Below are 57,671 nucleotides of genomic sequence, written 5' to 3'. Positions count from 1 at the left end.
TCGCGGACCTCGGCGGTAGTGGGGATGCGGTTTCCGATGCCGGTCATGGTGGGTTTCCCTGCTCCTCGACTGATGGGCTCGACGTGACTTAACCGTGACATGTCGAACATCCGGCGAAAAGGGGACAAAAGCGTCCCCCCATGCCGGGAATAGGCCACCGGGCGGCGCCTGAGGGTCCTCACTCCCCGGGCGGCGAGCGGGCAGCCGGCCCCGGGGCCGACGCGGGCGGCGGGCTCACCCTGACGGGGTTCCCACGAGGCCCTGCGCTCCCGGCCGGACCGGTCAGCGGCCGTCCAAAGGCGCCCCGAGCGGTTGCTGGGCCCACACCGTCTTCCCCTGTGCGCGGTAGCGGACGCCCCACTGGTCCGCGAGGCCCGCGACGATGAACAGCCCGCGTCCGTTCTCGTCGACGGTGCGCGCGTGCTTCATGTGCGGGGCGCCGGCCGCGCTGTCGCTGACCTCGCAGGTCAGCATCTGCTCGAGGACCAGGCGCAGTTGCAGTGGCGGCGCGCCGTAGCGCACCGCGTTGCCGACCAGTTCGCTGACGATGAGCTCGGTGGTGAACGCCGTCTCCTCCGCCACACCCCAGACCGCCAGCTGCCGTCGCGCCGCCGCGCGGGCGATCGGCGCGGCCTCGGCGCCCGCCGGCAGCGCGCGGGTCAGCACCCGGTCCGCGGGCAGCGCGCCCGTGCGGGCGACCAGCATCACCGTCTCGTCGCCCGCGCCCGAGTCGGCGAACGCGGACCCGATGGCGTCGCACGCCTCCTGCAGGGGCCGGGTCGCCGCGCCGTCCAGGAGGGGGCGCAGGGGAGCGGACGGTGCCAGGACCCGCTGCGCGAACGAGGTCGTCGCCATCGCCAGGGTGCTGCCCGCGGGGAGGTCGACGGTGGTCGCCGGGAAGGGGGCGTCGTCCGGCCCGCTGAGCAGGGGACCGGCGGGGACGGCCAGGGTGGCCGACGTGCCGTCCGGGAGGACGGCGACCGGCTCCGGCAGGCCCGCGCGGGCGACGGTGCAGGTGAGTTCCACCGGGTCGTACACCGCGATCACGCAGCCGATGTCGAGCGGCTCGAAGTCCAGCTGCGGCAGCGCGGCGGAGGCGGCGGCGAGCCGGCCGGCGGTCTCGCTCAGCCGGGCCAGCAGCTCGTCCGGAGGCAGATCGAGAGCGGCGAGCGTGTGGAGGGCCGTCCTGACCAGCCCCATCGTGATGGCCGCGACGATCCCCTGCCCGGCGACGTCACCGACGACCAGCGCGGTCCGGGCGCCGGGCAGCGCGATCGCGTCGGACCAGGCCCCGCCGCCCTCCGGGCCGGAACGGTGCAGCCGGGAGACCTCCACGGTGGGCCGTCCCGCAGGCTGCCCGGGGAGCAGCCTGCGCTGCAGGGTCGAGGCGATGATCCACTCACGCATGAACTGCCGGGCGTTCTCGATGCAGAGGGCGGCGTGCGCGCACACGGCGGAGGCCACTCTCAGGTCGTCCTCGTCGAAGGGGTCCCGGTCCCGCTCGCGGTAGAAGCCGACCACGCCCAGCGCCTGGTCGCGCAGCGCCAGCGGGGCCACGATCAGGGAGTCGGCGCCGCTGCCCAGGATGGCCTCCGACCGGGCCGGGTCGGCGGCCAGCCACGGGGCGTGCTCGTCGATCGCCACCAGGCGCGCCCTGAGGTCGGACAGCACCTCCGCGAACGGGGTGCCGGGCGGGAGGGGACGGACCTCGCCCACCGGGTACGCCGACAGACGGCCCCGGAACGCGGCCCGCCGCAGGGGAACGTCGTGGTGGACGGGCACCTTCGGCGGTTCCTCCCCGCGGACGACGTCGTCGACCATCTCGACGACGGCCGTGTCGGCCAGGGCGGGCACGACCGCGTCGACCAGCTCCCGGCAGACGATCCCCACGTTCGGCACCTGCCCCAACCGGGTGCGGACCTGCTCGAGGAGGTCCAGGCGGTCCTGCGCCTTCTCCCGGTCGGTGACGTCCACCGCGGACGCCACCAGGCCGAGCGTGTCTCCCCGGGCGTCCTCCAGGCGGAAGTAGCAGACGGAGCGGCTGCGGCACCCGCGGCGCTCCGGCGACCCGGGGCCGTGGACGAGCCGGTCCAGGACCGGTTCCCCGCTCTCCAGGACCCGCCGCGCCACCTCGGCCTCCTCCTCGGGGCGGTCGAGGTCGTACACCTCGGTGAAGTGCAGCCCCAGCGGGCTGCCGGCGCGCGTCCCGCGCGCCGTACCGAAGGCGGCGCTCATGCGGACCACACGCAACCGGCGGTCGAGGACGAGCAGTTCCACGGGGGTGCGGGCGAAGACGGTCCTCAGGACCGCCACGTCCTGCTGCGACAGCGCCGGGTCCCCCGCCGCGCGCACCCGCCACAGCACCGAGCTGCCGCGCAGCACCGGCTCGATCCGTACCGACACCCCATCGGGGAACCCCGCGTGCGGGCGTCCGGCGTCCATGGCGGTACCGCGCAGGAGCGCGCCCAGGGACCGGCCGACGGCCTCCCCGGCCGGGCGCCCGAACAGCTCCTCGGCCGGACGCCCCCATTCGACCACCCGGCCGTCCTCGTCGACGAGGACCAGCACGTCACCGCTGGGCATGGACCACGCACCTCCGGCCCCATGCCTGCCCGTGCCGAGCCCGCGGCAGGCCCGCCCGGGCACCGGCTCCGCCGATCGGCTCAGCCCTTCCGGGCGCTTCCCGTACGGGAAGCGCCCGGAAGGGCCGGTTGCCCGGGCTCAGCCGCGGCCTACGGTGATCGTCCGCTCGGCGGTCACGCCGTTGACGGTCACGCGCAGCACCGCGGTGCCGGTGCGCAGCGCCTTGAGCGCCCCGGTGGCGGGGTTGTAGGCGACGACGGGCGCGCCGTCGTGGCCTCCGTGGCCGTGCCCGCTGTCCTCGGCGCCCGCCACGTCGACCCGGCTGCCGGACCATGCGGCGCCGACCGGCCAGGCCACCGGGACGGTACGGGTGCCGTCCTGGGTGATCGTTGCCGAGGCGTGGCCCACGCCGCCGACGGTGAGCGTGGCCGGCGCGAGCATGTCGACCGCGTCGGTGCGGGCGTGCACCTCGGCGCGCAGCCAGGTCCCGGAGTCGCCGGAGGGGACGTCGAAGGGGTCGGCGACCCGGCCGTGGCGCGGGTCGATGCCCAGCATCGTCCAGCCGGTGAAGCCGCCGTTGTCGGGCGTGCTCGCCGGGTTCTTGCCGGAGTTGCCGTTGACCAGGTACGGGACGCCGTCGACCTGCGCCGCGGAGAAGGCGCCGACGTGACCGGCGACGAACGCCGCGGACTTGTGGCCCTCGGCGCGGAAGTCGGCGAGCCACTGCTCGACCAGGGCGGCCTCCTTGCGGTCGCCGAGCTGACTGGCCTTGTCCGGCAGCGGGTCCTCGGCCGGGTGGTGCTCGAAGACCACGACACCGCTGACGGAGCGGTCGGCGGCCGCGTTGCGCAGCTGGTCGTGCAGCAGCTGGAGCTGCGCGAAGCCGCCGCCGCGCAGGGTGCCGCTGGAGGAGTCGAGGGTGATGAAGCGGGTGCCCTCGACGTCGAAGACCGACGTCGTGTCACCGAAGGCGGCCTTGAAGTTGGAGGTGTTCCCGGGGCCCATCACCTCGTGGTTGCCCGGTACGTAGTGCCACGGGACGGTGCCCTTGGTACGGGCGTCGAAGTCGTCGAGCAGCGTGCGGGCGAGCGCGAAGTCGGCCGGGGAGCCCTCGTCGACGAGGTCGCCGTTGATGACCAGCAGGTCCGGCTTGGCCTCGGCGATCTCCTCCAGGGTCCGGCGGGCCGCGGCGACCAGCGGGCTGCCCGGGTCACGGGCGACGAACTGGGCGTCGGACATCACGGCCACGCGCAGCGGACGGCCGTCGACGGTGCCGTTGGTCACGACCACCGGGTCCTCGACCTTGGGCCGTACGGGCAGTTCCACGTCGGGCGCGACCTTGACCCGCATGTCGCTGACGGTGACCGCGCCCTTGTAGGAGCGGGCGGCGCTGGTCTCCAGCAGCCGGACCCGCTGGAACGTCAGCGGGTAGGGGGTGCCCACGGGCACGGGGAACTCGACCTTGCGCCAGCCGGTCCAGGTGATGGTGGGGCCGTCCAGGTTGGCGGTGACGCCGGCGGCCGTGCGGTACTGCAGCCGCGGCCACTCGCCGTTGCCGTCGCCGTTGATCCACATGGTGACGGCCTGCGGCTGGCCGGGCAGCTGGATCTGCTGCGGCGGCACGGCGTACTGGCCGCGGGTGGCGGTGGACTGGGTGAAGTCGTACGTCAGCTTCAGGCCGGGGGCTCCGTCGTGGCCCTCGGCCGGGGCGATGGAGCCCCCGGGGGCCCGGTCGTTCGCCGAGGTCCAGGAGGCCGCGTCCGTCAGGTCCGCGAAGGTCTTCTCGGCCAGCCCGACGGTGACCGCGACGTCGGTGGTCATCTTCCCGACCGTCAGGTGCAGGGTGGTGGACGCGCCGTCGGTCAGACCGCGCACGGTGAACGTCGCGTCGTCCGCGGGCGACACCGACACGACCCCCTCGCCGCCGGTGACCTTGACGTCGGACGCGTCGATCGGGGCGGAGTCGCCGAGCGCGTCGTAACCGGTGACGGTCAGGCGGGCGGTGTCGTCCAGGCCGTCCAGGGCCACCAGGCTGCTGCCCGGGGCGATGCGGACGGCGGGGGCGAGTACGGTCAGCTCCGCCGAACCGGTGGCCCGGTGACCCGAGGAGGCCTCCACCCGGCCGGTGCCGGAGCGCTTGCCGGTGACGACGGCGGAGCCGTCCCGGCCAGTGCGGACGTCCAGCCGTCCGTCGCCGTGCCACTGCACCCGTCCGGCGGACACCGGTGCGTAGGTCTCGTCGTGGGCGAGCGCCCGCACGGTGCGGTGCAGCCCCGGGAAGACCTTGTCCGAGCCGTCCGCGGTGAGCGCGGGCCCCACGCGGAAGCCGTGGACCTTGCCGGAGCCGGGCGCCGCGAACAGGCCGAGGCCGTTGGCGACCTGGCGTTCCGAACCGTCCGACGGGCTGCTGACCAGGCCCGTGGCGCTCTCGCCGGGCAGCCGGGCGGCCATGGTGGTGGAACCGCCGCCGTCCATGTTGAGGGCGTTCCGCGCGCCGAGGCCCTTCATGAAGGCGCCGAGCTCGTTGAGGTCCATGCCGCGGCTGTCGGTCTGCTTGCCGTCGACGGCGACCAGGTACATGGTGCGGCCGTCGGCGGAGAAGCCGACGCTGGTGCGGGAGGTGGCCGTGACGGTGTCGCCGTCGGTGAAGTGCTTGACCGTGCCGTCCGCAACGAGCACCTGGCCGCCGCCCACGGCGACCGCCACGTCGCCGAAGTCGGCGCGCGGCTTGTAGGCGACGGTGACGGCGTCACCCGGCGCGAGCTCGGCGAGCGCGTCGGCACCCGCCTCCCGGCCCAGCAGCACGCTGGTGCCCGCGGGGATCGGGCCGGCGCTCACTGACGAGTGCACCTCGGTGACCTTGCCGTCGCGCAGCAGTACCTCGGTCACCCGGTCCGCGCCGCTGACCGGCTTGGTGCGCGGGGAGACGCCCCACTGGTCGGTGAAGAGCCCGATCCCGCCGGCCGCCAGGACGGGGGAGTTGACCCCGGCCAGCTTCAGGTGCTGCGTGCCGTCGACCGTGACGTCGCCCTCCAGGAACACCTGGGCGAGCCGGCCCAGGCCGTCCGCGCCGATGGCGACCGCCTGGTTGCGGCCCTCGGTGGGCGAGTTGACCAGGCCGCCCGCGCGTGACACCGCGGCGCCGATCGGGGCCTCGGTGTCGTTCATGTCGAAGTAGTCGCCGTTGACGGCGGCGACGGCCCCGGTGTGCTCGGCCTGCTCGGTCACCCGGGACTTCCCGGTGACCGTGCCGGAGGATATGTAGTCGACGCTGAGCCGGTCCTCGGCGAGGTCCGCGACGAGCACCTGCCCCCGGACCCAGCCGTCGGCCTCGAAACGGTCGAAGCGGGTCAGGTTCAGCCCGGGCGCGATCGGGGTGCGGGTCTCACGGGTGACGATCGACTCGCCGGGCGTGCTCGGGATGAGCCCACGGCCGGAGGTGCCCGGCTTCGTCGCGTCCGCGGGTGCCGAGGCGAGCTGTTCGGGCGTGAACGCCTGGGCGGTCGTCATCATCCCGGCGCCGATGCTGAGCGCGGTGGCCAGGGCGAGCGCGGCGGCACCCCGGCGTGCCGCGGAACGCGGACCAGGGACGGCGGGCTGGAGGGGGAACGGCACTTGCTGACTTCTTTCCCTGTTGGGGTGGTGGTCGCCGTCCAGTTGATGTGCTGTTGGTGTCGCATGGCCGTGAAACGGGTGGTGATCCGGAGTGCGCAGTGTGAACATCCGTCACCACGACCCCCGTGAGCAGCGAAGACGTCCGCGGGGGACCGGCCGGGGGAGCCGGCGGCCTGGCGCGGGTCAGCTCGCGGGAGTGAGGTACGTCCAGTCCTCCACGAGCCGGAAGCCCAGGGACTCGTACAGCGGGCGGGACATGGGGGAGTTCTGCGTGAACGCGTGGCGGGCGCCCGACGCGACGGCGTCCCGGAGCCGGGCCGTGACGAGCGCGCGGTAGTGGCCGTTGCCCCGGTGCAGGGGCGGTACGGAGCCGTTGAACAGGCCCACGTGGTCGCCGACCATGACGTTGAAACCGGTGGCGACGGGTTCGCCGTCCACGTCGAGGGTGAACGCGGTCATGTCCGGCGCGTCGAGCAGCGCGGGCAGGGCGAACGCGTCCGCGATCTCCTCGGGCATGCCGAACCCCGCCGCGAGGGCGGCGGAGTACCGCCCGGCCTCGGCGCCGCCGAGCTTGCGCACCGTGCCGTCTCCGGGGAGCGCGGCGGGCAGTCCGGGGAGCGACGCGGCGTCCCACGCCAGTAGCGGCAGCGTGGTGGTCGCCGTGAGGCCGAACCGGTCCGCCAGCGCCCTCACCTCCGGGTCGGCCTCGCCGCGGACCTGGACGCTCCACGGCAGGCCCGTCGCCGACAGCTCCTCGGCGAGCGCCTCCGTCTCGCGCAGGGCCGGTCCGCGACCGGTGCACACCGTGTTGAGAACGGCGACGGGGAGGCCGGTGCACAGCAGCCGCTCCCCGTTCGTGCCGTGCCGGGCGAAGCCGCCGGGCAGGAGGTCCGTCAGCCGCTCCATCGCCCCGTACAGGGCGTCCACCGCGGCATCGCTGATCGTCTCGCTCACGCCGCGGAGGATACCGGGACGACCCGGCCGGCCACGCCGCCGCCCGCGCCTCGGACCGGGGCCCGCCGCAGGGCTTCGCCGGGGGTTCGCCCCCGCCGGGCGTCACAGCAGGTGTGGTCCTCCCGGTCTTCCTCACGGGGGAGGGCGTGAAAGGAGGCGATTGCTTGACAAGTCAAGGATATTCTGACGGCCCCGACGGGGGTTGGCGCGGAGGCCTGCGTCACCGCCTTGACAGGTTACGTATCGCTGGGCCATGCTCGTCACCAGTCAAAGCGGTGACGATGTGCGGAACTGCTCGCAGAACTGGGAGAACGTGATGGAACTGAAGCTCGAGGTTGTGGTGCTGCCCGTGTCCGACGTGGACCGGGCGAAGGACTTCTACGCGGCGCTGGGCTTCCGGCTGGACGTCGACTACGTCGGCGACGACGGCTTCCGCGTCGTCCACTTCACACCGGACGGATCCGGGGCCTCGATCCTCTTCGGCGACGGCGTCACCACGGCCGCCCCGGGCTCCGTGCAGGGCCTCCACCTGATCGTCGAGGACATCGTGGCTGCCCGCGCCGAGCTGGCGGCCCGCGGCGTCGGCATCAGCGAGGTCTTCCACGACGCGGGCGGCGTCTTCCACCACGCCGGTGAGACCGCCCGGGTCTCCGGTCCGCACCCCACGCGCGCCAGCTACGGCTCCTTCGCGACGTTCACGGACCCCGACGGCAACGGCTGGGCGCTCCAGGAGGTCACCGAGCGCCTGCCGGGACGCTGACCCCGCCCTCCCCGACGACCGACCCTCCCACCCCAGTCCCCCGCGGTGCCGCGGATCCCCCCTCCGCGGCACCGCGGGCCCCTGACCGGGTCCCCTCCGGCCCCTTTTGGAAGCAGGTTATGCAGACCGACGGAATGACGGGTCAAGCGATGAGCGGTACCTCCCGGGAATACGACGTCGTCGTCATCGGCGGCGGACCGGTCGGCGAGAACGTCGCCGACCGGACGAGCGCCGCCGGACTGGCCACGGTGCTGGTGGAGGGCGAACTGCTCGGCGGCGAGTGCTCGTTCTGGGCGTGCGAACCCAGCAAGGCGCTGCTGCGCCCCGTGGTGGCAGGGGCCGACGCCCGCCGGATACCCGGCCTGAAGGGCGCGGTCGGCGGACCGCTGGACGTGGCCGAGGTCCTCGCCCACCGCGACCGGCTCTCCGCGAACTGGAAGGACGACGACCAGGTGGAGTGGCTGGACTCCGTCTCCGTCGACCTGGTGCGCGGCCACGGCCGTCTGGACGGCCCCCGCCAGGTGGTGGTGGACACGCCGGACGGCGGGACGGTCCGCCTGACCGCGCGGCACGCCGTCGTCGTCGCCACCGGGACCACGACACGGCTCCCCGGCCTGCCGGGGCTCGCCGAGGTCCGTCCCTGGACCAATCGCGAGGCGACGAGCGCCCGCGAGGCGCCGGGCCGTCTGGTGGTGGTCGGGGGCGGCGTCGTCGCCGTCGAGATGGCCACCGCATGGCAGGCGCTCGGTTCCGAGGTGACCATGCTGGTGCGGGGGAGCGGCGGACTGCTGCCCCGCATGGAGCCGTTCGCCGGCGAGATGGTCGGCGGCGCCCTGCGCGACGCGGGTGTGGACGTACGGCTCGGCGCCTCGGTGACCGCCGTGGCGCGCGACGACGGCCGGGACGGTCCCGTACGCGTCACGCTGGCGGACGGCGGGACGGTGGTCGCCGACGAGATCCTCTTCGCGACCGGCCGCGCCCCCCGCACCGCGGACCTCGGCCTGGAGACGGTCGGCCTGACCCCCGGCGACTGGCTGACCGTGGACGACACCTTCCTCGTGACGGCCGTCGCCGGCGGCTGGCTGTACGCGGCGGGCGACGTCAACCACCGCGCCCTGATGACGCACCAGGGGAAGTACCAGGCCCGCATCGCGGGAGCGGTGATCGGGGCGCGGGCCAAGGGCGAGCCCGTCGACGACCGCAGGTGGGGCGCCCACGTCGCGACCGCCGACACCGAGGCCGTGCCGCAGGTGGTCTTCACCGACCCCGAGGTCGCCTCCGTCGGCCTGACGACCCGTGAGGCGGAGGCGACGGGGCGGCGCGTGGACGTCGTGGACTACGACTTGGGGCGCCTCGCGGGTGCCGTCCAGTACGTCGAGGACTACCGGGGCAAGGCCCGCGTCCTGATCGACCCGGACCGCGGCACGGTGGTCGGCGTCACCTTCGTCGGCCCGGGAGTGCAGGAACTGCTCTACTCGGCCACCGTCGCCGTCACCGGTGAGATCCCGGTGGACCGGCTGTGGCACGCCGTCCCCGCCTTCCCGACGATCAGCGAGGTCTGGCTGCGCGTGCTGGAGACCTACCGGGACATGCGGAAGGCCTGACACCACGGCGAACGGCGAGGACCCGCCTCCCCTCGGGGGAGGCGGGTCCTCGTGACCAGGGGTCAGCGGTGGTGGCGGGCGACGGTGCGGAGCACCGCGCCGGCCATGGCCTCCTCGCCCCGGGCATTGGGGTGCGCGGGTGCCGCGGGGCTCGCGGGGGCGAGGGACTCGATCCAGCGCGTTCCCTCCGGCGCGCACATGTCGTGACCGACGGTCGGGGTGTAGGTGTCGGCGTAACGCGCGCCGGCCTTGCGGGCCTGGGTGGCCAGCATGGCGTTGAGCGTCTTCTCCGTGTCGCGCAGGTAGGAGAAGTCACCGGCCGCGAACGGCGTCGAGGGGCTGGTGCAGGCCGAGCCGTCGTCCGGGAACAGGTCCGGGTAGCCGACCACCACGACGCGCGCGTGCGGCGAGCGCCGGTGGATGCCGCGGATGACGTCGGCGACCTTGGGCGCGGTCTGCGCGACGCGCTCGGCGAGCTGGTCGTGGCCGCCGGCGGTGAAGTGGGCGCGGCAGGGGGCTCCGGTGGGGTCGGATGCCGTCACACCGGCGCAGGTGGCGATGACGCTGCTGAAGCCGATGTCGTTGCCGCCGATGCTGAGCGTGACCAGGTCCGTGCCGCGCTCCAGCGCGTCGAGCTGCGCCGGGGCGCTGCCCTGGGGCGCGGTCATCTCGGCGGTGGTCGCCCCCGAGCAACTGACGTCGGTGAGGCGGGCGTGCGTGCGCGCCGCGACGAGCGAGGGGTAGTTGCGGCTCGACCGCAGACAGGCCGCGTCGACCTGTTCGGGGATGAGCGGACCCGAGGCGTAGGAGTCGCCGAGGGCGACGTGGTCCCGGCCGCCGTGACCGGCGGGCGACGCGCCGGCGGTGCCCGCTCCGAAGCCCAGGAGCGTCACCATGCCCGTCAGGGCGGCAGCACCGAGTGCGGCTCGGCGACGTGCGCCGGGCCGGGTCAGTGTTCTCTTCATCTGTGTCCGTTCGTCGTGGTTCCGAGCCGTACCGGGCCGCCGGGCGAGGCGGCCCCCGGCTTCGCAGCGGTCCCTGCGGCGTCACACCACGGCCGCAAGTTACTTGCTGCGCCAAGCAAGTAGATCACCGCCCCGCCGGAGGACGCAAACGCCGACGTCGGCGTGCCGCGGGCCGCCCTTGGGGCGGCCCGCTCGACGTGCGGGTGTCCCGGCGCGCGCGCACGCTGGAGCATGGACGCACGGGGACGTCGCCCGGCCGGTTCCCGTGGAGCGGCATCCCGGAGCGACGGACCCGAGGAGCGCTGATGGCACGCACGGTGGACGCCGTCGTCGTCGGTTCCGGTGTGAACGGCCTGGTCGCCGCCACCGAACTGGCCAAGGACGGCTGGTCGGTGGCCCTGCTGGAACAGGGCGACCGGCTGGGCGGTTTCATCGCCACCGAGGAACGCACCCTGCCCGGCTATCTGCACGACACCTACTCCTCGTGGCACCCGCTGTTCGTGTCCGGAGGGGCCTACGCCGCCCTCGGCGAGGACCTGCACCGCCACGGCCTCGAGTACCGCAACGGCGACGGCTTCGTCACCGGCACCGTCACCGACGACGGCCGTGTGCTCCTCGCCCACCGCGACCCGGCCACCACGGCGGAGGTCTTCGCCCACGCCGAGGACAGGGCCGCCTACCTGGCGATGCTGGGCCGCTTCCTCGACAACGCCGAGGCCATCGGCGGCCTGCTGAGCGGCGAGCCCCGCTCGCCGCGGACGCTGCGGCACATCGCCGCGCTGCTGCGCCGCGAGCGGCTCACCGGCACCGAGACCTGGCTGCGGTCCGCACTGACCAGCGGACGCTCCTACTGCCGCGGCGCGTTCCGGGGCGACGAGGCGGACGCGATGTGGGTGCCCTGGCTGCTGCACGCGGGCCTGTCCCCGGACCACGCAGGGGGCGGACTGCTGCTGCCCGTGCTCGCCGCCTCCCTGCACGGCTTCGGCATGCCCGTCGTGGCCGGCGGCGCCCGCAACTTCGTCCGCGCCTTCGAGACCCTCCTCGGCGAACTCCACGTCGACGTCCGCACCGGGCACCCGGTGGAACGGCTGCTCGTCACCGACGGCAGGGTCACCGGCGTGGTCAGCGGCGGTGAGCCCATCCACGCCCGCCACGCCGTCCTCGCCTCGGTCACGCCGACCGCCCTGTACGGGGAACTGCTGCCGCAGGACGCCCCGGTGCCCGCCGCGGTCCGCGACCAGGCCCGGCGCTACCGCTACGGCCGTGCCGCGATGCAGCTGCACGTCGCCCTCTCCGCCCCGCCCGGCTGGCAGGACGAACGGCTGGCCGGCGTCCCGCTGTTCCACCTGACCGACGGTTCGGCGAGCACCGGGATCGCCTGCGCGGAGGCCGAGGCGGGCCTGCTGCCGCGCCGGCCCACGGTGGTCGTCGGCCAGCAGCACGTGATCGACCCGTCCCGCGTCCCGGAGGGTGCCGCGGCCCTGTGGATCCAGCTCCAGGAACTGCCCTTCGCGCCGGCCGGCGACGCGGCGGGCGAACTCGACGCCGACGGCGGCTGGACGAAGGCACTGACCGAGGGCTACGTCGCGCGCGTCCTCGCCCGGGTGGCCCGCCACGCCCCCGACCTGCCCGGCAAGGTGCTCGCCTGGGACGCCGTCACCCCGGCCGACCTGGCGGCCCACAACCCCAACGCGGTGGCCGGCGACCCCTACGGCGGCTCGGCCGAACTCGACCAGAGCCTGCTGTGGCGTCCGCTGCCCGGCGCCTCCCGGCATGCCACCCCCGTTCCCGGGCTGTGGCACATCGGCGCCTCCACCCACCCCGGACCCGGCCTCGGCGGCGGCTCGGGACACCTCGCCGCGCAGCAGCTCATCCGCGGCACACGACGCCGCGGCCGCCGCCGGACCGGGCTCGCACGGCGGTGAGGATTGTGCGCCGGGCGGGGGCGTGATCCCCTGGCTGCCGCAGGCAGGACACCGTACGGCAGGAGGGGGCGACATGCGGGCCGGCGAACTCGTACCGCTCGGACGCACACCGCTGCGGGTCAGCAGGCTCGGGCTGGGACTGGCCTCACTGGGCGGGCTCTTCTCGCCCGTGCCGGCCGCGCGGGCCGCGGCCGTCCTCGACCGGGCCTGGGACCTGGGCATCCGGCTCTACGACACCGCCCCCGTCTACGGCTACGGACGCTCCGAGACCCGCACCGGCGCGGCGCTCGCCGCCCGGCCGCGCGACGCGTTCGTGCTGTGCACCAAGGTGGGCCGGCTCATCGAACCGGGAGGCCCCGACACCCAGCCGATCTGGGCCGATCCGCCACCGGGCGTGGGTCCGCGGCTGGACTACTCGTACGCCGGGGTGCTGCGCAGCGTCGAGGAGAGCCTGGTCCGGCTCGGCCTCGACCGGATCGACGTGCTCCATGTCCACGACCCCGACGAGGACTTCACGGCCGCCGTGGGCGAGGCCTACCGGGCGCTTGCCGGACTGCGGGAGGCGGGCGTCGTCGGGGCGGTGTCCATCGGGGTCAACCACGCCTCCGTCGCCGTCGACTTCCTGCGGCGCGCCGACGACCCGGGGCCGGACTGCGTGCTGCTGGCCGGCCGTTACAACCTCCTGGACCAGTCGGGCCTGGACGAGTTGCTGCCGCTGTGCGCCGAGCGCGGGATCGCCGTCATGGCCGCCGGGGTCTACCAGTCGGGGCTGCTCGCGGACCCGCGGCCCGGCGCGCCCCACGGGTACACCACCGTGCCCGCGGAACTGGCCGGGCGGGTGGCGGCGTGGCGGGAGATGTGCCGGAGGTACGACGTGCCGCTGCTCGCGGCGGCCGTGCGCTTCCCGCTGGGGCACCCGGCGGTCGCGAGCGTGGTCGTCGGTGCCCGTTCCCCGGAGGAGGTCGCGCAGAGCGTCGCGTACTTCGACCACCCGGTGCCGGAGGAGTTCTGGCACGCCGTCAAGGCCGCCGGGCTCCTCCCGGAGCACGTGCCCACGCCGTGACCGGTGCCCCGCGGACGCGGCCCGTCCGGCTCGCCGGCGCCGGACGGGCCGCGAACCGGCCGGGTCAGACGGCCGAGTCGGCGTCCTCGGCCTGCTCCTCGGGGACGAGCAGCACCGCGATGCGGCTGGCGTGGGCGACGGCGTCGCTGACGCGGGGGTTGAAGAAGGCCGCGACCGAGCCGCGGTGGTGGGGGCTGAGGACCAGGAGGTCCGCCTTGAACTGCTCCGCGGCGGCGGAGATCGCGCCGGCGACCTCCTGCGTGGTCACGTCGCGGACGACCTCACCGTCGGCCTCCTCCACACCGAGGCCGCGGAGCGTGGCGACGGCCGCGTCGACGACGGTGCCGGCGTCGGAGTCCTCCTCCAGGTTCATGACGGTGTCGAAGGCGACCGCCGAGGCGAGCACGTGCACGACGTGCACAGCGGCGCCGGTCAGCCGGGCCATGTCCCCGGCCGTGCGCAGGGCGGGCTGGGCGAAGGGGCTCGAGTCGACGGCAACCAGAATGCGCTGGTACATGGAGACCTTTTTCTCTTCTTGTTCTCTTCTTGCGGTCTGAACAGGGTTCGCGGACTCAGTAGAGGCCCGCGCCGGTGGAGCTTTCCTGACCAGCGCTGTTGTACGGCGTGAATATTCCGTTCACAGTGTGCGCCGACCACGGACGCCCTCCGAGGCCCGGGGGGTGCCCCCCCGGGCCCGGTCCCTGGCGTACCCTTCGCCCCGTCAGCCGGGCAGCTTCGCCGCGAGCACCTCGACCGGTGTGATGACGGGCGGTACGGCGAACAGTTCGTCGCCGAGCGCCTCGATGCGCTGCCGCACCTTGCCCCGCAGGTGCGTCTCGCGGTCCTCCTCGGTCTCGAAGGCGTCGAAGATGCGGAAGGAGGACGGCCCCAGGCGGAAGGCGAACCAGGTCAGCGTCCCCGGTTCCGCGTCCACCAGCGCCTTGGCGTCGACGAGGAAGCGGGCGACGTCCTCCTCCCGCCCCGGTCGGGCCTCGAACTCCACGAAGAATCCGTACGCGGGCATGGCGGTGCTCCCGGTCGCAGGTGGGACGGCCCCTCGGGGCCGCGGGTGAGGGCGACGCTACCCGGCCGTCCCGGCGTGTTCCGCGAAGCCGGTACGGCATTTCGCGAGGTCGTTCCCCGTGCCTTGCGGCGTGTTTCGGCCGGTGCGACCATCTGGCCGTTCATCTTCGCGGCGGCGCTGTCGGTGGCCGGGCCTACAGTCGGGGAATGGAACTCTCACGGGAAGAACGCGAAAGCTTTCTGGCCGAGCCGCATGTGGCCGCGCTGGGCGTCGCGGCCGGCGACGACCGCGGGCCGTTGATGATTCCGATCTGGTACGCCTACGAGCCCGGCGGTCTGCCGTGGATCCTCACCGGCGCGGACTCCCGGAAGATGAGCCTGATCAGGGCGGCGGGCCGCTTCAGCCTGCTGGTCCAGCGCACGGAGCCGACGCCCCGGTACGTTTCGGTCGAAGGGCCGGTCGCCGAGGTGAGCGAGGGGAGCGGCACGCTTCACCGCGAGATGGCCGGCCGTTACCTCTCGGGTGGGGCACTCGACAGATTCGCGGCCATGGCGGAGGTGGAACTCGCCGATCACGTCGTGGTCCGTATGCGGCCGGAACGCTGGCTGACCGCCGATCTGGGCACGGTCGCCTGACCTTCCATGAGGAGGGGTCTCCTCCCGAGCGGGCGGAACCCGTTGCCGGGGCGGCGCGTCACATCGGCAGGGTCCGAGGGGGCCCGCTGCCCGGGGAGGCGCCATGAGACCGTTCGTGCTGGTGGGAGTCGTCTGCCTGCTCCTGGGATCCGCCGGATGCGGAACGCTGACGGGGTCCGGCACGGACGACAGCGCCGAGGCCGCCGCGCGCATGCGGAAGGTAGCCGAGGCCTGGGAGGGTTCGGAGGCTGCGCGAGCGTGGCGCGAGGGCTTCTACCCGCTGGAGGACGTCGTCCGCCTCCCGGACAACGCGTTCGGCACCGACGCCGACAAACTGGCCTACCTCACGCGGAACTTCGAGCACCGCGGAACGCTGCCCCGCACCGAGCGGGAGGGCCGCATCCGCTGGGCGGACGGCACGTCGAGCCCCGCCGCACCGATGACGGCGCGGGAGACGTACGACCTGATCGACGAGGGCCCGGAGGGCCGTGAGGACCCGCTGACCGTCACCAAGGCGACCTTCGGCGAGATGACCCTGCTCACCAGCCGCGGCCGGGCCCGCGTCCCCGCCTGGCACTTCACGCTCGAGGGCTACGACTCCCCGCTGGTGCGCGCCGCGGTCGACCCCGCGCGGCAGCCGCGCGCGCCGATCGCCTCCCTGTCCGAGGCCACCGACGAGGGGTGGCGGCTCCACGGGCTGCGGAAGGTCGCCGGGGACGGCCGGAGTGTCACCGTCCTGGCGGGACACGGCGGCTGTGACGGCGGTCCGGCCGTGGAGGTGCTGGAGACCCGCGACAGCGTGGTGCTCCGCGGTACGGTCCTCGCCGCGGACGACGGCCCGTGCACCAAGCAGCTGCTCATCGAGCCGGTGACGGTCTGCCTGGACCGGCCGCTCGGCGGGCGGATCCTGCTCGACGCCTTCACCGGCGCGCCGATGGCGCTCGGCGGGCGGTAGACCTCTCGCGACGCCCCCGCGTGGTCACCCCGTACGACGACGGCCGCCGCGCCCCGAGGGGTGCGGCGGCCGTCGCGTGGCGGCGGTGCGGCGTCAGGCGGCGCTCCTGCGCCGTACGAAGACGATGATCACTGCGCCCAGCCCGAGGGCCAGCAGCGCGGAGCCGCCGAGGAGCAGTGCGCCGCCGGCGCCGGTGAAGGCGAGGCCGCCGCCGGAGTCACCGCCGGAGGACGAGGTCCCGTCGCTGCCGGACGTACCGGTGGAGCCCGAGGCGTCGTCGCCGGAGGCCGTGGGGTGCGGGGTGGCCGACGGGTCGCCGGAGGACCCCTGCGAGCCGTCGCCGCCGCCGTCGCCGGTGCCGTTCAGCACGATCCAGGCGGTGTTGTTGGACTGCTCGGGTTCGACCGGGTTGTCCCACGTCGGCAGGGCGACCTTGCCCCGGGCGTTCTTCACGACCCTGTCGATGCGCAGCTCGAACGGGAAGCTCAGCTTCGTCTTCTCCAGCAGCGGGGTCTCCACCCAGCACACGTAGCCCTTGACGCCCTCGTCGATGTTCGTGAGGTTGCAGCGCTCGGGGCTCTTGGTGACCTTCGCGCCCTCGGGCACGGCGACGGTGAAGCTGACCGGCTCACCACCGTTGCGCAGCGCGCTGATCCAGCCCGGTCCGTCGTTGCGGAAGCCGATCTCCGCCTTTACGGTGTCACCGGCCTCGCCCTGGGCGGAGGCGCCGGTCAGCACGAGGTCGTAGGTGCTGTGGGTGGGCAGGTCGAGTTCGGCGTAGCGCGCGTAGTCACCCGCGGAGGCGCCGGGGACCTCCTCGAGGGTCATCGGAGCGCCGGTGCCCGGGGTGTAGCCGTCGTTGGCCATCAGGGCCTTGGCCTTCTGCGCGCCGACCGCGGAGAACCCGTAGTTGACGATGTCGTTGAGGGCGAAGTCGGCCGTCTTCACCTTCAGCGGCTCGGACAGGGCGTACGCCGTGCCGGCCTTGTAGGTGCCGGTGAAGGTGCAGATCGCGTCGGTGCCCTGGCGCAGCAGCGGCCCGTCGGTGGTCGCCTTGTAGGCGCAGTTGCCGTAGCTGTCGGGGAAGCTCAGCCCGCGCGAGCCGTGGAAGTGCAGCACGGTGCCGTCGGCCGCCATGCCGCCGACGTTGCGGAAGCCGACCGGTGCCTCGTAGGTGTCGCCGGCGGCGAGGCCCTTGGGCTCGGACAGCTTGCGGCCCAGCAGTTCCGGCCCGCCGACCAGCACGTCGATGGTGAGGGGCGCGAAGTCGACGCCCTCGCCCTCGCCGGTCACCTTGATGGTGCCGAAGTCCCCGGCGGCGCTGTCGGCGTCGACGGAGAGGCGGATGTCGCCGATCTCGTTGTAGGTCTCCCCGGCGTTGATCTCGTAGCCGTCGCAGACGGCGGTCAGACCCTTCGCGCCGCAGGGCAGCTTCACGGCGGCGACGCCGTCGAGGCCGCTCGCGTCGATCTTGATCGTGTACGGGCCCTGGTGGACGACCGGGATCACCCCGTCGTCGCCGGGCTCGTCGCTGCCGGGCGCGGCGAGCCGCAGGGTGACCTGGGGCTCGTCCGAGTCCTCGCCGTCGCTCTGGAGCGACAGGTCCACGTGGCTCTTGCCGGTGATCGCGACCGGCAGCGGGGTGCCGTCCTCGGCGAAGGCGGTGGAGGCGGGACCAAAACCGGCGGCCAGAGCGGCGGCCGCCACGAGTCCGATCACTGCCCGGAAGGCGGATCTGCGGACGGGACGTCTCATCAACGTTTCCTTGTCGGCTGTCGGTCGGATGTCGGAGTCTGAGGGGTGCGCCGTCCTGGGCACACGTCCTTCAGACCTGCCGGGCATCCGCAGCGTTGTGCGCAGGAAGATCACAGAGCGGTCACAGATGGGGCTGGTGTGGCCCCTGGGATCCCGGTACGTCGGCACCAAAGCCAAATAAGCCGGTCAAATGCATGTTTTATGGTTTCCGGGCGGCGGAATAGTTGCCTCGGCATACGGGGTTGCACACCACGTACATCACACGCACGACCATCACCACGGTCCTACCTCTGCCCGGAGGCCTCATCCCATGACGCTCACGACGACCGATCTGCCCGCCCGGAGAACCAGTGGGGCGGTCGTCCCGGTACTCGCCTTCGTGGGCATCGTTGTCGCGGTCATGCAGACCCTGCTCGTCCCGGTCATCAAGGACCTGCCGCAGCTGCTGGACACCGCGCCGAGCAACGCGACCTGGGTGCTGACCTCCACCCTGCTCGCAGGCGCCGTGGCCACCCCGATCATGGGCCGCCTCGGCGACCTCTACGGCAAGCGCCGCATGCTCATCGGCAGCCTCTCGGTCATGGTCGTCGGCGCCGTGATCAGCGCCGTCACCAGTGAGCTGCTCACCATGATCGTGGGCCGTACGCTGCAGGGCTTCGCCATGGGCGCCATCCCGCTCGGCATCGGGCTGATGCGCGACATGCTGCCGCGTGAGCGCCTCGGATCGGCGATGGCCCTGATGAGCTCCTCCATCGGCGTCGGCGGTGGCCTCGCGCTGCCCGGCGCGGCGCTGATCGCCCAGCACGCGAACTGGCACGCGCTCTTCTACGCCGCGGCCGGCCTCGGCGTGCTCGCCATCGTCCTCGCCCTGGCCGTCGTGCCGGAGTCCCCGATGCGCGCCAAGGGCTCCTTCGACCTGCCCGGCGCGCTGGGCCTGTCGACCGGTCTGATCCTCTTCCTGCTGCCGATCACCAAGGGCAGCGACTGGGGATGGTCGTCCGGCACCACCCTCGGGCTGTTCGGCGCCTCCGCCGTCGTCCTGCTGCTGTGGGGCGTGATGGAGCTGCGGGTCAAGGCCCCGCTGGTCGACCTGCGCACCACCGCCCGCCGTGAGGTGCTGCTCACCAACCTCGCCTCGATCATGGTCGGGGTCAGCTTCTACGTCGTGTCCCTCGTCCTGCCGCAGCTGCTGCAGCTGCCCACCGCCACCGGCGCCGGCCTCGGCCAGTCCATGGTCGTCGCCGGTCTGGCCGTGGCCCCGCTCGGCCTGACCATGATGTTCACCGCCCCGGTCTACGCCCGGCTGTCCGCCCGCTTCGGCCCGAAGACCACGCTGATCATCGGCCTGCTGGTGATCGGCGCCGGCTACGGCGGCGGCATCGGCCTGATGGACGCCGTCTGGCAGACGATCCTCACCTCGGTGATCCTCGGCGCCGGCATCGGCCTGGCGTACTCCTCGCTGCCCGCGCTCATCATCGGCGCGGTGCCTGCCTCGGAGACGGGCGCGGCCAACGGCCTCAACACCCTGATGCGGTCCGTCGGCACCTCGGTGTCCAGCGCGGTGATCGGCATGGTGCTGGCCAACAGCGCGGTGCAGGTCAACGGTGTCGCCGTCCCGACCATGCACGGCTTCCGCCTCTCGTTCCTCATCGCCACCGGCGCCGTCCTCGTCGGCCTTCTGCTCGCCTTCGGCCTGCCCGGCCGGAGCACCGGGCTGCGGCTGCGGGCCGGCAGCGAGGAGCAGGCCGCCCCGGCGTCCGCGGAGCAGGTCCTGAGCGGCTTCCGCGGCCGGGTCGTGGGAGCCGGGGGCGCTCCGGTCGCCCGGGCCAAGGTCACCCTCATCGACCGCCGCGGCCGGCAGGCCGGCGCGACGCTCTCGGCGGAGGACGGCAGCTACGCGCTCGCCGTCCCGGCCGCGGGCCCGTACGTGCTCGCCGCCCTCGCGACGGGGCACGGCCCCCTCGCCTCGGCGGCCACACACGCCGGGGACGAGCGGCTGGTCGACCTCGACCTCGCCCTGCCCGGGGAGACCGTCCCGGCGTGACCGGTCCGTGCCCCCGGCCCGCCGTGGTGCGGGCCGGGGGCACCGGCATCAGCTCCTGCCCGCCAGACGTGATCCGGCGGGTGTACGCCGGTACAGCACCGTCCGCCCCGACCGGGTACGGGTCACCAGCCCGGCCCGGTGCAGCACGCCCAGGTGGTACGAGACCGTCGCCGCACTGAGGAAGTGGCGCGCCGCGAGCTGCGTGGTGGACGCCGGCAGCGCCAGCGCCCCGAGGAGTCCCGCGCGGGTGGGACCGAGCAGCCCGGCCAGCTCGGCCGACGGGGGCACCGGAGCGACGGGCCGGTCCCGCACCGGATAGGCCACCATCGGCGGCCGCCGCCCGCCGGGCACCGGGTCCACGACCACCGCCGGCCCCGTCGCCACCAGCGACGGCACCACGATCACCAGGGGAACGGGGATCCCCACCGTGAAGCGGCTGTCGACGCGCAGCGTGCCGTCGGCCCACCGGATCCCCGGGTGCAGCGAGTTGAACAGCCCCGCGGCGCCCTGCCGGGCCAGCACCCCCGCGCAGCGGTCGACCTCCGCGTCGAGCGCGGCCTTCGCGTCGGGCCAGTGCGGGGCGAAGGCGAGCTCCCAGTACCGCCGCAGCTCCTCCGCGACCTGCCGGGCGACGTGTCCGCCGCCCCGCGCCATCGCGCGCCGCACTCCGGGCGGCAGCTCCGCTCCGGCCAGCCCGTTGCAGGGGCGGCCGTTGCGTAACGCCTCCAGTTCGTCGAGGACCCGGCCGGGCGGCGTGGCACGGACCCGGTCCAGTTCCTCCTCGACGGTGGGCGAGGGGCCGGACGGATGCGGGCTGAGGAAGTCCGGCAGGTAGCCGCCGCCGTCGAGCGCCAGTTCCGACAGCAGCGGCAGCCGCGCGCGACGCAGCACACGACGGGCGCGGGTCACCCATGGATCGGCCTCCGGGTCCGGGCGCAGACCCCAGGGCAGCAACGTCGCCGCGACCTCGTGCAGCGGCGAGACCACGAAGCGGGAGCGTGCCAGCCCGGCCGCGTCCACGGTGAGTTCGATCATCCTTCTGCCTGCCGCCCCTTGCCCCGGGTTGCTTTCGAACGTGCTCGAATCGTGGCACGGAGTCTCGCCGTGGCGAGCCCTGTTGGCGCAGTCTGATGGCCGACGGACGACAGGGGCACGGAGAACACCGGAAGGCGGGGGTACGTGCGATGCGGGCGATGCGCAGATCCGGAAAGGCACGGGGGACGCGGAGGTCCGGAGCGCGCGCGGCGGTGGCGCTGGCCGCCGCCGGCCTGCTGATGGTGTCGGGCACCTGTACGTCGTCGGCCCAGGACCGGGGCGCCGCGGGGCCGTCCGGGGGGAGCGGGGGGCTCTCCGGCACCGCGGCGTGCCCCGGCCTGGAGGGCTTCAGCTGCGCCACGCTGACAGTTCCGCTCGACCACAGCGGCGCGGTGCGGGGCCGGCTGGGCCTGAAGGTCGCCATGGGGGACAACGCGAACGCTCCCAAGGGGGTCCTGCTGTTCCTGACGGGCGGCCCCGGGCAGCCGGGCGTCCCCTTCGTGGAACGGATCGCCAAGGCCATGGAGCCGGTGCTGAAGGACTACCGCCTCGTCATGATCGACCAGCGAGGCACCGGCGGCAACGCCCTGCAGTGCCCCGAACTGCAGGCCCAGATGGGGTCGTCCGACCTCACACCGCCCACCGCGGGCGCGGTGCGGGACTGCGCCGCGGCCATCGGCACCGACCGCCGCTTCTACAGCACCGGCGACACGGTCGCCGACCTGGAACTGCTCCGCCGCGCACTGGGCGTGCGGAAGCTGACCCTCGACGGGGTCTCGTACGGCACGTACACCGCCGAGCGGTACGCCCTCGCCCACCCCGGGCGCGTGGCCCGGTTGGTGCTGGACTCGGTGGTGCCGCAGACCGGTTACGACCCGATGGACCTCGCCGCCATGCGGGCCGCGCCACGCGTGCTGACGGAGGCGTGCGAGAGCATCGGCTGCACCACGGACCCGGCGGCCGACCTCGCCGAGGTCGTGGACACCTACGACAACGGGGTCGACGTGCTGGACGCCGTGACCACCTGGGGGTTCGTCGACCCGGACTACGCGGAGATGATCGACGCCCTCCACCAGGCCGCCGAGGGGGACCCCGGACTGCTGGGCGGCCTCATCCAGGGCGTACGGCAGGGCAGCGCGGCGAGCGCGGAGGAGCTCAGCCAGGGACTCCACGCCTCGACGCTGTGCCTCGACGGCCGCTACCCCTGGGGCCGGTCGGACGCCCCGGTCGCAGGCCGCCGCGCCGCGCTGGAGAAGGCGGGCGCCGAACTCACCCCGGCCGACCACGGCCCCTTCGACGCCGCCACGGCGACCGGGCTCGGCTCCATGCTCAGCTGCCTCGACTGGCCCCGCACCCCCGCCCCGCCCCTGCCCGCCGCGCACCGCCGCCTCCCCGGCGTCCCGGTGCTGCTGCTCGGCGGCGACCGGGACCTGTCGACACCCGTGGAATGGGTGTACGCCCAGAAGAAGCTGACCCCGTGGGCCCGGGTCGTCGTGGTCGCCGGCGTCGCCCACTCCGTCCAGAGCCGCGCCGCGAGCGACGAGGGCCGCCGGGCGGTCCACGACTTCCTGCTCGGACGCTGACGGCCGCGCGGGCCGCCCCCGGCGCCGTGTCCGGAGATCCGGATGCGGCGCCGCTGCGGTCCGTCGTCCCCGCTGCCCGTGGCCGGGCCGCTCAGCCGTGGGGGTGGTCCGGAGCGCCGTCGACCCGGCGGGAGCCGCGGGCGTCGTCCATCCAGCTCGGGCGCGTCCCGAGGAAGGAGAGGTCCACGGCGGTGGGCTCGGCGGCGTCGCGGAGGCGCTCGCCCTCGTCGGTGGTGAGCCGGGTGTACCAGGTCGTCAGATCGTCGCCGCCGCCCGACCAGTCGGGGAACTCGTGGAAGCGGTGGAACCAGAAGGTGCGGCAGGCCGCGCAGCGCAGCAGGGACTCCTGGTCGTGGTGGGACTCGTACAGCGTCCGCACCCACACGAGGTCCGGCCCGCCGCAGCAGTCGATGAAGCCCGGGGTCGCCACGGCGCGTGATCCTATCCCCGTGGCCCGGGGGCCGGCACCTTCGGCCGGCCCCCGGGCGACGACTGTCAGGCGCGGGCGAGGAGTTCGAGGGTGTCGACGACGCGGTTGGAGAAGCCCCACTCGTTGTCGTACCAGGCCACGACCTTGATGTGGCGGCCCTCGACGCGGGTGAGGGCGGCGTCGAAGATCGACGAGGCCGGGTGGCCGGTGATGTCGCTGGAGACCAGCGGCTCGGTGGCGTAGTCGAGGACGCCCTTCAGCTTGCCGTCGGCGGCGGCGCGGTAGGCGTCCAGCACCTGCTCGAGGGTGACCTCGCGGGAGACCGTGGTGTTGAGCTCGACGATCGAGCCCACCGGTACGGGCACACGGATCGAGTCGCCCGAGAGCTTGCCGTCGAGGTTCGGCAGCACCTTGCCGATGGCCTTGGCGGCCCCGGTGGTGGTGGGGACGATGTTCACGCCGGCGGCACGGGCGCGGCGCATGTCGCGGTGCGGGCCGTCCTGGAGGTTCTGCTCCTGGGTGTAGGCGTGCACCGTAGTCATGAAGCCGTGCTCGATGCCGGCCAGGTCGTCCAGTACGGAAGCGAGCGGGGCCAGGGCGTTCGTGGTGCACGAGGCGTTCGAGACGATGACGTGCCGGGCCGGGTCGTACTCGTCGGTGTTGACGCCGTACGCGAGGGTGACGTCCGCGCCGTCGGAGGGGGCGCTGACCAGGACCCGCTTGGCGCCGGCGGTCAGGTGCGCGCGGGCGGCCTCCGCCGAGGTGAAGCGGCCGGTGGACTCCAGCACGACGTCGACGCCCAGTTCGGCCCACGGCAGCTTGGCAGGCTCGCGCTCGGCGAGCACCTTGATCCGGCGGCCGTCGACGACCAGATCGGAGCCGTCCACCTCGACGGTGCGGCCCAGCCGGCCGAGCGAGCTGTCGAACTTGAGCAGGTGCGCGAGGGACTCGGGCGCGGTGAGGTCGTTGACGGCGACCACTTCGAGGTCGCTGCCCCGCTCGACGAGGGCGCGGAGGGTGTTGCGTCCGATGCGGCCGAATCCGTTGACGGCGATGCGGGTCATGGGGGGTTCCTTTCGTTGCCGCCTCCATGCTCCGCAGCGGGGCGCCGCTTCGGCAGTGGCCTGAACGACAGCATGCGCAAGGATCTCGCCAGACCTTTCGCCATGGTCCGCAAGGATCCCGCCACTCAGGCGGAGAAGGTGTTCCGGTACTCCGTCGGGGAGGTGCCGAGGATGCGGTGGAAGTGCAGGCGCAGGTTGGCGCCGGTGCCGAGGCCGACGCGGTCGGCGATCTGCTCCACGCCCAGCTCGGTGCGTTCCAGCAGTTCGCGGGCGAGGTCGACGCGGGCGCGGAGCACCCACTGCATCGGGGTGTAGCCGGTGTCCTCCACGAAGCGCCGTGAGAAGGTGCGGGCCGACACCCGGGCGTTGCGGGCGAGGGTGTCGAGCGTGAGCGGTTCGGCGAGGTGTGCCAGCGCCCACTCGCGAGTGCCCGCGAACAGGTCGCCGAGCGGCTCGGGCACGCTCCGGGGGACGTACTGGGCCTGGCCGCCGCTGCGGTAGGGCGCCGCCACCAGCCGCCGCGCCACGTGGTTGGACAGCCCGACACCGTGGTCGCGTCGCACCAGGTGCAGGCACAGGTCGATGCCGGACGCCGCTCCGGCCGAGGTGAGCACGTCGCCCTCGTCCACGAACAGCACGTTCTCGTCCACCCGTACCAGCGGATGCCGCTCGGCGAGGGCCTTGGTGTAGTGCCAGTGGGTCGTGGCCCGCTTGCCGTCGAGCAGGCCGGTCGCCGCCAGCGCGAACGCCCCGGTGGAGATGGCCGCGAGGCGGGTCCCGCGTTCGTGGGCCGCCATCAGCGCGCCGACCACGGCCGCCGGGGGTTCGGTGCCGGCGGGCTCCCGGTAGCCGGGGATGAAGACGGTGTCGGCGTCCTCGAACGCCTCCAGCCCCTCCGCCACGTGGTACGACAGCCCGTCGCCGCCGGTCACCAGCCCGGGTGCGGCGCCGCACACCCGCACCTCGTAGGGCATGCTCGGCCGGCTGGAGAACACCTGCGCCGGGATCCCGACGTCGAGCGGCTTGGCGCCCTCCAGGACGAGCACGGCGACGTGATGGTTCTTCCCGCGGCTCAACGGGTCTCCTTCTGCTCTCCCACCCGGTGGCGTGTCCGGGCACTACCGCAAGCATCCTGCCATCGGCCGCCCGGCGCCGCCCCGCCCCTGGGGCGGCGGGGAGCCGAACAGGAGATCTACGCGCGAAGAAATTTTAACATTCCATTGTCATGGACACTTCCCCTCGGACCGGCTCCGGGGTTACCAAGTGGTAGTCAGTTTCCCGTCCAGGGAGGTTCCGTGAGACGCACCACGTCGTTGTCGGCCCTGACCACCCTGATCGTCACCCTGGCCTTCGGCCTGTTGTGGACCACCCCGGCGCACGCCGCCGGGCCCGCCTACGTCGCGCTGGGGGACTCGTACTCCGCCGGCAACGGCGCGGGCAACTACGACAGCGCGAGCGGCAGTTGCCACCGGAGTTTCAGCGCCTACCCGTACCTGTGGAAGAACGCCCACGCCCCCTCCTCCTTCGCCGACACCTCCTGCTCGGGTGCGGTGACCACAGATGTGACGAACGGCCAGCTCGGCCCGCTGAACGCCTCCACCGGTCTGGTCTCGCTCACCATCGGCGGCAACGACGCCGGCTTCTCCGACGTCATGACGACCTGTGTGGTGGGTTCCGACACCGACTGCGTCAACCGGGTCAACCAAGCGGAGACCTACGCCCGCAACACCCTCCCCGCCCGGCTGGACGCCACCTACAACGCGATCCGCGCCAAAGCCCCCAACGCCAAGGTCGTCGTCCTCGGTTATCCCCGCGTGTACACCCTGAACGTCCTGTGCGTCGGACTCTCCGACACCAAGCACCGCAAGATCGACGAGGCCGCGGACGTCCTCGACGGTGTCATCGCCGCCCGGGCCGCGGCCCACGGCTTCGTCTTCGGCGACGTCCGGGGGACCTTCAACGGCCATGAACTCTGCTCGGGCGACGACTGGTTGCACTCCCTGGTCGTCTCGCCGAGCTGGGAGTCCTACCACCCCACCGCCAGGGGCCACTCGAGCGGCTACTACCCCGTCCTGAACGCCAACAGCTGACCGCCGCCTCCCCGCACCCCGGTGGGCCGGCCCCTCCGGCCCCCTCCAGTCCCTTCGGCGACCCCGTACGGCCGCGCCCCAAGGCCCGTACGGGGTCGCGTCGTTGCCGCCGCCGGCCACCACCGGGCAAGTGGCTGAGCGACAAAGTGGATGAGTGGCTGAACCACTCCTTGCGGACCGGACCCTCCCTTTGCCAGGCTTGGCGGGCCCGGTACCGCGCTCCACGACCGGGTGTTTCGCGTGCCTCCCTCGTCCCCCCTCGCCATGCCGTGCTGCCCGCGCACGGCGCCGACGACCGAACAGGATGCGGAATGTCTCTGACGCGCCGAAGAATGCTGATGGCGACCGCCGTGAGCGTGGTGACCGCCGCCGTCGCCCCGGGCGGCCTCGCCGGCCTCGCGGCCGCAGCCCCACGGACCACCGCCGCCGACGGTTCCGCAACGGGCCTGTCGACCCTGGACCGCACGCTGCTGCGCGGCCCGGACCTCGGGTCCGGCTACCGCGGGATCGTCGCGGGACCCGGCGAACCCCACCTCGTCCGCAAGGACCTGGCCAACGTCACCTCGCCCACGGTGACCCGGTCGCTGATCGCCTTCGCCCAGATGTCCGACCTGCACATCGTCGACGACCAGTCACCGCTGCGCGTCGAGTGCCTCGACCGGCTGGCCGACCACGGCCCGCCGCACTACAACTCGTACCCCACCGAGTCCGCCTACCGCGCGCACGAGTTCCTCTCGACCCAGACCACCGACGCGATGTGCCGCGCCGTCCGGCAGATCGGCCGCGGGCCGCGGACCGGCGCGCCGCTGGCCTTCACCGTCGTCACCGGCGACGCCGTCGACAACTGCCAGTACAACGAGACCCGTTGGTACATCGACCTGCTGGACGGCAACACCGTCACCCCCGACTCCGGAAGCCTCGCCCTCGACGAGAGCGTGAGCAGCGGGCGGTTCGGCACCGACGTCCACTACTGGCACCCGCAGGCCCGGCAGAGCCCCGCCGACAACAACGAACTGGCCGGCTTCCCCCTGGTGGCCGGTCTGCTCACCGCCGCCCGCAGGCCCTTCACCGCGGGCGGGCTGCGCATGCCCTGGTACGCCGCCTACGGCAACCACGACGGCCTCGTGCAGGGCAACGTCGCACCGGACGTCCTGCCGTTCGACCCGCTCAAGAGCATCGCCACGGGCTCGACGAAGATCACCCAGATCGAGGGCGTCCCCGACGTCTTCGACAACGGTCCCGCCTACTACATCGAGCTGCTGACGGACATCATCACCGGCGACTTCACCCTCGACACCGAGAAGGTCACCGCCGACCCCGCGCGACGCCTGCTGGAGCGGCGCGAGTTCGTCGCCGAGCACTTCCGCACCACCGGCACCCCCGCGGGGCACGGCTTCACCTCCGGCAGCGACCGGGCCTACTACGCCATACCCTCCGGCCCCTCCGACCTCGTCCAGGTCCTCGTGCTCGACACCACCAACGCGGCCGGAGGCGCGGACGGCTCCCTCGACGAGGCGCAGTGGGATTGGCTGGACGCGCAGTTGAGGGCGAACAGCTCCCGCTACGAGACGGACCGCGCCAACGGCACGGGCCCCGGCACGGTCGTCACCCAGCCCGGGGTCAAGGACAAACTGATCGTCGTCTGCTGCCACCACACGCTCGACTCGATGGACAACACGGACGACGACGCGCCCTACAGCGGTGCCGACCTGCGCGACAAGCTGCTGCGCTTCCCGAACGTCGTACTGATGGTGGACGGCCACACGCACACCAACAACATCACCCCGCACAAGCCCGCCTGGACCTCCGCACTCAGCCGCGGCTTCTGGGAGGTGAACACGGCCTCGCACATCGACTGGCCCGTGCAGTCCCGGATCGTCGAGATCGCCGAGGGCGGCGGTTACCTGTCGATCTTCACCACCATGGTCGACGCCGACGCGCCGCTGTCGTACGGCGGGGACACCGGCACCCCCGCCGCTCTCGCGTCACTGGCACGCGAACTGGCCGCCAACGACATCCAGTCCGTCGGCCGCGGTATCGACCTGCGGCGCGGGGCGCCGACCGCCCGCAACACCCAACTGCTGCTCCCGCTGCCGTTCGCGCTCCCCACCGGCGCCGGGACGCCCGCGCCCGACTGGCCCCTGCTGCAGCAGGGGCAGAGCGGCACCCGGGTCAGGGCCCTGCAGTACCTGCTGAACGCCCGCGGTGTCGGGCTCGCCGTGGACGGCGTCTTCGGCATCACGACCGCCGCCGGGGTCCGCTCCTTCCAGACCGCGCGCGGCCTGCCCTCGAACGGTGTCGTCGGCCCCGCGACCTGGCAGCCGCTGGTCTTCGTGACACTGGGGCAGGGCGACTCGGGGCCCGCGGTCTCCGCCGTGCAGTACCTGCTGAACACCCGCGGCGCGGGACTGACCGTCGACGGCGCCTTCGGCACGGCGACGGACGCCGCGGTGCGCTCCTTCCAGTCCGCCCGCGGCCTGCCCGCGGACGGCACCGTCCGGACCGGGACCTGGCTGAACCTGCTGGCGCCCTGACGGCGCGGGGCGGCACCCCGGTGCTCCGGCGCCGGGGTGCCGCCCGCCCTCCGGCGGTGTGTCACCGAGGGGGCGCGAAGGAGGGGTGCTCCGACCAGGCGCCCACGCCGTCCTCGCGGGTCGTGGTCTCACCGTGCACAGGTGCGACACGCAGTGATCCCGGGACCGGCCGCCGGCCCGCGGTGAACGACGAGGGCGGGCGCGGAGTCCACTCCGCGCCCGCCCCTTCGCCATCGGTGGATCAGGCCAGCAACTCCACCTCCGCCAGGGTCGACTCGGCATCCAGGACCAGGCGGTACTGGGTGTAACCGCCCGGTGCGGCGACCGAGAAGGCCCGGGTCTGGCGGTCCCAGGTAAAGGACTCACCGGAGCGCTTGTCGAGGGTCTTCCAGTGCGTGCCGTCCGAGGAGCCCTGCAGCGTCCAGCCGGTGGGCGCCTTGGCGCGGTCCGCCGACGAGGTCAGCGTGTACTGGACGGCCTTGGTGCGTCCGTCGACCGGGAGGTCCACGGTCGTGACCGCCGCGTCCGTCGCCGAGGTGTTGTCGAACAGCGCGCCGTCGCCCTTGACGGCGTCCGCGCGGGGCGCGGGCGCCTTGTCGTCCTGGGTGATCGACACCGGCGCCGCGTTCTTGCCGGTGCCCCAGGACGAGGGCTTCGGGCCCATGTCGAACTCCAGCACACCGCCCTTGGCGAGCAGCGAGTGCGGCAGCGAGGTGGACGTCCAGGAGCGGCCGTTGACCTTCAGCCCCTGCACGTACACGTTGCGCGTGCTGTTCTTCGGCGCCTTGACGACCAGGTCCCGCCCGTTCTCCAGGTGGACCGTCGCCTTGGTGAACAGCGGGGAGCCGACGGCGTACTCGCCGCTGCCCATCACCAGCGGGTAGAAGCCGAGCGAGGAGAAGAGGAACCAGGCCGACTGCTCGCCGTTGTCCTCGTCGCCGTGGTAGCCCTGCCCGATGTCGCTGCCGGTGTAGAGGCGGGAGAGCACCTCGCGGACGTTCTTCTGCGTCTCCCAGGGGCGCCCGGCCGCGTCGTACATGTACGTCACGTGGTGGGCCACCTGGTTGGAGTGCCCGTACATGCCCATCCGCACGTCCCGCGCCTCCGTCATCTCGTGGATGACGCCCCCGTAGGAGCCCACGAACTCCGGCGAGGCGGTCTCCGGGGTGGCGAAGTACTCGTCGAGCTTCTTCGCCAGGCCGTCCCGGCCGCCGTACAGGTTGGCCAGACCGCGGCTGTCCTGCGGAGCGGTGAAGGCGTAGCCCCAGCCGTTCGTCTCGGTGTAGTCGTAGCCCCACACCCGCGGGTCGTACTTCGCGGAGTCGACCCGCCAGTTCCCCTGGGCGTCACGCCCCTGGAAGAAGCCGGCCTTCGAGTCGAAGAGGTTGACGTAGTCCTGCGCGCGGTTGAGGAAGTACGCGGACTCCTCCTTGTAGCGCTTCTTGCCGGTCTTCGCGTAGAGGGCCTTGCCCATCTCGGCGATGCCGTAGTCGTTGAGGTACCCCTCCAGCGCCCACGACAGGCCCTCGTGGGTGTCGGTGCTCGTGTAGCCGAGGAAGGGGGAGGTGGCCATGCCCTTGCGGCCCACGCCCGACTGCGGCGGGACGACCGTCGCGTTCTTCACGGCCGCGTCGTACGCCGCCTCGGCGTCGAAGTCCACGCCCTTGACGTAGGCGTCGGCGAAGGCCACGTCCGAGGACGTGCCCGTCATCAGGTCCGCGTAGCCGGGCGACGACCAGCGCGAGGTCCAGCCGCCGTCCTTGTACTGCTGCACGAAGCCGTCGACCATCTCACCGGCCTGGCTCGGCGTCAGGAACGAGTACGCGGGCCACGTGGTCCGGTAGGTGTCCCAGAAGCCGTTGTTGACGTAGACCTTGCCGTCCACGATCTTCGCGCCGGTGTGGGTCGGGGTGTCGGGGCCGGGCATCGCGGAGAACGGCGACGCGTACTGGTACTTCGAACCGACCTTCTCGAAGCCCGAGTTCGGGTACAGGTACAGCCGGTACAGGCTGGAGTAGAGCGTCGTCAGCTGGTCCGGCGTGGCGCCCTCGACCTCGACGCGGCCCAGCACCTTGTCCCACTGCTTCTGCGCGCGCGACTTCACCGTCTCGAAGGAGGTGCCGTCCGGTATCTCCTGGCGCAGGTTGTCCTTCGCCTGGTCGATGCTGATCAGCGAGGTGGCCAGGCGCAGCGACACGGTGCGGTCCTCACCCGCGTCGAAGCGCAGGTAGCCCTTCACACCGCTCGACGAGCCCTCGGTGACGGGGGCGTCGAACTCGCCGTACAGGAACAGCCGGGTGGCGCCGGTGGACAGCCCGGACTTCACGTCGGAGTAGCCGGTGAAGGTGCCGGTCTCCTTGTCGAGCGTCAGGCCGGCCTGCTCGGTGACGTTGTCGAAGAGCACGCTCGTGTCGTCACCGGGGTAGGTGAAGCGCAGCACGGCCGCGTGGTCGGTCGGCGCCATCTCCGTCTTGAGACCGTTCTCGAACTTCACCCCGTAGTAGTAGGGGCGGGCGGTCTCGTTCTCGTGCCGGAAGGGCAGCGCCCGTGCGCCGCGCGCCGTGTCCGGGGTGCCGGAGGCGGCGGACGGCATCACCTGGAAGGTCTGCCGGTCTCCCATCCAGGGGCTGGGCTCGTGGCTGGCGCTGAACGCCTGGATGGTCGGCAGGTTGTCGGAGTTGTTCGCCTTGGCGTAGTCGTACAGCCAGTTGAGGGTGCCCGCGTTGGTCACCGGCGTCCAGAAGTTGAAGCCGTGCGGGACGGCCGTCGCCGGGAAGTTGTTGCCGCGCGAGAAGCTGCCGCTGGAGTTGGTGCCGCGGGTCGTCAGCGCGTAGTCCGACAGGTGCTCCCTCGGCTTCTGCGGCGCGAGCGGCTCGAGCGCCAGGTCGTCCAGCCAGCCGCGGAACTTCGCCGGTCCCTTGGGGGAGTCGTACGCCACCAGGATGCGGTCGACGGTCTTGCCGGCGGCGACCGATCCGATCCGGGAGGAGACGTCGTTCCACTGGTTCACGTAGAGGATCTTGGCCGCGCCTTGCCCCTGCGGGGTGAGCGCGAAGCCGTGCTGGTCGGTGGCGCCCAGGCGGCTGAGGTAGGTGCCGTCGGTGAAGACCAGGTCCACGGAGACGTTGGTGGCGTCGTAGTCGCGGTCGCCGTCCGCCATCGAGGGGTAGATCCGGTACGACAGCGCGGTGTCCCGGCGGACGGGCACGTCGACGTCGAAGACCTTGTTGTACGAGTACGCCCGGCCGTCGCCCGTGTGCCGGCCCGCGTAGCGCAGCGCCCGCGTACCGGTGAAGCCGGCGCCCGACTTCGCCGTCGGGGAGCCGCTGGGGCCGCGGTCGACGAGCGTGAGCATGTCCTGCGGCACGGGGTCGCCGGTGCTGCCCGTCGACAGCTGCAGGTCGGCGAGCTGCGTGATGCCCGAGGCGCCGTTGTTCCTGGTGATGTCGATCCGGAAGTGCTGGTACTCGGCGGGCTCGGCGAGGTCGTACGACTTCGTCTGGAACCGCTCGGGGAAGGACTCGCCGGAGCGGGTGTCCAGGGTCTTCCAGTCCTTGCCGTCGGTGGAGCCCTGCAGGGTCCAGTCCCGCGGGTCGCGTTCCGCGGCGTCGTTGGCGGACGTCAGCGCGTAGGTGACCACCTTCGCGGGGCCGTCGAGGTCGAACTCCAGCCAGCCGGTGGGCTGGAAGACCAGCCACTTGGTCCCCGGCTCGGCGTCGACGAGGTTCTCCTTCACCTCGCCCGAGTCCGCGTACTCGCCGTTGGCCCGGATGTCGGTGACGTGGTCGTTGAGGTTGCCGGGAATGCCGGTGCTGTAGCCACCGTCCACTCCCGAGGCCCTCTTGGACCCGTCCGCCGCGGTGTCCACCGTGTTGCGCCAGTCGGGCGCCGGATCACCCGACTCGAACGACGACGCGAAGGAGTCGACGTGCGGCCCCGGCTCGGGCACGGCGACCGCCGCTTGCTGTGTGGCCGCGGCCAGGGCGAGGGCGGTCACCAACACGACCGCCGAGGAACTCCATCTGTGCCGGGCAGCTCTCTGCTGCATATGCGCGAGCACCCCTTCTGCGCCTAGACAACGTTGTCAAGTTCGCTTTGCAAGGGCCAGTAGGGGGTCAAGGCACCGGTGGTGTCAAGGGTGTTGGTGTGACTTTCGGACTGGCTGGGTTCGCTTGTCCGGTCATGTCCCGGCCCGCCGACCGGCGATGGGCCTTGGCACGGCCCGGACGGGACGCAGTCCGGGCCGGAGGCCGGCTTCCCGAAGGGGCGCCGTCCGATCCGGCGCGCTCGTTGTGACTTACCGTTTCGCCCGGCGATTGAGCCTTCGAGTCGGCGAGCCGAGCGGGAGACCTGGTGGGCACGGCACCGAACGAGGCCCGCACGCCGCCCCGCTACCGTGGCCGGCAGGCGGCGATCAAGCTGTCAGTGTCCGTCTCTAGGCTCAGCTCATGAGAAGAGACCCGGTCCGGGAGTCGTGGGACCGCATCGACGAGTGGCTGCGCGAGAACGCGCCTCGCACCTTCGCCACGCTTGGGCCGCCCGCGGAACATGAGGAGATAGCAGCAGCGGAGGAGGAACTGGGCGTCACCTTCCCTCCTGATCTGTTCGCGTCACTGCTCCGGCACAACGGGGCTCTGGACGGCGCGGAGGCTTTCCGGTTCAGCACGCATGACCGGCTGCTCTCGGTGAGCGAGATCGTCGGGGACACCAGGTTCATGCGCGCCATCGCCGAGGGTCTGGACGAGGAGGAGGCCGAGCACTACTGGCTCGACACCTACCTGAAGTTCGGTTCCTACGGGGCGACGGCCGACGGTCTCACGATCGACTGCCGCCGGGGGCGGGACTCCTACGGTGCGATCGGACGCTTCTTCGATGAGACCGGCACCGGCTTCGGACGGGCCGACTCGCTGGGCGCGTATCTGGCAGAGCTTGCCGACCAGCTTGAAAGCGGCCGGGACGGGGGTGCTGTCACGTTCAACGGCCGACTGCTCTGGGAGCGGGCCAGGCCCCTCGGACCGGACTGGGGCAGCGCCGACGACCCCCTTCCCCGACGGGACGAGCAACTGCCGGAGCTGGACCTGTCCTGCAGGCCCACCGATGTTCTGCATGTCGGCCACCTCGACGGGCTTGAGGAACTCGGTGCGCTGCTCGCGATCCTGCCTCGTGAACAGGTGGCCATGGCTGCGCGGCAGCAACTGCGCAGAGTGGCTGTGGAAACGGGCCTGAACAAGTACCCGGAGGTCAGATCGGTCCTGGACGCGCTGGACCGGTGCGAAGCCCCACCAAGCCCGGAACAGGCCAACCCGCTGGTCCTGCGACTTCGCACGGTGATCGCGCAGGCGAACACCCAGCGGGACGCTCCTCGTAGGTGGGCTGCGGAGAAGATGGTGCACGGGATCTGGGGCTCGCCCTACAGGTCCGTTTGCGAGAGCGTGAGCATCCGCGGCCACTTCACTGTCGACTGGCGTACGGATCTGCACGAGGACCTGGGCAGTCCGCCACTGCCATCGATCCCTGATGACCGCTTCTGGGGGACCCTGCGCAATCCCGCCATCGACTCCACCTGGCATGCGGCTCAATACGCCCAAGATCAGGGCTGACCCCGGGGCTCCGGTTCCACCTGAGCGGTCCATTCGGCCGACCCCAGCAAATGGACCGGTCCGGCGCCCCGCACGCCGGATGACCCTGGACGCGCGGTACGCGAACGCCGGGGTCCGGTTCGGGCCGGGCCCCGGCGGCGCGGGTGGGATGGGGCGGCGTCAGACCAGGTCGGGGCGCTGCCACTCCTCGCCCAGGACGTGGTGCGCCAGGAAGCCCAGCACCGTGGCGTACCACAGGCGGACGTTGTTGGGCTTGACGATCCAGTGGCCCTCGTCCGGGAAGTACAGGAACTTCGCCGGGACCCCGAACCGCGCCAGGTCGTTCCAGAGCGCCAGGCCCTCGCCGATCGGCACCCGGTAGTCCTTGTCGCCGTGGATCACCAGCATCGGCGTGGTGATCTGCGCGGCCCGCAGGTGCGGGGACTCGCGCTCGTACCGCTCGGTGCTGACCAGCGGGTCGCCCTGCCGCCGCATCCAGTAGGCCGGGAAGTCGGTGACCTGGGCGAAGCTGTACATGTTCCACAGGCTCGCGTGGGTGACGATCGCCTTGAAGCGGTCGGTGCGGGTCGCGATCCAGTTCGCCATGTAACCGCCGTACGAGCCGCCCATCATCGCGGTGCGCCCGCCGTCCAGGTCGTCCCGCAGCAGCGCCGCGTCGGTGAGCGCCATCACGTCGTCGTACGGCGCGCCGCCCCAGTGCGCCCAGCCGCGTTCGTGCATGTGCTGGCCGTAGCCGGTGGACAGCGCCGGGTCCGGCAGCAGCACCGCGTAGCCCGCGGCCGCCGCCACCCACGGGTTCCAGCGCCAGTGCCAGGCGTTCCAGCTGGTCTGCGGGCCGCCGTGCACCCACAGCAGCAGCGGCGCCGGGGTGCCGGCGCCCGCGCCGTCCGGCAGCACCAGCCAGGCCCGCAGCGCCGTCCCGTCCTCGGCTGTGGTGTGCACCTCGGTGAGGCTGCCCGGCAGGGCCGTGTCCTGCCCGGGGCAGGGGAGCGGAACGGGCTGCTGCCCGGCGGTCCCGGCGTCCAGGCGTACGGGGAGCGGAGGGCTGTCCACCGCGGAGCGCAGCGCGTACACGGTGCCGCCGTCCGGGCCGACCACCACGTCCGAGTACGTACCGGAGGCGGTGAGCGCGACCAGTTCACCGCTGCCGGTGGAGAGCCGGAAGACCGGGCCGTGGCCGCCCTCGTCGGCGGTGAAGTACACCACCGGGGCGCCGTCGTGACCCGGGACCGGGGAGACGACGGGCGCGCCCGGCCACTGGCCGAAACCGGGCAGCAGGTCGCGCCCGGCGTCGCGGTCGTCCGTCGCGCTCGCCAGCCACAGCGTGACGTCACCGGGGGCGTCCCAGGTGACCCGCTGCCGGCGGGCGCACACCAGGTCCCGGCCGTCCGGGGTGAACGCCGGGGCGCCGAACTCCGCGTCGGGGGACTCCAGCATCCGCAGCGGCTTGCCCGTCTCGGCGTCCGCGACGACGACCACGGAGCGGAGTTCGTCGGGCAGGGTGCCCACCGCGGTCGCGTACGCGACCAGCGAGCCGTCGGGGGAGAGCGCGACGCCCTCGGCGAAGGCGGCGTGGCGCGCGCCGCAGTCCGTGGCGGAGGGCTCCTGCGCGGTGGCGTCCGCGACGGTGAACACGTGCGGGACGCCCGGGCCCAGGTCGTGGTCCCAGTGCCGCACCGGCACCGACTCGTGCAGGATCGCCGAGACCTTGGCCTTCCGGCGGGCCTCGCGCAGCCGCTGGTCCTGCTCGGCGTCCACCGCGCCCGGCAGCAGGGAGGCCCCGAGGGCGATCCTGGAGGAGCCGGTGGCCGTCGCGTACTCGTCGATCCCGCCGGCCCTGGCCAGCAGTTGTGCCGCCTCGCCGCCGCCCGCCGGCAGGCTCCACAGAGCCGCCTCCTGCCGGTCCTCCTCGCCCTCGCCCGGGTCGGCGGCCGGACGTGCGGACAGGAACAGCAGGGTGCCGTCGGGCAGGAACCGGGGCGCGGACTCGCCGCGCCCGGAGCGGGTGAGCCGCCGGGCCGGGCGCTCCCCGGCCGGGTCCACCTCCCACAGGGCGCCGATGAACCGGGTGCGGTCGGCGGAGAGCTCCTGAACCGCCGTCACCAGACGGGTTCCGTCCGGTGACAGCGCGAGCGAGGAGACGCGGGGCAGCGCGAGGAACGCCGCCAGGTCGTGGAACGCAGTGGATTCGGGCATGAGGATCATCCTGAATCCCGAGGGCGGCCCCGCACCAGTGGCCCCGGCGGCAAATCGCGGTCAAAGACGCAGGCCGCGCCCGTCCGGCGGTCCCGCCCGCCACGGGCCGACGGCCCGGACCCGGGAGGCCGTCCGTACGGCCACTACAACCCTCCGCGAACACCAGGTGTCTTCTGGGTGACGGAACACCGGGCGTTGCCGGCCGGGAGGCACCCGGCCGCAGGTGGACGACGCGGCCGCGGAGGACGGCGAGGGCAACCCAGGAGACCAAGGAGGTTCTTCTGTGCGTCACATCAAGAGCGCGGCCCTCATGGCCGCGGCACTCCTCACCCTCGGCGGCGGCGCCCTGCTCACCGCACCCGCCGCACAGGCGGACGTGCCCTTCCCGTCGATCGGGTGGCAGCAGCGCAACTGCGACTTCGACGGCAACGGCCACGACGACGTGCTGATCGGCGCCCCCGGCGCCACCGTGTCCGGGGCCAAGGGCGCCGGGTACGTCACCGTGCAGTACAGCGGGGCGGGCGGCCTCAGCACCACCAAGCGGACCGTCCTCAGCCAGAGCACCTCGGGCGTCGCCGGCGCCGCCGAGGCCGGCGACGGCTTCGGACGGGCCGTCGCCACCGGCGACCTGGACAACGACGGCTACGACGACGCGATCGTCGGCATCCCCGGCGAGGACCTCGGCACGCTCTCCGACGCCGGCGGCGCGGTCGTCTTCTGGGGCTCCCCGACCGGACTGCGCGGCGGCGACAGCTTCTGGCTGCAGGACCCCGACCAGCCGCGGGCCGGCGCCAACTTCGGGCGGGCCGTCGAGGCCGCCCGGTACTTCGCCCCGGATCCCTCGGACCCCGACGCCAATCTGCGCGACAGCATCGCCGTCCTGGAGAACGACTCCCTGCTGTTCTTCACCGCGGAGCCGGGGGCGGCCGCCGCACCGCGACTGCGGCAGGCGGACCGGGGAGTGCACGCCCTCGAACGCACGGCGCAGGACTCCGGCCTCGCCCTGCGGAGCCTCAGCCACGGCAACTACAACGAGGACTCCTGGGCCGACCTGGCGGTCTCCGGGGTGACCACGGGCGACCGGCCCGGGATCGGCGTCACCCAGGTGCTGCACGGCGCACCCGGCGTCGAGGACCTCGCGGACGGCGGCACCTTCGAAGGCGGGCCCGCGGTCGTCTCCAGCGACTTCAATCAGGACGGCCAGGACGACCTGGCCATAGGCGACACGGGCACCGGCGCCGCGCTCGGCGGATCCGTCTCCGTCCACCTCGGCAAGGGCGACCTCTCCGGCCTCGACCCGACCCCGGCGCAGACGTGGACCCAGGACTCGGCGGGCGTCCCCGGTGTTGCCGAGGCGGGCGACCGCTGGGGCGCCGAGCTGTCCTCCGGCGACACCAACGGCGACGGGCACCCCGACCTCGCCATCGGGGCCCCCGGCGAGGACATCGGCTCCGTCGCCGACGCCGGCGCGGTCTGGACCCTGCGCGGCGCACGGGGCGGCCTCACCGCGACGGGAGCGCGCAGCTTCGACCAGAACACCGCCGGCATCCCGGGCGCCGCCGAGGCCTCCGACCGCTGGGGCGGCCAGATCCGGCTGATCGACGCCGACAAGGACGGCCGGTTCGGCCTCCTCGCGGCGGCCCCGGGCGAGAACACGAACGACGGCTTCCTCTGGGTGCTCCCCGCGTCGTCCTCCGGCCTGGTCGCCAAGGGCACGTGGACCTACAACGGCGCGACGCTCGGCGCGCCGACGGCCGACGCGCAGTTCGGCGCGGCGATCGACGAGTAGGCGTACGCCGCAGGCGGCGCCGCGCCCGGGAGAACCGGGTGCGGCGCCGCAAGCCGCCCGCGGCGTCCGCGGCGTCCGCGGCGTCCGCGGCGTCCGCGCACACGGTCCCGGCGCCACACGGATGTCCCCGGACCGGACGCATCGCGTGCGGGATGATCGCGGCATGGATGAGATCGTCTTGACGTCCGACCCGCGGGTCGCCGCGATACCGGTCGGGGAATGCGGTGAACCCCTCGTGGACGTCCGCCGCGGCGGCGCGCTGCTGGTGGACACCCGCAAGCAGGACCCGGCGGACGCCTTCGCCCACCTGCGGGAAGGCGTCCTGGAGCGGCTGCTCGAAGCCCAGGCACTGCTACCGCCGGGCCTGCGCCTGCTGTTCGTCGAGGGCTACCGTCCGCCCTCGCTCCAGCGGGAGTACTTCGAGGAGTACGCGGGCCGGCTGCGCGGCGAGAACCCGGACTGGTCCGACGCCCGGATCCACGCGGCGGCGAGCCGCTACGTGTCCCCGCCCGACATCGCACCGCACAGCGCCGGCGCGGCCGTCGACCTCACCCTGGCCGACGGCGGCGGACGCGAGTTGGACCTGGGCACCCGGATGAACGCCGACCCGGAGGAGAGCGGGGGCGCCTGCTACACCCACGCGGCCGGCATCGGCGAGGAGGCCGCCGTCAACCGGAAGCTGCTGGGCGCGGTGCTCACCGCCGCGGGCCTGGTGAACTACCCGACGGAATGGTGGCACTGGTCCTACGGCGACCGTTACTGGGCGCTGGTCACCGGGCAGGCGGCGGCCCTCTACGGTCCGCGGGAGATCACACCGCGCGGTTGACCGGCCGGCCGGTTCCATCGCGTCGTCGTCCGGCCGACTGGGTGATCGACGGGAAACCCCCTAACATCACGCCCATGCCGATACCCGAGGGGAGCGGTCGCGCCGAGGGGGCGGAGCCCGGTCGGTGGCGCGTCGCCGTGCTGGACCGTCACAGTGCGGTGGGGCAACCGCCGTACCTGTCGCGGCCCGACGGACGGCCGCTGGCGCGGCGGGACGACCTGCGCATCCAGGGGGCGACCGGACAGGTCCGCTGCGTCGACGTCTCGGGGCGGACGCGCTGGACGCATGCCTTCGACGGACGCCCCAACGCCGCCCACATCTCCGGGGGCAGGGTCCTGGTCACCACGGACTCCCTCGACTACACGCCGTGGGGGTTCCTCGGCCCGGCCCTGCTGCTCGACTTGGCGGACGGCAGCCTGATCGCCGAACTGCGCGGGGAGCGCGGCGCCGCGCTGCGCGGTGGGCGTTTCCTGCTCGGCCTGCAGGGCTACGACTTCTTCGACACCTGGCAGCACGACCGCGACGGCGCCACCACGGACTCCTGGCGCAGCTGCGGCCACTACGTCGTCGGCTCCGGCATCCGCGTCGTCGAGACCGACCGGAGGCACCCCACCGAGAGCCGCGTGGTGAGGCTGCTGCCCGGAGGCGTGATCGAGCGCGGCCCACGGCTCACCGACTCGGTGGCGCCGCGGCCCGTGGTGCTGGAGGACGGCACGATCCTGGTGCTCGACGCCGGGGTGCTCCGCGCCGTCGACCGCGGCCTGACCGGCACCGTCCTCGCCGAACTGCTGCCGGTGGCGGCCGACAAGACGTCCGGCCTCGTCAGCGAGCTGCGCCTCGACGGCGACCGTCTCACCGCGGTCGTCGCCGAACCCGGGCCGGGCCGGCCCGCCGCGTACACCGTGCACACCTGGACCCTCGCCCTCCAACGGCGTGACGCACCCACGAGGCACACATGACGGACCACGCGCAGCCACTCGAGCTCTTCCGCTTCGACGACGAAGGGCAGAGCGTCAGCGTCAGGATGGAAGGCGGTCCGCCGTCGGTCATCGGCGACGACCGGTACCACGGGGCCGAGATCGTGGTGGAGAGCGGCTTCGTCAGCGGGCGGGTGCGGCTGGTCCTCTCGCTCGAAGACCTCGACGAGTGAGGGCGCTGCCTCGACGAACGCACCGCGTGGCTGGACATCGTGCCGGACGACCCGATGGAGGTGACGGTCCACGACACGCCGTCCACCCAGGTCGCGGTGCGGGTGCCGATCGACGCCGCCGAGGACTGGCCGGCGGCGAACCGCCTGCGCCTCGACCGCGTGCGCCGGGCCTTCGGCTGAACCGCCGCGCGAGGGGCCGCCGTTCAGGATCGTTGCGGGCGAATCGATCACGCTGTTAGGGTGCGTTCGCGTCCTCGATCGCCAAAGGAGGTGGGAACCGTGAGCCAGCCGACTCTCATGTGCTCCCACCCCGTTCCGAGGGCGCCGAGGATCTGAACGGGAGCGCGTCACCACCCGGAAGGACCTCGCGTGACCGATCTGGTCATCCGCCCCCTCGCCGCAGGCGAGGAAACGCTCTTCGAATCCCTGCCCGATCCCGGCCTTGTCGGCTTCGCCGCCTTTGGCGACACCTACGGCGCGATGGCCGCCGCCGGTGAGTACCGCCCCGAGTGGACCTGGGTGGCCCTGCGGGACGGCGTCGTCGTCGCGCGCGCCGCGTGGTGGGCCGGGCCGGAGGACGACAAGCCGCTCGCCCTGGACTGGTTCGACTTCACCGACGCCGGCGCGGGCGTGGAACTGCTCCGCACCTCGCCGCTGCGCGCCGAGTACTCCCTCAAACTCCCGCCCGGCTGGCGCGACGTCCCCGCGGTCCGCGAGCAGGCCCGGGCCCGGATCGACGCCGCCGTCGCCGCGGGCCTGACCCCGCTGGTCGAGCGCTTCCGCTACCGCTGGACGCCGGAATGCGGAGTGCCCGCGCGCCCGGGCCGCCTCGAGTTCCGCCCCGAGCCGGACGACGCGGCGGTCCTCGACGTCTTCCGCCGCATCCACCAGGGCAGTCTCGACGCCCATGTGCGCCGTACCGTCGCCCGGTCCGGGCTCGAGGCGGCCGCGCGGGAACAGCTGGACTATCTGCTCTGGTTGCCGAGCCCGCGCGAATGGTGGCGCCTGGCCTACGACTCCGCCGGGGACCTCGTCGGCCTGAGCGTCCCCGGCCGCCACTACGGGGATCCCCTCATCGGCTACATCGGCGTCGTGCCCGAGCACCGCGGCCACGGATACGCCTACGACCTGCTCGTCGAGGCCACGCACAAGCTCGCCGGCGAGGGCGTGGACGGCATCGTGGCCGGGACGGACCAGGCCAACACCCCGATGGCCGCCCACTTCGCCAGGGCCGGCTACCCGATCGCCCAGGAGCGCGTCGACCTGATCTGGCCCTGACCCCGTTCACCGGCAGGCGGGGTGCGGGACCCGGGCGCACGACCGGGTTCCGCACCCCGCATCCGCCCGCCCCCGCCCCCGCGCCGTGGCCGGCGGCCGGGAGGCCGCGTCAGTACCCGAGTTCGTTCCGCGTCTCGTCCCAGAGCCGCTCGGCCGAGGCCGGGTCGACCGCCCAGGACGCGACACCGGTCCCGCCCGCGGCGGGCTCGGGCTGGAGCGCCGCCGGGCGGCAGTCCTCGAAGTAGCGGCCGCTCACGCCCTCGACCAGCGGCGAGGCGGCGAGGAGCACCTGGGTGGCCGCGCCCTGCTGCGGGGTCTTCCAGCCCGGCGGGACGTCCAGCCTCTCGCCCGCGTCGTTCGTGGCGCCCACGAACCGCAGCTGCTCGTCGCTGAGGTGCCGCTGCAGGTTGGTCATGATGCCGCCGGGGTGCAGCGCGTTGGCGGTGATGCCGTCGGTCGCCCAGTGCCCGGCCAGCGCGACGGTGAACAGGATCGCGGCCGACTTCGACTGGCCGTACGCCGTCCATGCCTCGTAGGGGCGGCGGGCGAAGTGGATGTCGTCGAAGTCCACCGGGGCCATCAGATGGGCCGAGGAAGCGACCATCACGACCCGGGCGCCGCCGGCGGCGCGCAGCGCCCCGTGCAGGCCGAGGGTCAGTGCCGCGTGACCGGTGAGGTTCACGGCGTACTGGGTCTCCCGCCCCTGCGGGGTGAGGGTGAGTTCCGGTACCGCCATGACGCCCGCGTTGTTGACCAGGATGTGCAGCGGCCCGGTCCAGTCCTGCGTGAAGGCGCGGACGCTGTCGAGGTCGGCCAGGTCGACGCGGGCGACGCCGACGTCGTCCCGGCCGGTCTCCCGGCGGATGCGGTCGGCGGCGGGCCCGGCCGCGTGCGGGTCGCGTACGGCGAGGGTCACCTCCGCACCCGCCCCGGCCAGGGCGAGGGCCGTCTCCAGGCCGATGCCCGAGGCGCCGCCCGTGATGACGGCGCGCTTGCCGGAGAGGTCGACGTCGCGTACGACGTCCGCCGCCGTGGAACGGGCGCCGAAGGGGATGTCGGTGACGAGGGACATGAGGTGCTCCTGTGCTCGGCTTCCGGCCTGCGTGTGGAGGCACGCCGGGTGAGGGGGGTCGGCCAGATTAGAAACCAACCGGATGGTTTAAATGTAGGCCGAGGGGCTCGGGAATGCAACCATCCGGTTGGTTTCCTGTGGGAGGCGGGAGCCTACGGCGACCGCGGGCCGTGCCGCCCACCGCGACGCCCCGCCCGACCTGGATCTCCTAGGCTGTCACCATGGCTTATGACTCCGCCGCCACGCGGGCGCGCCTCATCGAGGCCGCATACGGCGAATTCGTCGCGCACGGGCTCGCCGGCGCCCGTGTCGACCGGATCGCCAAGGCCGCGCCGGCCAACAAGCAGGCCATCTACGCCTACTTCGGCTCCAAGGACGAGCTCTTCGACGCGGTGCTCGAGGCCCGGCTGCGGGTGCTGGCGGACGTCGTGCCCTTCACCCCCGACGACCTGGCCGGCTACGCGGGAGCCCTGTTCGACGCCTTCACCGACGACCCCGACCTCATCAAGCTGACGCAGTGGAAGGCCCTCGAGCGTCCCGAGGCGTCGGCCATGGAACGGGACAACCACCTCGCCAAGGCGCAGGCGGTCGCGGACGCCCACGGTGTGGGCCTCGAGGCGGGCATGGACGCGCTGATGGTCGCGCTGTCCGCCGCGCAGGCGTGGGTCACCACGCCCGCGAGCATCCGCAATCCGGGGGACGGCGAGGAAGCGGCCCGGCGCGTCCGGCATCGCGAGGCGGTCGTGGCGGCCGTGCGCGCGATGACCGAGCGCCTCCTGCCGCCCGCCGCCGACTGATCCCGCCCGCCGGCCTCACCCGCCGGCGGTCACCTGATTTCTCCCAGGATGCCTCGGCCATCAGCCGGGGAGGAATGGGTCCTTGGGGCGGAGCCGCGATGCGGCGGAGTTCTCTGCATGTCATTTCTGACCGGCACTCTCCTTCGCTGTCAGTGGGGGCTGTTAGGTTCCGGGGCGTGACGTCGACAGTGGTGGCCGGGCAGGGGTCGGGGCATGCCCGGTTCACCTTTCGGCTGCGCGTGTCGTCGTCGGCGGGTGCCGGTTTGGAGGCGGAGTGGGCACGGTGCAGGTGGGTGTGGAATGAGTGCGTGGCGGTGTCCCGCAGGGTCCACGGTCTGAACCGGACCGCCGATGAGAAGGTCACGTGTGGCCCTGCGCAGCTGGACAGGATGCTGACCGAGGCGCGGCGGTCGATGGCGTGGCTGCGGGAGGGCAGCTCGGTGCCGCAGCAGCAGGTCATCCGGGACTTCGCCAAGTCCCGGACCAAAGCCCTGAAGGACATCGCGGCGCGGCTGGCGATGCGGCAGCGGGCCGGGATGCCCCGGATCAAGCGCAAGCGCGGCGCGGCTCCGTCGCTGAACTACACCACCCGCGGTTTTAGGCTCAAGGAGAGGCGCCTGCACCTGGCGGGCGGCATCGTGCTGACGGTGGTGTGGTCCCGTGACCTGCCGTCCGCACCCTCGTCGGTGCGGGTGTACCGCGACAGCCTTGGCCACTGGTATGCCTCGTTCGTCGTGACCACGGCCCCGGAGCCGCTACCTGCAACCGGCGCCGTGATCGGCGTGGACTGGGGCGTGCGTGAGACCGCGACCACGACCAGCGACGCCCACGACCTGCCGCACGCCCAGCACGGGAAGACCGCCGCGCAGCGCCTCGCGCGGTACCAGAAGATGATGGCCCGCCGGCGTACCCCGCGGAACAAGCCCGACACCGGTGGCTACCGCAAGGCCCGCCGGGCCGCCGCGAAGGTGTCCAAGAAGATCACCCGCCAGCGGCAGGACACTGCCCGCAAGTGGGCCAAGCGCGTCGTGCGCCACCATGATGCGATCGCGGTGGAGGACTTTCGGCCGAAGTTCCTTGCGAAGACCACGATGGCGCGGAAGGCGGCGGACTCGGCGATCGGTGCCACGAAGGCGGCTCTGATCGAGATGGGCCGCAAGCACGGGCGGGACGTCCGCTTGGTGCATCCCGCGCACACCACCATGGACTGCGCGTCGTGCGGAGCGAGAACCAAGCACGCACTTCCTCTTTCGGAACGTACCTACACCTGCACCGCGTGCGGAGCCGTCTCTCCCAGGGACAAGAACTCCGCACGCCTGATGCTGGTCCGGGCTGGTCTCAACCCGGCTGGTGCCGATCGTGTAAGCGCTGGAGGACCGCTGGTCCCCAGCCCACGTGAGCCAGGAATCCCCGTCCATTAGGACGGGGAGGATGTCAAAGCTCCGCCTCGCAGGCCTCCAGCCTGGCGAGCAGGCTCGCCAGGGCGCCGTTCCACCGCGTGCTCCCCCGCTGTTCCGCGAGGAGGGCGCGCAGCGCACGGACCTCCTCGGCGGCGAAGGACTCGTGACCGGGGTTGTACTCGAACTGCAGGAACGCGACCTGCAGCTCGAAGTACCGTGCGGGGTCCGCGTCGTGGAGCCAGCGGTTCAGCGCCAGCGCCGCGGCGCATTCCGCGCCGGCGCACCGGAGGCCGACCGACGGCTCCACGACGAACTCGACCGTGGTGACGCCGTCGGGTGTGATGAGGCACATCCGCGCCGGGTCCGCCCCGCTTCGGACCATGCCGAACGCGGCGCCGCGCCGCGGGTCTTCCGGCGTGTCATCCATCTCTTCTCTCGTCTCTTCCGATCCGGTGGGGGACGGGCGGGCCCCGCGCCGGTCACCGGCGCGGGCCCTCGCACACATCAACAACCGGGAAGGCCCGGGCATACCCGATGTGACGGAAGAGATCTCGCGGATTCCTCGCGGATCCGGGGTGGGGGCGCCGCCGGGACCGCGGACCGCGAATGCGGCTGCGCGGGGTCAGGCGCCGGGGAGGCGACCGGCGAGTCCGGTGACCTGCCGGCGCACCGCTTCCCACGCCTCGGGGTGGAGCGCGGCGAGGTCGGTCTCCCGCAGCGCGTGCAGGGCCGCCCCGGTGCCGCCGTCGAACGGCGCGTTCGCACCGAGCACTTGGTGCCCATCACGGACGGCGACGCGCAGGAGGCGTCTCTCGTCCGCGGCGTGCACGGCGGCGGCGACGACCAGGGGCGGGGGTCCGCCCGCCTCGCCGGGCAGCTTGTCGTAGGTGCTGACCAGCGGCTCCCGCCAGCGGATGCCGAGCAGGAGGTGCTGCTTGGCCACGGCCTCGGCCAGATCGGTCTCGTGGGTCCGGTCCGGCTCCAGGGTGATCGCGCGGGAGCCTAGGACGAGGGCCGCGGGCAGCAGGCAGCGCAGGGTGCTGCCGACGAGGTTGCCGCCGACGGTGGCCGTCCGCCGCACGGCGCCGGTGCCCACACCGGCGGCCGCCCGCCGCAGCACCTCCGGAACCCGGTCGTCGATCCGGTTCAGCACCACCGCCGCGCCCAGCGCCTCGCGTTCGATCGCGTTGGCCTCCGGCAGGTTGCGCAGCGACATGGCCCGCTCGGGGAACCCGTCGCGCTGCCAGGTGGCCCAGACGAGCGTCGCCCCGCCGACGGGCACCGCCCCCTGGGCCATGAACTCCTGTGCCTCGGGCACGGACGTGGGTAGATGCAGCAGCACGGCAGTCGACCCGCCTTCCGGGAGTCGGCGACCGGACGGCGCACGTCACGGTCGCATGATCGCTTGCGCTAGGCATTCTCCCCGTTCACGCGGGAGCGCGTACAGGGCTCAACTGTTCGCTTTGTGCGCCCTCCGTGCGCGATGTGCCTCCCGCGTGCGGGTCCGGGGCGACGCGGGTCCCACCGCGGCGGCGGTCAGGCGTTTGCGTGGCGCGCCTCGTGCCGCCAGAAGCCGGAGAAGGTGATGCGGTCCTTGGGGAGGCCGGCGCGGTGCAGGTGCCGGCGGCCCTTGGTGGCGAGGCTCTGCTCGCCGACGACGAAGGCGTACCCGGTGGCGTCCGGCGGGGTGTGCCCCCGCAGTTCGGCGAGTGCGACGGAGCCGGGGACGGCGTGCGGGTCTTCGCGCACGACCCAGGTGACGGCGATCCCGGCGGGGGCGTCGAGGTCGCGCCGGTCGTCGGGGGTGGGGACCTCCTGGATCAGGCGGCCCACGGTGTCGCGGGGGAGGGACCGCAGGATGCCCGTGGCGGCGGGCATCCCGCTCTCGTCGGCCACGAGGAGGACCTCGGAGGCGTCCTCCGGGCAGTCGAACATGACGCCCTGGTCGAGGAGCGCCAGCGCGTCCCCGGCCCGCGCGCCGCAGGCCCATATCGCGGCACGGCCCTCGAGTTCGCCGTCCGGTGTGCGGTGCACGACGAACTCGATGTCCATTTCGGCCGTTTCGGGGCGGAACGCGGCGACGGTGTAGTTCGAGTAGTGCGGACGCTCGGCCGTGGGGATGGCGAGGTAGGGCTGCCACCACCGGGCGCCGGAGAACTCGGGCAGCCGCAGGGCGTCTTGGTGGGGGAGCTGCATGAAGAGGCGGAACCAGTGGTCGTAGCCCATCCACGGGAAGTCGGCGAGGTCGGCGCCCGTCACGGTCACGCGGTGCAGGGAGGGGGTGACCCGCTCGGTCCTGACGACCTCGGCGCGGAACATCCTGGGGTTCTGCGGCATGAGCCGCGGGGTCTTCGCCATGAAGGAAGGTTAGCCTAAGTTTACCGAAGTGGAAGGGGGGTGGTTCGGGCGGCGATTAGGTTAGGCTAACCTTCGTTCGTGAGTTCTACGGAAGAGACTGTCACGGTCTCCGGCCTGCGCGGTCACCGGCTGGCGGCGTACGACGTGACCGTGTCGTACGACGGGGTCGACGTCGTCCACGACGCGGCGATCACCCTCCGGCCCGGTGAGGTGACCGCCCTCGTGGGCCCCAACGGCAGCGGCAAGTCGACGCTCCTGCGCACGGTGGCACGCCTGCAGCGTGCCCGCCGCGCCACGCTGACGATCGACGCGCACGACGGGACCACCGCCGACGGGCTCGCCCTGACGGCGCGTGAGTTCTCCCGCCGGGTGGCCCTGCTGACGCAGGGCCGCCCCACGCCGAGCGGGCTGACGGTACGCGACGTCGTGGAGTTCGGCCGCTACCCACACCGGGGCCGCTGGGGCCGCCCCGACCCGGACGGGCCGGCCGCGGTGGACCGCGCGCTGGCGATGACCGGGGTCGCCGACCTCGCCGCCCGCGGCGCCGAGCACCTCTCCGGCGGCCAGCTCCAGCGCGTCTGGCTCGCGAGCTGCCTCGCCCAGGAGACCGGGGTGCTCCTCCTCGACGAGCCCACGACCTACCTCGACCTGCGCTACCAGGTCGAACTGCTGGACCTGATCCGGGACCTGGCCGACGACCACGGCATCGCCGTCGGCGTCGTCCTGCACGACCTGGACCAGGCGGCCGCCGTGGCCGACCGGATCGCCCTGCTGCGGGCGGGCCGGATCGTCGCCGACGGCCGCCCCGGGGACGTGCTCACACCGCAACGCCTCACCGACGCCTACGGGATTCGGGTCGACGTCGACACCGACCCCCTGACCGGCCTGCTGCGCACCCGCGCCGTCGGCCGCCACCACGCACGCAACGAAAGGCCCGTCACCACCCCATGAGACGCTCCATCGTCATCACCGCCGCCGCTGCCGCCGCACTCGCCCTCGCCGGCTGCGGTACGACCGAGCCGGCCGCGGACAGCGCCGCCAAGGACACCAAGGGCATCACGCTCACCGACGCGAGCGGGGCGAAGGTGACCCTCGACGGGCCGGCGAAGAAGGTCGTCGGCACGGAGTGGAACGTCGTCGAGTCCCTCGTGACGCTCGGGGTGGACCCGGTCGGTGTCGCCGACGTCAAGGGCTACGGCACCTGGGACACGGCCGCGCCGCTGAAGAACGGCCCCAAGGACATCGGCACCCGCGGCGAGCCCAGCATGGACACCATCGCCTCGCTCTCCCCGGACCTGATCGTCGCCACCACCGACCTGCCGGACGCCGCCGTCAAGCAGCTGAGGAAGATCGCCCCGGTCCTCGAGGTCCGCTCCGCCGACGCGGCCGACCCGGTCGGGCAGATGAAGGAGAACCTCGACCTCATCGCCGAGGCCACCGGCACCACCGCCGAGGCCGACGAGGCGAAGAAGGCGTACGACACCAAGGTCGCCGAGGGGAGGAAGGCCCTCGCCGACGCGGGCCTGGCCGGCACGCGGATCGCGTTCGCCGACGGCTACGTCGCCTCCAACCAGGTCTCCGTCCGCCCCTACACCGCCGGCTCCCTGATCGGCGGCGTCAACACGGCGCTCGGCCTGGAGAACGCCTGGAAGATCGAGGGCGACAAGGACTACGGCCTGGCCGCCACCGACGTCGAGGGCCTCACCGGCCTCGGCGACGTGCGGTTCGCCTACATCGGCAGCGACAGCGAGGGCGACGTCTTCGCCGACGACCTCGCGAAGAACTCCGTGTGGACCTCCCTGCCCTTCGTCAAGAAGGACGAGGTGCACCGGCTGCCCGACGGCATCTGGATGTTCGGCGGCCCGCGGTCGATGGAGGCGTACGTCGACGCCCTCGTCGGCGCCCTGACGAAGTAGCGCTCGTGGCCGTCACCGCAACGATCCCCGCCACCCGTCCGCACGCGGCCGGCTCCCGGACGGGAGCGGCCGCGGTGACGGCCGCGCTCGTGCTCCTGGTCGCCGCCCTCGCGGTCGTCGACATCACCCAGGGCACCGCCGCCGTCGGCCCCGCCGAGGTCTGGAAGGCGCTCACCGGCCGGGCCGCCTCCGGCGACGCGTCCGTCGTGGTCGCCTCCCGCCTGCCCCGCATGACCGCCGGTCTGCTGGTCGGCGTCGCCCTCGGCATCGCCGGGGCGGCGCTGCAGGCTGTCAGCCGCAACGTGCTCGCCGCGCCCGACACGCTCGCCGTCAACGCCGGTTCGTACCTGGCCCTGGGCGTCCTCATGGTCACCGGGACGTCCCTGCCGCTGCTCGCCTCCTCCGGCGTGGCCTTCGCCGGCGCACTCGCGGCGGCCGCCGTCGTCCTGACGCTGTCGGGGCTGGGCGCCGGGACCGTGCGCCTGGTCCTGGCCGGCAGCGCGCTCACCCTCGGCCTGACCTCCGTCACCGAGGGGCTGATCCTGCTCTTCCCGCAGCGGACCAACGGCCTCTACCAGTGGAGCCAGGGCAGTATCAGCCAGAACGGCTTCGACGGCGTGCTGCAGATGGCCCCCGTCGCCGTGGCCGGTGCCGCCGGACTGCTGCTGGTGGCCCGCCGCGTCGACGCCCTCGCACTCGGCGACGACGCCGCCCGCGGCCTCGGCGTCCCCGTCCGCGGCACCCGGATCACCGTCGTCGTGTTCGCGTCGCTGCTGTCCGCCGCGGCGGTGACCCTCGCCGGGCCCATCGGCTTCGTCGGCCTGTGCGCGCCCGCCCTCGTACGGCCGCTGGCCCGGCGCTTCCGGCCGCTGGTGCGCACCCGTACCGGACTGCCCGTCATGGGCCTGACCGGCGCGGGCCTGGTGCTCGGCGCGGACGTCCTGCTGCGCGCCGTGGTACCGGCGCAGACCGCCGTCGCGGTCCCCACCGGGGTCGTCACGAGCCTGGTCGGCGCGGTGTTCCTGGTCGTGATGGCGCTGCGGGCCCAGGACTCCGAGGGGGTGGGAGCGCCGGACCGGATGCGCATCCCCGGCCGCGCGGCGTTCCTGGTGACCGTGACCCTTCTCGTCGCGACACTGGTCGGGCTGACCGTCGCCGGAGTCCTGCTGGGCGACACCAAGCTGCTCCTGGGCGACGTCGCCAACTGGACGCAGGGCAGGGCCGGTCAGGCCGTCTCCTTCGTGCTCGACACCCGCGTGCCGAGGGTGCTCGCGGCACTCCTGGCGGGGGCGGCGCTCGCCCTGTCCGGCACGCTGGTGCAGGCCGTCACCCGCAATCCGCTCGCGGAGCCCGGCATCCTGGGCGTCTCCGGCGGCGCCGCGCTCGGCGCGGTGCTGCTCGTCACGACGGTCCCGGTCGCCGGGGCGTGGAGCGTGGCGGCGGCCGCTTTCGCGGGCGCCGCGGTGACCGCGGTGCTCGTGTTCGGGCTCGCGGCGCGGGGCGGCTTCCGGCAGACCCGGCTCGTCCTCGTCGGCGTCGGCGTGTCCGCGGCCGCCACGGCCCTGATCAGCCTGCTCATCGTGCTCACCGACCCGTTCAACGCGACCAAGGCGCTCACCTGGCTGTCCGGCTCCACCTACGGACGGACCGTGCCCGACACGCTGCCCGTGGCGGCCGCCCTCGTGCTGGGTCTCGCCGTCGCGGTCGCGCGGCGCATCGAACTCGACCTGCTGTCGGTCGACGACGACACCCCGGCCCTGCTCGGGCTGCGCCGCGGCCCGGCCCGGCTCGGCTTCCTCGTGACGAGCGTGCTGCTCACCGCGACCGCCGTGGCCGCGGCCGGCACCATCGGCTTCGTCGGGCTGGTCGCCCCGCACGCCGCCCGGGCCCTGGTGGGCCGCCGGCACGTCCGCGTCGTACCGGTCGCCGTGCTCCTGGGCGCCTCGCTGGTCTGCGCGGCGGATCTCCTCGGACGTACCGTCATCGCCCCGGCCCAGATCGGCGCGGGCCTGATGACCGCCGTCATCGGCACGCCGTACTTCCTGCACCTGCTGCTGCGCACGCGACGCTAGCGGCGAGGGGCGCGAGCAGTGGGTGGTTGCCGGCGCCCTGCCGGCGCCCTGCCGGTGGTTCGGCTGTCGCGCCGTCTCGCGCCCTTCGGGCGGCCAGCGGCTAGCTGCGGAGGGGAGGGTGGGGCCCCCTGCCGTGTTTGCCGTGTGCGGCCCTGTGGTTGGTTGGGGTTCAGGCGCCGGAGCGGGGTGGGTTGTTCGGTTGGCTCGGGTCTCGTTGCCGTCCGCGGGTACGGATGGCCGGTGACCACGCCCACTGTCCGTGGGTGGCGCGCCCGCCGTGACCGGCGTCTGCGGGTGCTTTCCCGATCCGGCGTCGGGCTCGGTTTCGACGTCCACGACGCTGAAAGCGGGCCCGATCTCCGTCAGCGCAAAGATCGGGCACTGTTTCGACGTCCATACCGTCGAAACAGAGCCCGATGTGTGTCCGACTGCCTTGCCGGCACCGCGAATCACCCGCAGTCGCGGGTTACGGCGGGCGCGCCACCCACCGGGAGCAGGCGTGGCAACCGGCCATCTGTACCCGCGGACGGCAACGACACCTCCGCCAGGGGAGAGGCACCCCGCTCTGGCGCCTTGAACCCCAGCCATCCGCCCACCCGCACATGCCGACCGGCTCCGGACCGCCACCCTCCCCTCCGCAGCCCGCCGCAGTGCGCCCGAAGGGCGCGAGACGAACCCGCGCACACTCACCGGCCCGTTGCGCGCAGCGAGCTCAGTAACCCCGGCGCCGGGAACGGCGCCGGGGACCTGGGGCCGCCGGACGACCGGCGGCCCCCAGAGGCGTCTCAGGGGCGGGCCGCGGCCGTCGCGACCGGCTCGTCCTGACGGGCGGCGAGCGAGGCGACGATCTCGCCGGCCCGGATGGCCGTGGTGGACAGCAGCGTGGAGGTCAGCCCGTGCGTGTGCTCGGTGCCGCCCTGCACGTAGATGCCGGCCCGCACCTCGGGGGCGACCTCGACGCGGTGGTCGCGGCCGACGCGGAGGGCGTCGCCGTCGTCGCGCAGGCAGATCTTGGCGGACTCCCCGAGGAGGGTGCCGACGTCCTGCGAGCGATAGCCGGTCGCGTGCACGAGGACGTCCGCCTCCAGGACGTGCCGCTCGCCGGTCGGCAGGAACTCCACCGTCACGTCGAGGCCGTCGTCCGCGGCGCTCACGTCCCGGATGCGGGAGACGTTGAGGAAGCGCAGCCGTTCCCGGCCCTGCACCTTCTCGCGGTAGGAGGTGGCGTACAGGGCCTCGATGAGGTCCATGTCGACCACCGAGTAGTTGGTGCTGCGGTGGTAGTCGAAGAGGGACTGCTTCACCTCGGACGGGGAGCCGAAGTAGAGGTCCACCGCCTCGGGGTCGAAGATCCGGTTGGCGAAGGGGCTGTCGTCGGCGGGCGTGTAGCCGTACTTGGCGAACACCGCGCAGATCTCCGCGTCGGGGAAGGTGCGGTGCAGGAAGTCCACCGCCTCGGCCGCGCTCTGCCCGGCGCCGAGGACGACGGCCCGGCGCACCGGGGTGCCCGTCGCGGTGAGTTCGGCGACCCTGGGCAGCAGCTGGCTGTTGTGCCACACGCGGTCGGACAGTTCGGTGCCCGGCGGCAGGTGCGGCTCGAGCCCGACGGCCACGCTGATGTTGCGGGCCCGGTGGGTGATCGTGCGCGTGGGGTCCTCGGGGTGCCGGCACGTCACGTCGAGGTGGTCGACCTCTCCGTCGGCGCCGCGGACCGGTGTGATCGACAACACCTCCGAGGAGTAGTCGACGACGGGGGCGACGCGGGCGGCGGCCCACTCGAAGTAGTCGTGGAACTCGACGCGGAGCGGGAAGAGGGTCTTCTGGTTCAGGAAGTCGACCAGCCGGCCCTGTTCGCGCAGGTAGCACAGGAAGCTGAAGTCACTGGTCGGATTGCGCATGGTGACCAGGTCCTTCAGGAAGGACACCTGCATCGTCGCGTCGTCGATGAGCATGCCGCGGTGCCATCCGAAACGGGGTTGCCGTTCCAGGAAGCGGGCGTTGATCCGCCGGGAGTCGGGGACTTGTGCGTTGTGCTCCTCGATGGCTATCGCCAGAGCCAGATTTGACGGTCCGAACCCGATTCCCAGGATGTCGTGGATGGTGTCCGGCTCATTGAGCGGTGCTGTCACCGTTGCATCGCCTCCCTATGCGCGCCACATACTAGATAAGGTAAGCCTAACCTTGCAATAATCACTGAAGGAGAGGCCGCCCATGCGGGTCGTCATGTTCGGTTATCAGACCTGGGGACACCGGACGCTGCAGGCCCTGCTGGAGTCGGATCACGAGGTCGTCCTCGTCGTGACCCACCCCAGGAGCGAGCACGTCTACGAGAAGATCTGGGACGACTCGGTGGCGGAACTCGCCGAGAAGCACGGCGTTCCCGTGCTGCTGCGCAACCGTCCGGACGACGCGGAACTCCTGGAGGCGATCAAGGCCGCGGCACCCGACGTCATCGTCGCCAACAACTGGCGCACCTGGCTGCCGCCGGAGATCTTCGACCTCCCGCCGCACGGCACCCTCAACGTGCACGACTCCCTGCTCCCCGCCTACGCGGGCTTCTCCCCGATCATCTGGGCGCTCGTCAACGGCGAGGAGCGGGTCGGCGTCACCGCCCACCGCATGGACGGCGAACTGGACGCGGGCGACATCCTGCTGCAGCGCTCGGTGGCCGTCGGCCCGCAGGACACCGCCACCGACCTCTTCCACCGCACCTGCGACCTGATCGCACCCCTCGTACGAGAGTCGCTGGACCTGATCGCCTCCGGCCGCGCCGAGTGGACGCCCCAGGACCGCTCCCGCGCCAGCTTCTTCCACAAGCGCTCCGTCGAGGACAGCCGCATCGACTGGAACTGGCCCGCCGAGGACCTGGAACGGCTGGTACGGGCGCAGTCCGACCCCTACCCCAACGCCTTCACCTACCACCGCGGCGAGCGCATCAGGATCGTCTCCGCCGCCGTCTCGCAGGCCCGCTACGGCGGCACGCCCGGCCGCATCTTCATCCGCGAGGGCGACGGCGTCGTCATCGTCGCCGGCGCGGACGCGCGCGGCGGCCACCGCAAGGGGCTGCTGGTGCGCACGATCCGCACGGACGACGGCACCGAGTATGCGGCCGCCGACTGGTTCCGCACCATGGGCGGCTACCTGACGTCCCGTCCGTGACGACGGCACTGGCCGGCCCCGGGCCGCTTCCCGCCCTGCGCGCGCTCGGGGGCCGTACCGTCGTCGTGAAGGTGGGCGGCAACGCCATGGGCGACGGGTCGTTGCTGCGCACCTTCGCGCAGGACGTCGTCCGCATCCGTGAGGCCGGGGTTCGGGTCGCGGTGGTGCACGGCGGCGGCCCGCAGATCAGCGCCCAGCTCGACCTGGTGGGCATCGAGGCCCGCTTCGTCGGCGGGCTGCGGGTCACCACCCCCGAGGTCCTGGACGTCGCGCGGATGGTGCTGGCCGGCAAGGTCCAGCGGGACCTCGTCGGGCTGCTCAACGAGCACGGCCCGTACGCGGTGGGGCTCACCGGCGAGGACGCGCACACGCTGACCGCGGTGCGCCGTTATGCCGAGGTCGACGGCGAGATCGTCGACATCGGGCTCGTCGGCGAGGTGACGGAGGTCAACACGGCGGCCGTGGACGTGCTGCTCGACCACGGCCACATCCCCGTCGTCTCCTCGCTCGGCCGCGGCACGGACGGCCAGATCTACAACGTCAACGCGGACGCGGCGGCCGGGGCCCTGGCCGCCGCGCTCGACGCCGAGGCGCTGGTCGTCCTCACCGACGTGCCCGGGCTGTACGCCGACTGGCCGCGCCGCGAGCGGGTCCTGGACCGGCTCACCGCCGCCGAACTGGAGGCGATGCTCCCGGTGCTCGGCGGCGGCATGGTGCCGAAGATGGAGAGCTGCCTGCGGGCGGTGCGGGCGGGAGTCCGCTCGGCCCGCGTGCTGGACGGCCGCGCCCCGCACGCGCTGCTGCGCGCGCTGACCGCGGGGCCGGGCGGCGCCGGCACGACCGTCCTGCCGGGCTAGGCGAGGTGCACCGGGGTGGCCGGGCCGCGGTTGCCCGCGTCCGCCCGCCCCGGCGGGTGTCCTGCGGATGCGGATGCGTTCGCCTCGGCGTCGGTGTCGCGCCGGCGCAGGTAGGCGGCCAGGGCCCGGGTCCGGACGGCGTGGTCGGCGTGGTGCGAGTCGACCGGGGCGAACCGCCGCAGGGCCCGAAGGCCGGGCAGCCGTCCGTCAGGCGCCCGAGCCGTCGAGCTCCACGAGGGCCGGGGCTGCGGCCGAAGCGGTCACTTGATCCCGACCCGGCGGACACCATCTTCGTGCCCGCCCACTCAGCGACCCCCAACAGGGCTTGCTCCAGGTGAAGTTGCGGGTCGGCGGTGCGGACTGGCCCGCGTGGAGAGGGCATCAAGAGCGATCGGAAAACCCTGTCGCACCTGCGTGATCAATGGCAACCTACGCTGCGGGAGGGAACTGATCATGCATCAATCAACCGCAGCCACCCGTTGGCTCGGGACGACCGCACTCATCGCCACCGCACTGCTTCCGGCATGTGCCTACTTCCGCTTCGGCGCGCCACGGCCCCGGTGGGACATGGTGGCCGTTGCTTCAGCGGCGCTGCTCTTGACCGCGGCCTGGATCTGGGCGAATCACCGGGCGCCCAAAGCGGGATTCCGGCGGACGTCCGTGACCGGCTCCGGGACCGGCAGGGACACGCCGGCGGTGCCGCGGGTACTGGCGAGGCCACGACGACCGTGGGTGTTCGCTGCCGGCTCCCTGGTGTGGGTCTGGGCTCTGATAGCCCTGTTGATGTTGGCCGAGCTGCCCGGTGGGGCCGATCAGAAGGTCATCGACCAGGCCCGCAACGCGGGCGCCGTCGTGCGGACGGGAACCGTCGAGTCCGCCCGGCACGTGGTGGTGACCGACGACGGCACTTCGACCAAATACGTCACCCGCCATGGCCGTCGGTACCACCGCACCACTCACCACACACCGGCCTGGCGGGCCGATCTGGTGATGCGCGTACCGTCACCGCACGGCACCGAAACGGTCGAGGTCGAGGACGCCGTGGTCTCGCACGATCCGGTCCGTGGCACACGGTTCGCCGTCCTGTACGCCCCGAGTCGGCCCACCCTCGGTGGTGTGGTGAACGAGAAGACAGCCCTGCCGCCCCTCCTGTCCAGTTGGGCTGTGCCGGACGCGGGTCTCTTGGTCCTGACGGGGATCGCGGTGTTCCTGCTGCTGTGCGTCCTCCTCGTGATCAGTGCCATCGACAATGCAGGCGCGGGCATGGCGAAGATGCGGGCCGACGCTGCCGCCGGGCGGGTGCATGCCTGCCGGGTGCGCATCGGACCGGCGGTCTGGCAGCAGCACGCCGGCTTCAAGGCCTGGTCGGTGGAGCTCAAACTGCCCGATCGGATGGTGCGTCTCTCCGGGTACGGCAACTTGACGTCGTCCGGGTACCGCGAACTGCTGGGTGTGAGCAGCCGGTACGGCGGCGATGACGCCTGGCTCTGTTGGCCGCTGGGGTCCGGCAACCACGACAGCAGCACGGTGGCCGTCCTGGTGCTCGACGACGGGCAGACGGTATGGGGCAAGATCGTGATCCGGCAGGGAGGGCAGCCTGCGGACCACAACTTCCGGCTTCCGGGGACGAACGTCGAGACTTCGCCCGCACGCACCACGCGCCCCCTGTTCCCCGTCGTCTCGAGGTATCGCCCGTCCGTGCATCCTTGGGCCGTCGCCCTTCTGGCTACCGCCTTCCTCGCCGTCCTCCCCGTCCTGCTCGCACCTTTGTCATCTGCGACCACTGCGGGGCTGTGCATACTGAGCCTGTTCCTGACCGGCGCCATGTGCGTTCGGTATCTGCCGAGGTTCGCCATGTCGATGGAGACCGACGGATGGATCTCCCGTCCTCGCGACGACCATCCGTAGTGCGGTGACGGCACAGGTTCGCCGGGGTGGTCGGGCAGCGATCGCCGGTGTCCGTCCGCCCCGGCGGATGTCTCACTGCGGCTGCGGGCGCGTTCGCGTCGCCGGGTGGCAAGGAGGCCGGGGCGGGCCGCGCGGACGGCCTTCAGCACGGCCGCGTATGCAGGCGACGCTGTGGCAGCCGAACTCGCGGTCGATGACCCGCTCGACGCGGTCGAGCGTGACATCACGGCTGGGATCGGGAGACCCCCCTCCAGATCTCGGTGCCCCGGAAGGTGATCAGGGGGCGGACGGGCAGGCACCGCAACGCCTGGTGGCCGATACGGATGACGCGTCCAGGGGCGCGGTGCAGGGCAGGCGGCAGGTCTTCGGATGGACCTGCGTGGTCACGGCACCCGCGGCGCGCAACAGGTGCCGACCGTGATGGTCCACGCGCCGCGGGGCGGGCCTCCCGCCGGGTCACTCGGCGGCGACGGGGACCGCCTCGTGGTGGCGGCCCATGGGGATCACCAGCGGGGTGCCGCTGACCGGGTCGGTGGTGACCTGGCAGCGCAGGTCGAAGACGTCCTCGACCGTCTCCGCGGTGATCACCTCGTCCGGGGGGCCCTCGGCGGCGATCCGCCCCGCCTTCATCGCGATGACGTGGTCGGCGTATCGGCAGGCCTGGTTGAGGTCGTG

The 57,671-nt window shown here is 72.9% G+C and carries 43 protein-coding genes and 1 pseudogene (2 of these 44 cut by a window edge); 24 read left to right on the top strand and 20 right to left on the bottom strand.

The features are described 5' to 3' along the window. The 4 genes from CHF15_RS44380 to CHF15_RS11675 all read right to left on the bottom strand — a co-directional run. Nucleotides 1-47: the 5' portion of a hypothetical protein gene (locus CHF15_RS44380; RefSeq protein WP_089223661.1), read on the bottom strand. It extends 259 nt beyond the left edge of the window; only the first 47 of its 306 coding nucleotides appear in the window; it begins with the start codon at nt 45-47; its stop codon lies off the left edge, out of view. Nucleotides 48-282: 235 nt separating this feature from the next. Next, nucleotides 283-2,583: a SpoIIE family protein phosphatase gene (locus CHF15_RS11685; RefSeq protein WP_089223660.1), complete on the bottom strand. Its 2,301-nt coding sequence runs from the start codon at nt 2,581-2,583 to the stop codon at nt 283-285. Between the two features lie 138 nt (nt 2,584-2,721). Next, nucleotides 2,722-6,198: a phosphodiester glycosidase family protein gene (locus CHF15_RS11680; RefSeq protein ID WP_089223659.1), complete on the bottom strand. Its 3,477-nt coding sequence runs from the start codon at nt 6,196-6,198 to the stop codon at nt 2,722-2,724. Between the two features lie 183 nt (nt 6,199-6,381). Next, nucleotides 6,382-7,152 (bottom strand): GNAT family N-acetyltransferase, encoded by a 771-nt coding sequence (locus CHF15_RS11675; protein ID WP_089223658.1) that lies wholly within the window; start codon nt 7,150-7,152, stop codon nt 6,382-6,384. 316 nt (nt 7,153-7,468) lie between these two features. Here CHF15_RS11675 and CHF15_RS11670 point away from each other — a divergent pair, with 316 nt between their 5' ends. Further along, nucleotides 7,469-7,912: a VOC family protein gene (locus tag CHF15_RS11670; protein WP_089223981.1), complete on the top strand. Its 444-nt coding sequence runs from the start codon at nt 7,469-7,471 to the stop codon at nt 7,910-7,912. Between the two features lie 149 nt (nt 7,913-8,061). Further along, entirely contained in the window at nt 8,062-9,516 is a 1,455-nt protein-coding gene (locus CHF15_RS11665; protein WP_089223657.1) for a dihydrolipoyl dehydrogenase family protein, read from the top strand. 62 nt (nt 9,517-9,578) lie between these two features. Here the strand turns inward: CHF15_RS11665 and CHF15_RS11660 are convergent, their stop codons facing one another. Continuing rightward, nucleotides 9,579-10,481 (bottom strand): SGNH/GDSL hydrolase family protein, encoded by a 903-nt coding sequence (locus tag CHF15_RS11660; RefSeq protein WP_089223656.1) that lies wholly within the window; start codon nt 10,479-10,481, stop codon nt 9,579-9,581. 305 nt (nt 10,482-10,786) lie between these two features. Between CHF15_RS11660 and CHF15_RS11655 the strand changes: the two genes are divergently transcribed. Next, on the top strand, nt 10,787-12,406 hold the full coding sequence (locus tag CHF15_RS11655; RefSeq protein ID WP_089223655.1) for a phytoene desaturase family protein: 1,620 nt from the start codon (nt 10,787-10,789) through the stop codon (nt 12,404-12,406). Nucleotides 12,407-12,479: 73 nt separating this feature from the next. Further along, a complete protein-coding gene (locus tag CHF15_RS11650) occupies nt 12,480-13,469 on the top strand; it encodes an aldo/keto reductase (protein ID WP_089223654.1) in 990 nt (329 codons plus the stop codon). Between the two features lie 64 nt (nt 13,470-13,533). Here CHF15_RS11650 and CHF15_RS11645 read toward each other — a convergent pair whose 3' ends face one another. Beyond that, nucleotides 13,534-13,986: a universal stress protein gene (locus CHF15_RS11645; RefSeq protein ID WP_089223653.1), complete on the bottom strand. Its 453-nt coding sequence runs from the start codon at nt 13,984-13,986 to the stop codon at nt 13,534-13,536. 204 nt (nt 13,987-14,190) lie between these two features. Next, complete coding sequence (locus tag CHF15_RS11640) at nt 14,191-14,493, bottom strand: putative quinol monooxygenase (protein ID WP_089223652.1); 303 nt, start codon at nt 14,491-14,493, stop codon at nt 14,191-14,193. A gap of 206 nt (nt 14,494-14,699) precedes the next feature. On the opposite strand from CHF15_RS11640, the gene CHF15_RS11635 reads away from it, so the two are divergent. Together CHF15_RS11635 and CHF15_RS11630 are read left to right on the top strand one after the other, a co-directional pair. Continuing rightward, nucleotides 14,700-15,128: a pyridoxamine 5'-phosphate oxidase family protein gene (locus CHF15_RS11635; protein ID WP_089223651.1), complete on the top strand. Its 429-nt coding sequence runs from the start codon at nt 14,700-14,702 to the stop codon at nt 15,126-15,128. 103 nt (nt 15,129-15,231) lie between these two features. After that, nucleotides 15,232-16,083 carry a hypothetical protein gene (locus CHF15_RS11630; RefSeq protein WP_089223650.1) on the top strand — a complete coding sequence of 284 codons (852 nt, stop codon included), beginning with the start codon at nt 15,232-15,234 and terminating at the stop codon, nt 16,081-16,083. Between the two features lie 93 nt (nt 16,084-16,176). Here the strand turns inward: CHF15_RS11630 and CHF15_RS11625 are convergent, their stop codons facing one another. Beyond that, nucleotides 16,177-17,838, bottom strand: coding sequence for a hypothetical protein (locus tag CHF15_RS11625; protein ID WP_089223649.1), 1,662 nt, complete (start codon nt 17,836-17,838; stop codon nt 16,177-16,179). Nucleotides 17,839-18,028: 190 nt separating this feature from the next. On the opposite strand from CHF15_RS11625, the gene CHF15_RS11620 reads away from it, so the two are divergent. Further along, nucleotides 18,029-19,882: an MFS transporter gene (locus CHF15_RS11620; protein ID WP_265737395.1), complete on the top strand. Its 1,854-nt coding sequence runs from the start codon at nt 18,029-18,031 to the stop codon at nt 19,880-19,882. 48 nt (nt 19,883-19,930) lie between these two features. Here CHF15_RS11620 and CHF15_RS11615 read toward each other — a convergent pair whose 3' ends face one another. Continuing rightward, entirely contained in the window at nt 19,931-20,917 is a 987-nt protein-coding gene (locus CHF15_RS11615) for an ArsR/SmtB family transcription factor (RefSeq protein WP_089223647.1), read from the bottom strand. Between the two features lie 158 nt (nt 20,918-21,075). Here CHF15_RS11615 and CHF15_RS11610 point away from each other — a divergent pair, with 158 nt between their 5' ends. Next, entirely contained in the window at nt 21,076-22,500 is a 1,425-nt protein-coding gene (locus tag CHF15_RS11610; protein WP_179279748.1) for an alpha/beta fold hydrolase, read from the top strand. A gap of 91 nt (nt 22,501-22,591) precedes the next feature. On the opposite strand, the gene CHF15_RS11605 is transcribed toward CHF15_RS11610, so the two are convergent. The 3 genes from CHF15_RS11605 to CHF15_RS11595 form a co-directional block, all read right to left on the bottom strand. Further along, nucleotides 22,592-22,930 carry a hypothetical protein gene (locus CHF15_RS11605; protein ID WP_089223645.1) on the bottom strand — a complete coding sequence of 113 codons (339 nt, stop codon included), beginning with the start codon at nt 22,928-22,930 and terminating at the stop codon, nt 22,592-22,594. Between the two features lie 65 nt (nt 22,931-22,995). After that, complete coding sequence (gene gap / locus CHF15_RS11600) at nt 22,996-23,994, bottom strand: type I glyceraldehyde-3-phosphate dehydrogenase (RefSeq protein WP_089223644.1); 999 nt, start codon at nt 23,992-23,994, stop codon at nt 22,996-22,998. A 125-nt stretch (nt 23,995-24,119) separates the two neighbouring features. After that, nucleotides 24,120-25,070, bottom strand: a complete 951-nt coding sequence (locus tag CHF15_RS11595) for a GlxA family transcriptional regulator (protein ID WP_089223643.1) — start codon at nt 25,068-25,070, stop codon at nt 24,120-24,122. Between the two features lie 219 nt (nt 25,071-25,289). Here CHF15_RS11595 and CHF15_RS11590 point away from each other — a divergent pair, with 219 nt between their 5' ends. Together CHF15_RS11590 and CHF15_RS11585 are read left to right on the top strand one after the other, a co-directional pair. After that, nucleotides 25,290-26,084: an SGNH/GDSL hydrolase family protein gene (locus CHF15_RS11590; RefSeq protein WP_375816148.1), complete on the top strand. Its 795-nt coding sequence runs from the start codon at nt 25,290-25,292 to the stop codon at nt 26,082-26,084. 338 nt (nt 26,085-26,422) lie between these two features. Next, nucleotides 26,423-28,618 carry a TIGR03767 family metallophosphoesterase gene (locus tag CHF15_RS11585; protein ID WP_179279747.1) on the top strand — a complete coding sequence of 732 codons (2,196 nt, stop codon included), beginning with the start codon at nt 26,423-26,425 and terminating at the stop codon, nt 28,616-28,618. A gap of 241 nt (nt 28,619-28,859) precedes the next feature. On the opposite strand, the gene CHF15_RS11580 is transcribed toward CHF15_RS11585, so the two are convergent. Next, complete coding sequence (locus tag CHF15_RS11580; RefSeq protein WP_245938785.1) at nt 28,860-32,666, bottom strand: GH92 family glycosyl hydrolase; 3,807 nt, start codon at nt 32,664-32,666, stop codon at nt 28,860-28,862. 400 nt (nt 32,667-33,066) lie between these two features. Between CHF15_RS11580 and CHF15_RS11575 the strand changes: the two genes are divergently transcribed. Next, nucleotides 33,067-34,218: an SMI1/KNR4 family protein gene (locus CHF15_RS11575; RefSeq protein WP_089223640.1), complete on the top strand. Its 1,152-nt coding sequence runs from the start codon at nt 33,067-33,069 to the stop codon at nt 34,216-34,218. Between the two features lie 159 nt (nt 34,219-34,377). On the opposite strand, the gene CHF15_RS11570 is transcribed toward CHF15_RS11575, so the two are convergent. Beyond that, nucleotides 34,378-36,414: a S9 family peptidase gene (locus tag CHF15_RS11570; RefSeq protein WP_179279746.1), complete on the bottom strand. Its 2,037-nt coding sequence runs from the start codon at nt 36,412-36,414 to the stop codon at nt 34,378-34,380. 283 nt (nt 36,415-36,697) lie between these two features. Here CHF15_RS11570 and CHF15_RS11565 point away from each other — a divergent pair, with 283 nt between their 5' ends. The 5 genes and pseudogenes from CHF15_RS11565 to CHF15_RS11545 all read left to right on the top strand — a co-directional run bounded on the left by CHF15_RS11565 (nt 36,698) and on the right by CHF15_RS11545 (nt 41,457). Next, nucleotides 36,698-38,203: an FG-GAP repeat protein gene (locus CHF15_RS11565; protein WP_089223638.1), complete on the top strand. Its 1,506-nt coding sequence runs from the start codon at nt 36,698-36,700 to the stop codon at nt 38,201-38,203. 163 nt (nt 38,204-38,366) lie between these two features. Further along, entirely contained in the window at nt 38,367-39,029 is a 663-nt protein-coding gene (locus CHF15_RS11560) for a M15 family metallopeptidase (RefSeq protein WP_089223637.1), read from the top strand. Between the two features lie 74 nt (nt 39,030-39,103). Beyond that, nucleotides 39,104-39,988: a hypothetical protein gene (locus CHF15_RS11555; RefSeq protein WP_089223636.1), complete on the top strand. Its 885-nt coding sequence runs from the start codon at nt 39,104-39,106 to the stop codon at nt 39,986-39,988. After that, a pseudogene (locus tag CHF15_RS11550) lies at nt 39,985-40,359 on the top strand (DUF5959 family protein). The gene CHF15_RS11555 and the pseudogene CHF15_RS11550 overlap by 4 nt, the downstream one beginning before the upstream one ends. Nucleotides 40,360-40,548: 189 nt before the next feature. Next, entirely contained in the window at nt 40,549-41,457 is a 909-nt protein-coding gene (locus CHF15_RS11545) for a GNAT family N-acetyltransferase (RefSeq protein WP_089223635.1), read from the top strand. A 109-nt stretch (nt 41,458-41,566) separates the two neighbouring features. Here the strand turns inward: CHF15_RS11545 and CHF15_RS11540 are convergent, their stop codons facing one another. After that, nucleotides 41,567-42,529 (bottom strand): SDR family NAD(P)-dependent oxidoreductase, encoded by a 963-nt coding sequence (locus CHF15_RS11540; protein ID WP_089223634.1) that lies wholly within the window; start codon nt 42,527-42,529, stop codon nt 41,567-41,569. A 221-nt stretch (nt 42,530-42,750) separates the two neighbouring features. On the opposite strand from CHF15_RS11540, the gene CHF15_RS11535 reads away from it, so the two are divergent. Together CHF15_RS11535 and CHF15_RS11530 are read left to right on the top strand one after the other, a co-directional pair. Further along, nucleotides 42,751-43,326, top strand: a complete 576-nt coding sequence (locus tag CHF15_RS11535; RefSeq protein ID WP_089223633.1) for a TetR/AcrR family transcriptional regulator — start codon at nt 42,751-42,753, stop codon at nt 43,324-43,326. A gap of 191 nt (nt 43,327-43,517) precedes the next feature. Further along, on the top strand, nt 43,518-44,747 hold the full coding sequence (locus tag CHF15_RS11530; protein WP_410169633.1) for an RNA-guided endonuclease InsQ/TnpB family protein: 1,230 nt from the start codon (nt 43,518-43,520) through the stop codon (nt 44,745-44,747). Nucleotides 44,748-44,760: 13 nt separating this feature from the next. On the opposite strand, the gene CHF15_RS11525 is transcribed toward CHF15_RS11530, so the two are convergent. The 3 genes from CHF15_RS11525 to CHF15_RS11515 all read right to left on the bottom strand — a co-directional run bounded on the left by CHF15_RS11525 (nt 44,761) and on the right by CHF15_RS11515 (nt 47,084). Then, entirely contained in the window at nt 44,761-45,153 is a 393-nt protein-coding gene (locus tag CHF15_RS11525; protein WP_089223632.1) for a hypothetical protein, read from the bottom strand. 195 nt (nt 45,154-45,348) lie between these two features. Further along, a complete protein-coding gene (locus CHF15_RS11520) occupies nt 45,349-46,068 on the bottom strand; it encodes an FAD binding domain-containing protein (protein ID WP_089223631.1) in 720 nt (239 codons plus the stop codon). Nucleotides 46,069-46,262: 194 nt separating this feature from the next. After that, entirely contained in the window at nt 46,263-47,084 is an 822-nt protein-coding gene (locus CHF15_RS11515; RefSeq protein ID WP_089223630.1) for a siderophore-interacting protein, read from the bottom strand. 78 nt (nt 47,085-47,162) lie between these two features. Between CHF15_RS11515 and CHF15_RS11510 the strand changes: the two genes are divergently transcribed. The 3 genes from CHF15_RS11510 to CHF15_RS11500 are packed head-to-tail and all read left to right on the top strand — an operon-like array spanning nt 47,163 to nt 51,072. After that, nucleotides 47,163-48,035, top strand: coding sequence for an ABC transporter ATP-binding protein (locus CHF15_RS11510; RefSeq protein WP_089223629.1), 873 nt, complete (start codon nt 47,163-47,165; stop codon nt 48,033-48,035). Beyond that, nucleotides 48,032-49,000, top strand: a complete 969-nt coding sequence (locus tag CHF15_RS11505) for an ABC transporter substrate-binding protein (RefSeq protein WP_089223628.1) — start codon at nt 48,032-48,034, stop codon at nt 48,998-49,000. The genes CHF15_RS11510 and CHF15_RS11505 overlap by 4 nt, the downstream gene beginning before the upstream one ends. A gap of 5 nt (nt 49,001-49,005) precedes the next feature. Further along, the gene (locus CHF15_RS11500; protein WP_089223627.1) at nt 49,006-51,072 is read left to right on the top strand and encodes an iron ABC transporter permease; all 2,067 of its coding nucleotides are present in this window, start codon (nt 49,006-49,008) and stop codon (nt 51,070-51,072) included. 785 nt (nt 51,073-51,857) lie between these two features. Here the strand turns inward: CHF15_RS11500 and CHF15_RS11495 are convergent. After that, nucleotides 51,858-53,201 carry a lysine N(6)-hydroxylase/L-ornithine N(5)-oxygenase family protein gene (locus tag CHF15_RS11495; RefSeq protein ID WP_089223626.1) on the bottom strand — a complete coding sequence of 448 codons (1,344 nt, stop codon included), beginning with the start codon at nt 53,199-53,201 and terminating at the stop codon, nt 51,858-51,860. Between the two features lie 82 nt (nt 53,202-53,283). Between CHF15_RS11495 and CHF15_RS11490 the strand changes: the two genes are divergently transcribed. The 3 genes from CHF15_RS11490 to CHF15_RS11480 all read left to right on the top strand — a co-directional run bounded on the left by CHF15_RS11490 (nt 53,284) and on the right by CHF15_RS11480 (nt 56,996). Continuing rightward, on the top strand, nt 53,284-54,231 hold the full coding sequence (locus CHF15_RS11490) for a methionyl-tRNA formyltransferase (protein WP_089223625.1): 948 nt from the start codon (nt 53,284-53,286) through the stop codon (nt 54,229-54,231). Further along, a complete protein-coding gene (gene argB / locus CHF15_RS11485; RefSeq protein ID WP_089223624.1) occupies nt 54,228-55,088 on the top strand; it encodes an acetylglutamate kinase in 861 nt (286 codons plus the stop codon). The genes CHF15_RS11490 and argB overlap by 4 nt, the downstream gene beginning before the upstream one ends. 453 nt (nt 55,089-55,541) lie before the next feature. Next, nucleotides 55,542-56,996, top strand: a complete 1,455-nt coding sequence (locus tag CHF15_RS11480; RefSeq protein ID WP_143681551.1) for a hypothetical protein — start codon at nt 55,542-55,544, stop codon at nt 56,994-56,996. 456 nt (nt 56,997-57,452) lie between these two features. On the opposite strand, the gene CHF15_RS11475 is transcribed toward CHF15_RS11480, so the two are convergent. Beyond that, nucleotides 57,453-57,671: the 3' portion of an ABC transporter ATP-binding protein gene (locus tag CHF15_RS11475; RefSeq protein WP_089223622.1), read on the bottom strand. The gene runs 639 nt beyond the window's last position; the window shows 219 of its 858 coding nt (coding positions 640-858); its start codon lies off the right edge, out of view; it ends in the stop codon at nt 57,453-57,455.

It is taken from the genome of Actinacidiphila glaucinigra, assembly GCF_900188405.1.
In the GTDB taxonomy this organism is placed as follows: domain Bacteria; phylum Actinomycetota; class Actinomycetes; order Streptomycetales; family Streptomycetaceae; genus Actinacidiphila; species Actinacidiphila glaucinigra.
The sequence above is the reverse complement of the archived record's forward strand: the minus strand, read 5'-3'. Positions and strand labels throughout refer to the sequence as shown.

What these genes read in the sequence shown, in the direction of transcription:
- CHF15_RS11645 (WP_089223653.1), bottom strand. Translation starts at nt 13,986, where the DNA reads ATGTACCAGCGCATTCTGGTTGCCGTCGACTCGAGCCCCTTCGCCCAG.
- CHF15_RS11650 (WP_089223654.1), top strand. Translation starts at nt 12,480, where the DNA reads ATGCGGGCCGGCGAACTCGTACCGCTCGGACGCACACCGCTGCGGGTC.
- CHF15_RS11640 (WP_089223652.1), bottom strand. Translation starts at nt 14,493, where the DNA reads ATGCCCGCGTACGGATTCTTCGTGGAGTTCGAGGCCCGACCGGGGCGG.
- CHF15_RS11625 (WP_089223649.1), bottom strand. Translation starts at nt 17,838, where the DNA reads ATGAGACGTCCCGTCCGCAGATCCGCCTTCCGGGCAGTGATCGGACTC.
- CHF15_RS11665 (WP_089223657.1), top strand. Translation starts at nt 8,062, where the DNA reads ATGAGCGGTACCTCCCGGGAATACGACGTCGTCGTCATCGGCGGCGGA.
- CHF15_RS11615 (WP_089223647.1), bottom strand. Translation starts at nt 20,917, where the DNA reads ATGATCGAACTCACCGTGGACGCGGCCGGGCTGGCACGCTCCCGCTTC.
- CHF15_RS11570 (WP_179279746.1), bottom strand. Translation starts at nt 36,414, where the DNA reads ATGCCCGAATCCACTGCGTTCCACGACCTGGCGGCGTTCCTCGCGCTG.
- CHF15_RS11585 (WP_179279747.1), top strand. Translation starts at nt 26,423, where the DNA reads ATGGCGACCGCCGTGAGCGTGGTGACCGCCGCCGTCGCCCCGGGCGGC.
- CHF15_RS11685 (WP_089223660.1), bottom strand. Translation starts at nt 2,583, where the DNA reads ATGCCCAGCGGTGACGTGCTGGTCCTCGTCGACGAGGACGGCCGGGTG.
- CHF15_RS11635 (WP_089223651.1), top strand. Translation starts at nt 14,700, where the DNA reads ATGGAACTCTCACGGGAAGAACGCGAAAGCTTTCTGGCCGAGCCGCAT.
- CHF15_RS11480 (WP_143681551.1), top strand. Translation starts at nt 55,542, where the DNA reads ATGCATCAATCAACCGCAGCCACCCGTTGGCTCGGGACGACCGCACTC.
- CHF15_RS11555 (WP_089223636.1), top strand. Translation starts at nt 39,104, where the DNA reads ATGCCGATACCCGAGGGGAGCGGTCGCGCCGAGGGGGCGGAGCCCGGT.
- CHF15_RS11515 (WP_089223630.1), bottom strand. Translation starts at nt 47,084, where the DNA reads ATGGCGAAGACCCCGCGGCTCATGCCGCAGAACCCCAGGATGTTCCGC.
- CHF15_RS11655 (WP_089223655.1), top strand. Translation starts at nt 10,787, where the DNA reads ATGGCACGCACGGTGGACGCCGTCGTCGTCGGTTCCGGTGTGAACGGC.
- CHF15_RS11620 (WP_265737395.1), top strand. Translation starts at nt 18,029, where the DNA reads ATGCATGTTTTATGGTTTCCGGGCGGCGGAATAGTTGCCTCGGCATAC.
- CHF15_RS11575 (WP_089223640.1), top strand. Translation starts at nt 33,067, where the DNA reads ATGAGAAGAGACCCGGTCCGGGAGTCGTGGGACCGCATCGACGAGTGG.
- gap (WP_089223644.1), bottom strand. Translation starts at nt 23,994, where the DNA reads ATGACCCGCATCGCCGTCAACGGATTCGGCCGCATCGGACGCAACACC.
- CHF15_RS11540 (WP_089223634.1), bottom strand. Translation starts at nt 42,529, where the DNA reads ATGTCCCTCGTCACCGACATCCCCTTCGGCGCCCGTTCCACGGCGGCG.
- CHF15_RS11560 (WP_089223637.1), top strand. Translation starts at nt 38,367, where the DNA reads ATGGATGAGATCGTCTTGACGTCCGACCCGCGGGTCGCCGCGATACCG.
- CHF15_RS11580 (WP_245938785.1), bottom strand. Translation starts at nt 32,666, where the DNA reads ATGCAGCAGAGAGCTGCCCGGCACAGATGGAGTTCCTCGGCGGTCGTG.
- CHF15_RS11490 (WP_089223625.1), top strand. Translation starts at nt 53,284, where the DNA reads ATGCGGGTCGTCATGTTCGGTTATCAGACCTGGGGACACCGGACGCTG.
- CHF15_RS11535 (WP_089223633.1), top strand. Translation starts at nt 42,751, where the DNA reads ATGGCTTATGACTCCGCCGCCACGCGGGCGCGCCTCATCGAGGCCGCA.
- CHF15_RS11660 (WP_089223656.1), bottom strand. Translation starts at nt 10,481, where the DNA reads ATGAAGAGAACACTGACCCGGCCCGGCGCACGTCGCCGAGCCGCACTC.
- CHF15_RS11505 (WP_089223628.1), top strand. Translation starts at nt 48,032, where the DNA reads ATGAGACGCTCCATCGTCATCACCGCCGCCGCTGCCGCCGCACTCGCC.
- CHF15_RS11610 (WP_179279748.1), top strand. Translation starts at nt 21,076, where the DNA reads ATGCGCAGATCCGGAAAGGCACGGGGGACGCGGAGGTCCGGAGCGCGC.
- CHF15_RS11525 (WP_089223632.1), bottom strand. Translation starts at nt 45,153, where the DNA reads ATGGATGACACGCCGGAAGACCCGCGGCGCGGCGCCGCGTTCGGCATG.
- CHF15_RS11670 (WP_089223981.1), top strand. Translation starts at nt 7,469, where the DNA reads ATGGAACTGAAGCTCGAGGTTGTGGTGCTGCCCGTGTCCGACGTGGAC.
- CHF15_RS11630 (WP_089223650.1), top strand. Translation starts at nt 15,232, where the DNA reads ATGAGACCGTTCGTGCTGGTGGGAGTCGTCTGCCTGCTCCTGGGATCC.